Origin of the sequence: Mycolicibacterium hodleri, assembly GCF_025822245.1 — a bacterium.
Classification (GTDB): Bacteria; Actinomycetota; Actinomycetes; order Mycobacteriales; family Mycobacteriaceae; genus Mycobacterium; species Mycobacterium hodleri.
The window spans coordinates 1-54,527 of the sequence record NZ_JACKTL010000019.1; the positions used below are offsets into that span (position 1 = coordinate 1).

At 67.7% G+C, this 54,527-nt stretch carries 62 protein-coding genes and 1 pseudogene (1 of these 63 running past the window's edge); 38 read left to right on the forward strand and 25 right to left on the reverse strand.

Annotation, left to right across the window (positions count from 1 at the left end; translation table 11 throughout):
• Positions 1-502, forward strand: a 502-nt coding sequence (locus H7J06_RS05465) for an Rv1157c family protein (protein ID WP_443678417.1), incomplete at its 5' end; no start/stop codon positions are given.
• Positions 503-575: 73 nt separating this feature from the next.
• Here H7J06_RS05465 and H7J06_RS05470 read toward each other — a convergent pair.
• Both H7J06_RS05470 and H7J06_RS05475 read right to left on the reverse strand, forming a co-directional pair.
• Positions 576-725 (reverse strand): DUF1059 domain-containing protein, encoded by a 150-nt coding sequence (locus H7J06_RS05470; RefSeq protein ID WP_079922554.1) that lies wholly within the window; start codon positions 723-725, stop codon positions 576-578.
• 4 nt (positions 726-729) lie between these two features.
• The gene (locus tag H7J06_RS05475) at positions 730-1,398 is read right to left on the reverse strand and encodes an HhH-GPD-type base excision DNA repair protein (protein WP_264037632.1); all 669 of its coding nucleotides are present in this window, start codon (positions 1,396-1,398) and stop codon (positions 730-732) included.
• Positions 1,399-1,457: 59 nt separating this feature from the next.
• Between H7J06_RS05475 and H7J06_RS05480 the strand changes: the two genes are divergently transcribed.
• The 6 genes from H7J06_RS05480 to H7J06_RS05500 all read left to right on the forward strand — a co-directional run bounded on the left by H7J06_RS05480 (position 1,458) and on the right by H7J06_RS05500 (position 5,567).
• Complete coding sequence (locus tag H7J06_RS05480) at positions 1,458-1,703, forward strand: hypothetical protein (protein WP_264037634.1); 246 nt, start codon at positions 1,458-1,460, stop codon at positions 1,701-1,703.
• Positions 1,704-2,712: 1,009 nt separating this feature from the next.
• Positions 2,713-2,946: a hypothetical protein gene (locus H7J06_RS05485; RefSeq protein WP_264037635.1), complete on the forward strand. Its 234-nt coding sequence runs from the start codon at positions 2,713-2,715 to the stop codon at positions 2,944-2,946.
• Positions 2,946-3,716, forward strand: coding sequence for a MarR family transcriptional regulator (locus H7J06_RS32585; RefSeq protein ID WP_372515243.1), 771 nt, complete (start codon positions 2,946-2,948; stop codon positions 3,714-3,716). The genes H7J06_RS05485 and H7J06_RS32585 overlap by 1 nt, the downstream gene beginning before the upstream one ends.
• Before the next feature lie 108 nt (positions 3,717-3,824).
• Entirely contained in the window at positions 3,825-4,004 is a 180-nt protein-coding gene (locus tag H7J06_RS05490) for a hypothetical protein (protein ID WP_264037636.1), read from the forward strand.
• 377 nt (positions 4,005-4,381) lie between these two features.
• On the forward strand, positions 4,382-4,624 hold the full coding sequence (locus tag H7J06_RS05495; protein WP_264037637.1) for a hypothetical protein: 243 nt from the start codon (positions 4,382-4,384) through the stop codon (positions 4,622-4,624).
• A 121-nt stretch (positions 4,625-4,745) separates the two neighbouring features.
• A complete protein-coding gene (locus H7J06_RS05500) occupies positions 4,746-5,567 on the forward strand; it encodes a phage major capsid protein (RefSeq protein WP_264037638.1) in 822 nt (273 codons plus the stop codon).
• A 120-nt stretch (positions 5,568-5,687) separates the two neighbouring features.
• Here H7J06_RS05500 and H7J06_RS05505 read toward each other — a convergent pair whose 3' ends face one another.
• Positions 5,688-6,446 (reverse strand): SPW repeat domain-containing protein, encoded by a 759-nt coding sequence (locus H7J06_RS05505; protein WP_264037639.1) that lies wholly within the window; start codon positions 6,444-6,446, stop codon positions 5,688-5,690.
• 91 nt (positions 6,447-6,537) lie between these two features.
• Between H7J06_RS05505 and H7J06_RS05510 the strand changes: the two genes are divergently transcribed.
• Entirely contained in the window at positions 6,538-7,224 is a 687-nt protein-coding gene (locus H7J06_RS05510; protein WP_264037641.1) for a trimeric intracellular cation channel family protein, read from the forward strand.
• 1 nt (position 7,225) lies between these two features.
• Here H7J06_RS05510 and H7J06_RS05515 read toward each other — a convergent pair whose 3' ends face one another.
• Positions 7,226-8,491 (reverse strand): M20 family metallopeptidase, encoded by a 1,266-nt coding sequence (locus H7J06_RS05515; protein WP_264037642.1) that lies wholly within the window; start codon positions 8,489-8,491, stop codon positions 7,226-7,228.
• Between the two features lie 250 nt (positions 8,492-8,741).
• On the opposite strand from H7J06_RS05515, the gene H7J06_RS05520 reads away from it, so the two are divergent.
• The 3 genes from H7J06_RS05520 (at position 8,742) to H7J06_RS05530 (ending at position 9,890) form a co-directional block, all read left to right on the forward strand.
• On the forward strand, positions 8,742-9,029 hold the full coding sequence (locus H7J06_RS05520) for a hypothetical protein (protein ID WP_264037643.1): 288 nt from the start codon (positions 8,742-8,744) through the stop codon (positions 9,027-9,029).
• 154 nt (positions 9,030-9,183) lie between these two features.
• Positions 9,184-9,558: a Gp19/Gp15/Gp42 family protein gene (locus tag H7J06_RS05525; protein ID WP_264037644.1), complete on the forward strand. Its 375-nt coding sequence runs from the start codon at positions 9,184-9,186 to the stop codon at positions 9,556-9,558.
• Positions 9,555-9,890 (forward strand): phage head completion protein, encoded by a 336-nt coding sequence (locus H7J06_RS05530; RefSeq protein WP_264037645.1) that lies wholly within the window; start codon positions 9,555-9,557, stop codon positions 9,888-9,890. Before H7J06_RS05525 ends, H7J06_RS05530 begins: the two co-directional genes overlap by 4 nt.
• A gap of 6 nt (positions 9,891-9,896) precedes the next feature.
• Here the strand turns inward: H7J06_RS05530 and H7J06_RS05535 are convergent, their stop codons facing one another.
• The 3 genes and pseudogenes from H7J06_RS05535 to H7J06_RS32590 all read right to left on the reverse strand — a co-directional run.
• Positions 9,897-10,379 (reverse strand): toll/interleukin-1 receptor domain-containing protein, encoded by a 483-nt coding sequence (locus H7J06_RS05535; protein WP_264037646.1) that lies wholly within the window; start codon positions 10,377-10,379, stop codon positions 9,897-9,899.
• A 348-nt stretch (positions 10,380-10,727) separates the two neighbouring features.
• Positions 10,728-12,278, reverse strand: coding sequence for a recombinase family protein (locus tag H7J06_RS05540; RefSeq protein ID WP_264037647.1), 1,551 nt, complete (start codon positions 12,276-12,278; stop codon positions 10,728-10,730).
• A gap of 17 nt (positions 12,279-12,295) precedes the next feature.
• Positions 12,296-12,394: pseudogene (locus H7J06_RS32590) on the reverse strand (HhH-GPD-type base excision DNA repair protein); the annotation flags it as partial.
• A gap of 56 nt (positions 12,395-12,450) precedes the next feature.
• On the opposite strand from H7J06_RS32590, the gene H7J06_RS05550 reads away from it, so the two are divergent.
• The 7 genes from H7J06_RS05550 to H7J06_RS05580 all read left to right on the forward strand — a co-directional run bounded on the left by H7J06_RS05550 (position 12,451) and on the right by H7J06_RS05580 (position 19,931).
• The gene (locus H7J06_RS05550) at positions 12,451-13,650 is read left to right on the forward strand and encodes a sensor histidine kinase (protein WP_264037649.1); all 1,200 of its coding nucleotides are present in this window, start codon (positions 12,451-12,453) and stop codon (positions 13,648-13,650) included.
• Positions 13,647-14,453: a LytR/AlgR family response regulator transcription factor gene (locus H7J06_RS05555; protein ID WP_264037650.1), complete on the forward strand. Its 807-nt coding sequence runs from the start codon at positions 13,647-13,649 to the stop codon at positions 14,451-14,453. The genes H7J06_RS05550 and H7J06_RS05555 overlap by 4 nt, the downstream gene beginning before the upstream one ends.
• Complete coding sequence (locus H7J06_RS05560; protein ID WP_264037651.1) at positions 14,446-14,817, forward strand: hypothetical protein; 372 nt, start codon at positions 14,446-14,448, stop codon at positions 14,815-14,817. The genes H7J06_RS05555 and H7J06_RS05560 overlap by 8 nt, the downstream gene beginning before the upstream one ends.
• Positions 14,814-16,550, forward strand: coding sequence for a sodium/solute symporter (locus H7J06_RS05565; protein ID WP_264037652.1), 1,737 nt, complete (start codon positions 14,814-14,816; stop codon positions 16,548-16,550). Before H7J06_RS05560 ends, H7J06_RS05565 begins: the two co-directional genes overlap by 4 nt.
• Positions 16,551-16,695: 145 nt before the next feature.
• A complete protein-coding gene (locus H7J06_RS05570; protein ID WP_264037653.1) occupies positions 16,696-17,037 on the forward strand; it encodes a DUF485 domain-containing protein in 342 nt (113 codons plus the stop codon).
• Positions 17,034-18,662, forward strand: coding sequence for a monocarboxylic acid transporter (locus H7J06_RS05575; protein WP_264037655.1), 1,629 nt, complete (start codon positions 17,034-17,036; stop codon positions 18,660-18,662). Before H7J06_RS05570 ends, H7J06_RS05575 begins: the two co-directional genes overlap by 4 nt.
• A 69-nt stretch (positions 18,663-18,731) precedes the next feature.
• The gene (locus H7J06_RS05580) at positions 18,732-19,931 is read left to right on the forward strand and encodes an MFS transporter (protein WP_264037656.1); all 1,200 of its coding nucleotides are present in this window, start codon (positions 18,732-18,734) and stop codon (positions 19,929-19,931) included.
• A gap of 10 nt (positions 19,932-19,941) precedes the next feature.
• On the opposite strand, the gene H7J06_RS05585 is transcribed toward H7J06_RS05580, so the two are convergent.
• Entirely contained in the window at positions 19,942-20,715 is a 774-nt protein-coding gene (locus H7J06_RS05585) for an IclR family transcriptional regulator (protein WP_264037657.1), read from the reverse strand.
• A 143-nt stretch (positions 20,716-20,858) separates the two neighbouring features.
• Here H7J06_RS05585 and H7J06_RS05590 point away from each other — a divergent pair, with 143 nt between their 5' ends.
• The 9 genes from H7J06_RS05590 (at position 20,859) to H7J06_RS05630 (ending at position 31,332) form a co-directional block, all read left to right on the forward strand.
• On the forward strand, positions 20,859-21,821 hold the full coding sequence (locus H7J06_RS05590) for a hypothetical protein (protein WP_264037658.1): 963 nt from the start codon (positions 20,859-20,861) through the stop codon (positions 21,819-21,821).
• A 28-nt stretch (positions 21,822-21,849) separates the two neighbouring features.
• Positions 21,850-22,791, forward strand: coding sequence for an acetaldehyde dehydrogenase (acetylating) (locus H7J06_RS05595; protein ID WP_264037659.1), 942 nt, complete (start codon positions 21,850-21,852; stop codon positions 22,789-22,791).
• The gene (gene dmpG / locus H7J06_RS05600; protein WP_264037660.1) at positions 22,788-23,792 is read left to right on the forward strand and encodes a 4-hydroxy-2-oxovalerate aldolase; all 1,005 of its coding nucleotides are present in this window, start codon (positions 22,788-22,790) and stop codon (positions 23,790-23,792) included. The genes H7J06_RS05595 and dmpG overlap by 4 nt, the downstream gene beginning before the upstream one ends.
• A gap of 66 nt (positions 23,793-23,858) precedes the next feature.
• Entirely contained in the window at positions 23,859-25,409 is a 1,551-nt protein-coding gene (locus tag H7J06_RS05605; protein WP_264037667.1) for an APC family permease, read from the forward strand.
• 96 nt (positions 25,410-25,505) lie between these two features.
• The gene (locus tag H7J06_RS05610) at positions 25,506-26,084 is read left to right on the forward strand and encodes a TetR/AcrR family transcriptional regulator (protein ID WP_264037668.1); all 579 of its coding nucleotides are present in this window, start codon (positions 25,506-25,508) and stop codon (positions 26,082-26,084) included.
• Between the two features lie 2 nt (positions 26,085-26,086).
• Positions 26,087-27,523 (forward strand): aminobutyraldehyde dehydrogenase, encoded by a 1,437-nt coding sequence (locus H7J06_RS05615; protein WP_264037669.1) that lies wholly within the window; start codon positions 26,087-26,089, stop codon positions 27,521-27,523.
• Entirely contained in the window at positions 27,523-27,849 is a 327-nt protein-coding gene (locus H7J06_RS05620; protein WP_264037670.1) for a RedY/HapK family protein, read from the forward strand. The genes H7J06_RS05615 and H7J06_RS05620 overlap by 1 nt, the downstream gene beginning before the upstream one ends.
• 1 nt (position 27,850) lies before the next feature.
• Positions 27,851-29,578, forward strand: coding sequence for a phytoene desaturase family protein (locus tag H7J06_RS05625; protein ID WP_264037671.1), 1,728 nt, complete (start codon positions 27,851-27,853; stop codon positions 29,576-29,578).
• A gap of 2 nt (positions 29,579-29,580) precedes the next feature.
• A complete protein-coding gene (locus H7J06_RS05630; RefSeq protein WP_264037672.1) occupies positions 29,581-31,332 on the forward strand; it encodes a dihydroxy-acid dehydratase in 1,752 nt (583 codons plus the stop codon).
• A gap of 7 nt (positions 31,333-31,339) precedes the next feature.
• Here H7J06_RS05630 and H7J06_RS05635 read toward each other — a convergent pair whose 3' ends face one another.
• Positions 31,340-31,510, reverse strand: coding sequence for a DUF5302 domain-containing protein (locus H7J06_RS05635; protein WP_264037674.1), 171 nt, complete (start codon positions 31,508-31,510; stop codon positions 31,340-31,342).
• A 19-nt stretch (positions 31,511-31,529) separates the two neighbouring features.
• Complete coding sequence (locus H7J06_RS05640) at positions 31,530-31,976, reverse strand: PPOX class F420-dependent oxidoreductase (RefSeq protein WP_264037675.1); 447 nt, start codon at positions 31,974-31,976, stop codon at positions 31,530-31,532.
• 107 nt (positions 31,977-32,083) lie between these two features.
• Here H7J06_RS05640 and H7J06_RS05645 point away from each other — a divergent pair, with 107 nt between their 5' ends.
• Positions 32,084-32,608 carry a DUF1697 domain-containing protein gene (locus tag H7J06_RS05645; protein ID WP_264037676.1) on the forward strand — a complete coding sequence of 175 codons (525 nt, stop codon included), beginning with the start codon at positions 32,084-32,086 and terminating at the stop codon, positions 32,606-32,608.
• A complete protein-coding gene (locus H7J06_RS05650) occupies positions 32,605-33,426 on the forward strand; it encodes a class I SAM-dependent methyltransferase (protein WP_264037677.1) in 822 nt (273 codons plus the stop codon). Before H7J06_RS05645 ends, H7J06_RS05650 begins: the two co-directional genes overlap by 4 nt.
• On the opposite strand, the gene H7J06_RS05655 is transcribed toward H7J06_RS05650, so the two are convergent.
• Positions 33,423-33,788 carry an Rv1152 family transcriptional regulator gene (locus tag H7J06_RS05655; RefSeq protein WP_264037678.1) on the reverse strand — a complete coding sequence of 122 codons (366 nt, stop codon included), beginning with the start codon at positions 33,786-33,788 and terminating at the stop codon, positions 33,423-33,425. The genes H7J06_RS05650 and H7J06_RS05655 overlap by 4 nt on opposite strands.
• Positions 33,789-33,824: 36 nt before the next feature.
• Between H7J06_RS05655 and H7J06_RS05660 the strand changes: the two genes are divergently transcribed.
• Entirely contained in the window at positions 33,825-34,538 is a 714-nt protein-coding gene (locus tag H7J06_RS05660; protein ID WP_264037679.1) for an NAD-dependent deacylase, read from the forward strand.
• Here the strand turns inward: H7J06_RS05660 and H7J06_RS05665 are convergent.
• The gene (locus tag H7J06_RS05665) at positions 34,535-34,825 is read right to left on the reverse strand and encodes a hypothetical protein (protein WP_264037681.1); all 291 of its coding nucleotides are present in this window, start codon (positions 34,823-34,825) and stop codon (positions 34,535-34,537) included. The genes H7J06_RS05660 and H7J06_RS05665 overlap by 4 nt on opposite strands.
• Before the next feature lie 340 nt (positions 34,826-35,165).
• On the opposite strand from H7J06_RS05665, the gene H7J06_RS05670 reads away from it, so the two are divergent.
• Positions 35,166-35,603, forward strand: coding sequence for a hypothetical protein (locus tag H7J06_RS05670; RefSeq protein WP_264037682.1), 438 nt, complete (start codon positions 35,166-35,168; stop codon positions 35,601-35,603).
• A gap of 6 nt (positions 35,604-35,609) precedes the next feature.
• Here the strand turns inward: H7J06_RS05670 and H7J06_RS05675 are convergent, their stop codons facing one another.
• The 3 genes from H7J06_RS05675 to H7J06_RS05685 are packed head-to-tail and all read right to left on the reverse strand — an operon-like array spanning position 35,610 to position 39,245.
• Entirely contained in the window at positions 35,610-36,245 is a 636-nt protein-coding gene (locus H7J06_RS05675) for a class I SAM-dependent methyltransferase (RefSeq protein ID WP_264037683.1), read from the reverse strand.
• Entirely contained in the window at positions 36,245-36,919 is a 675-nt protein-coding gene (locus H7J06_RS05680; RefSeq protein WP_264037684.1) for a TetR/AcrR family transcriptional regulator, read from the reverse strand. Before H7J06_RS05680 ends, H7J06_RS05675 begins: the two co-directional genes overlap by 1 nt.
• Position 36,920: 1 nt before the next feature.
• Positions 36,921-39,245 (reverse strand): MMPL family transporter, encoded by a 2,325-nt coding sequence (locus H7J06_RS05685; RefSeq protein WP_264037685.1) that lies wholly within the window; start codon positions 39,243-39,245, stop codon positions 36,921-36,923.
• Between the two features lie 124 nt (positions 39,246-39,369).
• Between H7J06_RS05685 and H7J06_RS05690 the strand changes: the two genes are divergently transcribed.
• From H7J06_RS05690 to H7J06_RS05700, 3 genes are all read left to right on the forward strand, one after another.
• Positions 39,370-39,915 (forward strand): DoxX family protein, encoded by a 546-nt coding sequence (locus H7J06_RS05690; protein WP_264037686.1) that lies wholly within the window; start codon positions 39,370-39,372, stop codon positions 39,913-39,915.
• Between the two features lie 84 nt (positions 39,916-39,999).
• On the forward strand, positions 40,000-40,122 hold the full coding sequence (locus H7J06_RS05695; protein WP_142271112.1) for a hypothetical protein: 123 nt from the start codon (positions 40,000-40,002) through the stop codon (positions 40,120-40,122).
• Between the two features lie 231 nt (positions 40,123-40,353).
• Positions 40,354-40,476 (forward strand): hypothetical protein, encoded by a 123-nt coding sequence (locus H7J06_RS05700; RefSeq protein ID WP_264037853.1) that lies wholly within the window; start codon positions 40,354-40,356, stop codon positions 40,474-40,476.
• A gap of 70 nt (positions 40,477-40,546) precedes the next feature.
• Here the strand turns inward: H7J06_RS05700 and H7J06_RS05705 are convergent, their stop codons facing one another.
• From H7J06_RS05705 to H7J06_RS05715, 3 genes are read right to left on the reverse strand one after another with little or no spacing between them, the layout of a single operon-like run.
• Positions 40,547-41,542 (reverse strand): NAD(P)H-dependent flavin oxidoreductase, encoded by a 996-nt coding sequence (locus H7J06_RS05705; protein ID WP_264037687.1) that lies wholly within the window; start codon positions 41,540-41,542, stop codon positions 40,547-40,549.
• Between the two features lie 4 nt (positions 41,543-41,546).
• Positions 41,547-42,299 carry a 3-hydroxyacyl-CoA dehydrogenase gene (locus tag H7J06_RS05710; RefSeq protein WP_264037688.1) on the reverse strand — a complete coding sequence of 251 codons (753 nt, stop codon included), beginning with the start codon at positions 42,297-42,299 and terminating at the stop codon, positions 41,547-41,549.
• A 43-nt stretch (positions 42,300-42,342) separates the two neighbouring features.
• Positions 42,343-43,434 carry a CaiB/BaiF CoA transferase family protein gene (locus H7J06_RS05715; RefSeq protein WP_264037690.1) on the reverse strand — a complete coding sequence of 364 codons (1,092 nt, stop codon included), beginning with the start codon at positions 43,432-43,434 and terminating at the stop codon, positions 42,343-42,345.
• 105 nt (positions 43,435-43,539) lie between these two features.
• Between H7J06_RS05715 and H7J06_RS05720 the strand changes: the two genes are divergently transcribed.
• Together H7J06_RS05720 and tet(V) are read left to right on the forward strand one after the other, a co-directional pair.
• Positions 43,540-44,346: an enoyl-CoA hydratase gene (locus tag H7J06_RS05720; protein ID WP_264037691.1), complete on the forward strand. Its 807-nt coding sequence runs from the start codon at positions 43,540-43,542 to the stop codon at positions 44,344-44,346.
• Positions 44,347-44,538: 192 nt separating this feature from the next.
• Complete coding sequence (gene tet(V), locus H7J06_RS05725; RefSeq protein WP_264037692.1) at positions 44,539-45,816, forward strand: tetracycline efflux MFS transporter Tet(V); 1,278 nt, start codon at positions 44,539-44,541, stop codon at positions 45,814-45,816.
• On the opposite strand, the gene H7J06_RS05730 is transcribed toward tet(V), so the two are convergent.
• Genes H7J06_RS05730 through H7J06_RS05745 form a run of 4 tightly spaced genes read right to left on the reverse strand, consistent with a single transcriptional unit; the run spans position 45,817 to position 49,187 of the window.
• A complete protein-coding gene (locus H7J06_RS05730; RefSeq protein ID WP_372515246.1) occupies positions 45,817-46,512 on the reverse strand; it encodes a CPBP family intramembrane glutamic endopeptidase in 696 nt (231 codons plus the stop codon).
• Complete coding sequence (locus H7J06_RS05735) at positions 46,512-47,657, reverse strand: NAD(P)H-binding protein (RefSeq protein ID WP_264037695.1); 1,146 nt, start codon at positions 47,655-47,657, stop codon at positions 46,512-46,514. Before H7J06_RS05735 ends, H7J06_RS05730 begins: the two co-directional genes overlap by 1 nt.
• A 24-nt stretch (positions 47,658-47,681) precedes the next feature.
• A complete protein-coding gene (locus tag H7J06_RS05740) occupies positions 47,682-48,206 on the reverse strand; it encodes a gamma carbonic anhydrase family protein (RefSeq protein WP_264037697.1) in 525 nt (174 codons plus the stop codon).
• Between the two features lie 24 nt (positions 48,207-48,230).
• Positions 48,231-49,187 carry a GlxA family transcriptional regulator gene (locus tag H7J06_RS05745; protein ID WP_264037698.1) on the reverse strand — a complete coding sequence of 319 codons (957 nt, stop codon included), beginning with the start codon at positions 49,185-49,187 and terminating at the stop codon, positions 48,231-48,233.
• A 78-nt stretch (positions 49,188-49,265) separates the two neighbouring features.
• Here H7J06_RS05745 and H7J06_RS05750 point away from each other — a divergent pair, with 78 nt between their 5' ends.
• Positions 49,266-50,576 carry an MFS transporter gene (locus tag H7J06_RS05750; protein ID WP_372515247.1) on the forward strand — a complete coding sequence of 437 codons (1,311 nt, stop codon included), beginning with the start codon at positions 49,266-49,268 and terminating at the stop codon, positions 50,574-50,576.
• Positions 50,577-50,658: 82 nt separating this feature from the next.
• The gene (locus tag H7J06_RS05755; RefSeq protein WP_264037700.1) at positions 50,659-51,396 is read left to right on the forward strand and encodes a fasciclin domain-containing protein; all 738 of its coding nucleotides are present in this window, start codon (positions 50,659-50,661) and stop codon (positions 51,394-51,396) included.
• Positions 51,397-51,454: 58 nt separating this feature from the next.
• On the opposite strand, the gene H7J06_RS05760 is transcribed toward H7J06_RS05755, so the two are convergent.
• The 3 genes in view from H7J06_RS05760 to H7J06_RS05770 are tightly spaced (at most 10 nt apart) and all read right to left on the reverse strand, a layout consistent with a single transcriptional unit that may run on beyond the window.
• Entirely contained in the window at positions 51,455-52,597 is a 1,143-nt protein-coding gene (locus H7J06_RS05760; protein WP_264037701.1) for an acyl-CoA dehydrogenase family protein, read from the reverse strand.
• A 10-nt stretch (positions 52,598-52,607) separates the two neighbouring features.
• On the reverse strand, positions 52,608-53,414 hold the full coding sequence (locus H7J06_RS05765; RefSeq protein WP_264037702.1) for a crotonase/enoyl-CoA hydratase family protein: 807 nt from the start codon (positions 53,412-53,414) through the stop codon (positions 52,608-52,610).
• Positions 53,411-54,527 carry the 3' portion of a thiolase family protein gene (locus tag H7J06_RS05770; protein WP_264037704.1) on the reverse strand. The gene runs 29 nt beyond the window's last position, so the window shows 1,117 of its 1,146 coding nt (coding positions 30-1,146); the start codon falls outside the window, past its right edge; the stop codon is at positions 53,411-53,413. The genes H7J06_RS05765 and H7J06_RS05770 overlap by 4 nt, the downstream gene beginning before the upstream one ends.

Sequence of the window (54,527 nt, forward strand, 5' to 3'; positions counted from 1 at the left end):
GGCGCCGGCCCCGGACGCCGCGCCCGCCGCAGCCACCGTCCCCGGCCCGGACGGCGCACGCGCGCCGGCGCCCGCGCCCAACTTCGGACCGGACGCACCCACGACGCAGGACTTCATGTATCCGTCGATCGGCAACGGGTGCGCGTCAGACGGTGGAAACGTACTGGCGGCGGCGATCTCGGTCGCGGGCCCGGCCTCGATCCCCAAGCCGGGACCCGTCGCCGGCCAGACGGCCTACGTGTTCACCGCGATGGGCACACCCGGTCCGGCCGCCGTTCAGAAGCTCCCGCTGAACGTCACGTGGGTCAACCTGACCACCGGCAAGTCGGGTACCACCACGCTGAAGCCGCAGGCCGACATCAACCCGGCGGGGCCGACCACGTTGACCGCGATCGCCGACACCGGGTCGGGCAGCATCATGTCGACCATCTTCGGTCAGGTCACCACCACCGAGAAGCAGTGCCAGTTCATGCCGACGATCGGGTCGACCGTCGTCCCCTGACCCCTCCGCGAAACAGCACTGGCTGTCGTCGAGCCTCGGCATCGACGACAGCCAGTGCTGTTTCGGTGGCCGGTCAGTAGGCCATGAAGAGGATCATCTCGCGGTCGTACTCCCGGCCCGGGTGCGCTTCGGAGAGATGCGACTGAGCCTTCTCGACGAGGTCGTCCTCGTCGGTGCCGACAATGGCCTCGCCGCAGGGACAGCTCAAGTGTGTTTTCGCCATGCCATCACGATCCCACAGCCCCGGCCTTCGCCGCCGCCTTGGCGGCCTTCTTGTACGAGCGCACCTTCTCCAGCGAGCCCTGGTCCACCACGTCGGCCACCGACATGTGCGTGCCGGCCTTGCCGTAGTCGCCGGCCGCCGCGCGCCAGCCCTCGGGGGTGACGCCGTACTGCTTGCCCAGCAGCGCGAGGAAGATCTTGGCCTTCTGCTCCCCGAAGCCGGGCAGTGCCTTCAGCCGGCGCAACACCTCGGCGCCGTCGGGGTCGCCGGCGGTCCAGAGCGCCACGACGTCGCCGTCGTACTCGTCGACGACGGTCTGCGCCAGCGTCTGCAGTCGCTTGGCCATCGAGCCCGGGAACCGGTGCACCGCAGGCTTTTCGGAGAACAACGCGACGAAGGCGTCCGGGTCGTAGTCGGCAATCGCGCGGGCGTCCACGCCGCCCATCCGCTCGGCCAGCTTCTGCGGGCCGGCGAATGCGACCTCCATCGGAATCTGCTGAGAGGTGACAACACGATTGCGAACCAGGCGATCGGCGATCTTCTTCGGCCCCCTGAAGGCGACTTCGAGGGGGATCTGTTGGTCGAGAGCCATTCCGACCATCAGCGCGAAGGGGCTTTCCGACAGGAGTTCGTCGGCCTCTTGCTCTTGGGCGAGCCAGAGATTATTCGCCATACGGGCTGCCCTAACCTTTCAACAACAGGAGACAACAGAAGATGACAAACAATGTATCGGTGAGCAGGACTGGATGGCTGATCGCCGACGGTGACAACCGGCGGCTGGAGGTATTGGAGTCGCCTCTTGTGAAGAGCACCAAGCCGATCTATCAGCCTGTGCGCCAGTTCATCGCAGACCACGGTCTCGTCTTGGCCACGCAGCAGACGTTCCAGGACATCGATTGGATGCTTGGAGAGGTCGAGATGTCGGTCTACGTTCCCCTTGCGTCGCGGAACGCCAGCTACTCAGCAGTGTCTGCGTGAACATGGTTTACCCGAGAATCTCTGACGCCGACCGCGCCGAGGTTCAAGCCCGCGCTGAGGTAGGAGCACCTCCAAAAACCAAGCTGGAGCGTTACCGAGAGGAGCACCCAGGTGAGTTCGCCGGGTGGTACGTCCCGAAAACGGGCGGGTACGTCGTCGCGATCGACAACCTAAAGGTCTATCGAGGCCCGTGCAAGCACTGCGAGACCGGAGTGGTTACAACCGTTCGCAAGCTTTCGATCAGGCAGCAAGCCGGGTACGCGAGTGCATTGGGCGGGGGTCGGTGGCCCGAGACCTGCTCGGATTGCCAGGTTCGCAAAGCCGAAAAGCACGCCGATGACGCCAGACGTCGGATGCGGCGAGCAAGGACGGGATCACCCCCAGACCGTCGGAGGCGGGAGAATAAAGAGCTCCCTCCGCACCTCTGACCAGCAACCTCGTTCCAAACTTATACCCTTATCTCGTTCCAAACTTATACCCTTATAGTGAGGGACAAAGCGGTCCCGACCGCAAAAACTTCCGCTGTGTTTCCTGCGAAGTCCGCAGCGGTGAGTGGGAGTCGGTGAATCGGCTCCGTTCCCTTGGGTGGGAATCGAGAGGCCCTCGGTTGAGTCCATGAGGCCGACCGGGGGTCTCTCCGCTTTTTGACCTAAATCAGTCCGATCGGACACAGAAACCGCCTGTCTGTGGCAGGCGTCCCACCGATGGCTCGTCAGAGGCGAGCCTGGAAGCGAAGCACACGATGCACGGCAACGCCTGCACCAAACACCCCCGCGACGAATCGCGGTCCCGCTGCATGCACTGCAAGCGCGCTGGCGACCGCCGCTACACGCAAGCCTGCCGAGACGCCCGCCGCAAGCTGATCGCCATCGAGGCCGCTCTAGCCGTCTAACGGCCCCTGATTTGCCGTCCCAGAACAACGGAGACGGACGAACGCAGCCACCTGAAGTGGTTGTGCCCCAATGAATGCCGAGCCCAGGTGGCAGGCATACCCTCCGAGGAGAAACGAATGTACGACGAAGAGTTCGATCCTGCCCGCGCAGAGCGGCTGATTGTCAGCCTCCGGATCGAGAACCGTCAGTTGAAGGCTCGGATACGAGCCGCGGATCGGCTGTCGGCGCTGGAACTGCCCGCGAAGTGGCAGAAGAAGTTCGCCGAGATCCGACGGCAGAACGCCAAGTACCGGACTGAACGCAACGAGGCACGCGCCGACCTGGCCGCACTGCGCGCCGAGCGTGTCTGATGACGTTCTCCAAACTCACCTGGCACAAGCGGACTCACGGCCATGAGTTCACCGGGGCTGAGTTCCGCGTGCTGATGTCAATCTTCGATCACTCTGACGAGCGTGGCCGGAAGTCACACCCCGGCCTGAAGCTGCTGATGACCGAGACCGGTTACGGCAAGACTGCCGTCTCCGAGGCGCTGACGGTGCTGCAGGAGCGCGGATGGATCACCCAGACCCGCAAGGGCTCGGGCACTTCGGGAAAAACCTCGGTCTACGAGCTGGTCCCAGAAGCGCCGAGTAGTACCGCTGGAACGGTATTACCTCGAGAGGGAAGTAGTACCGCTGGAGCGGAGCAACCCAGCGAGGTTGGTCCGGTGGAGCGAACCAGTTGGTCCGCTGGAGCGGACTCAGTAGGACCGCTGGAGCGAACACCTACAGATCCTGGATCAGATCCTGGATCAGATCCAGGATCAGATCCCTTTAGATCAGATCAGAGAGAGGTTCGGTATTCACCGAACCATCGAGAGGATCCTTTCGAGACCGCTCCCTACGGGCGGTCTCTAGCGGTTGAGGGAAGAAATGAGGCACCGAACAACGGTGCCGATAGTCGGGGCCGAGAAGGCCGCTCCCGTGAGGCCGCCTCATCGTCGGGAGCCGAACATCCTTTCGGCCCGGCTGAACCTGCAACCGCAAGCTTCGACTGGTCGCAGTACGAATCAGGAGATGACCGAGACATGAGCGAGAAGGCCCAACGCATTCGAGCACGCAGACCGTTCTGGTCCAACTGACTCAACCGCAGCACCTACCCGGAGCCCTGGCCTGACAGCCGGGGCTCTCGTCATTTCAGGCTCGGCAACCGCCGAGCTTGACACCCACCCAAGAGGAGCGAGCACCACATGGAAGACCCAATCGCAGAGGCATCCATCGAGGCTGCCGAGCACGGAGCCCCACCGAAGGTGTGGCACGCCGGCCCGGAGGCCGTGATCCAGTTGGCCGACGGCAATGGCCATCTGCTGACAGGCGCAACCGTCACAGCGTGGGAACTGCCTGACGTGATGACCGGACGCAGCGAGTGACCCTTTACTTGGCTTGGGTCGGCTGCAGTTACGTACTAGGGGCCTCGATGCTGTTGACCGACTGGCTCAGCGAGCGGAGGTCGTCCCGGACCCGCCGCCGAGATCCCCGAAACCCCGGGAACTACACCATCACTGAGGAGCTTTCCGTATGACCGAGACACCCGCCCAGAAACCCTTCCCGAGCTCTGAGAGCCACGCTGACGGACTTTCCACCACACCTCTGGGGGACGGGACCGGAGAGCCGCAGAAGGGCAACCGCGAAGCGCGATACCGCACCGAGCGGAATGCAGCCCGGGAGGAGCTTGCAGCCGCGAATGCTCGCCTAGAACGGATGCAACGATCCGAGGTCGAACGGCTGGCGAGCGAGCATCTGTTCGATGGCGAACGATCTGTTCAGCCTGAGCGGCAATGAGGTGGCCGACTACCTGACCGACTCAGGAGAGGTGGACACCGAGAAGGTGGCCGCTGACGTCGCCGCCGTCCTGGCCGAGCGGCCCGGTCTGCGGAGGTTCACTCCCGGATACGACCCGAGCCAAGGCACCGGGGGCCGAGTGCCACTGCAGCGTGAACCGACGCTGGCCGATCTTCTCAAACAGGCTGGCACGTACCAGCCCTACTGATCTTTGAGCGCACAGCCGTCTGTGGCGGCTCCGCTCGCAACAAGCCTCTGTGAGGCATCCGAGGACCGATCCGAGATCGGTCCTTTTCCATTGCTACACGACACTCTCAGGGAGAAATCAAATGACCATGCTCCACTCCAATACCGCTGACGCGTTCACTCCCGAGGACTACGGCAAGGCCGTGGATCTCGCAGTCAAGGCCAACTCGGTCGCGGCCCGTTCCGCGACGGTCGTCGGCACTGACAAGGTCAAGATCAACTTTCCGATTTGGACCGCCGACCCGGCTGTCGGTTGGTACAACGAGAACGACACCATCGCCGAGACCGACGGTGCGACCGACGAGGTCGAGGTCACCCCGACCAAGACCGCTGGCCTAACCCCGATCTCCAACGAGCTGGCCGACGACTCGACTCCCGAAGCCCTGGACCTGATCGCGGCCGGTCTGTCGAACCAGATCACCCGCGCCATCGACGGCGCATACCTGGCCAACACAACCGCCAAGGGACCGAACGGATTGCTCAGCATCGCCTACACGGGCGTGGAGACCGGTACGAGCCTGGCGAACCTGGACCCGTTCGTCGCGGCGCGCTTCGCGGCCAAGACCCACGGCTCGGATCTAACTTCGTGGATCGTCTCCCCGGCTCAGGCCGAGGCCCTGAGCAAGCTCAAGGTGGCCAGCGGCTCGAATCAGTCGTTGATCCAGTTCGTCGAGGACGGCATCACGGTTGCCGGTCTGCCGGTCCTGGTCTCCGATCAGGTCGACGCCAACACCAAGTTCTGGGGCATCCCCTCGTCGCATGTCGTCCTAGTCATCCGCAAGGGCACCCGCGTGGAGCGGTTCCCGAACGTCCAGAAGGACGGTCAGTGGGTCCGCGCCGTCTCACGTCTCGGCATCGGGTTTCTGAACCCGGCGGGCGTGGTCCGCGGGTACAAGATCACGTGACCGGGATACTGGGCTAAAGGACCAGGGGAGGTCCCAGCCTCTTTTGAGGCTGGGGCCTTCTAGCCTCTCAGGCGCACGACCCAAAGGGCGACGCCTTGTGACACTTTCCAGAGCGCACGGTCAGCGGAATCGCTTGCGGTATCGCGCCGCCGAATCGTCCCGGACGACGGTTGCGAAGTCCAGGCGCTCTCCGCGCAGGTAGCCAGCCACTCCGAGGGCCGTAGTCAGGGCACCAGACACCCAGGCTGTCCAGGCAGACCCGCTGTCGGCGAACCCGCCGACCCACGGGGACAGAAACAAGGCTAATCCGACGACCGCCAATGTCAGGAAGTCGTGGGTGGGGTCCACGGCCAGCAGCGACCAAACGGCGATCACCGCCATCATCGCCCCGAAGCCGACGGTGACCGCTGTCCCGGCTGCCGTCGAGTGCAAGGCAACGCCCATGAGGACGGTCACGAGGCCGACGAACAGCGCCGTCCGGCCGATCCAGAAGCTCCACGCGCTTCGCAGCCCCTGATTGTCGCCGATCTCATTGATGCGGTCCCCCGTGTGCGCCTTCTCCTGCGTCCAGCCGACGCCGCCGAGGATCATGGCCAATGCCCCGGCGACCCAGCACGTCCAGGAAGCGCCGAGATCGTAGGCGTAGCCGTTCCCGAGGAACGGAACGATGAACATCGCTAGTCCGACGACGACCAAACCCCAGTAATCTGGGGCACGGGTGTGGGCGAAGACACTCAGCACCCCGAAGAAGACTATGAACGCGCCGAAGCCGAAGGCGAATCCCTCACCTACCCGCGTCGAGCTGGCCGCGAACGCCGCCACGACGGCGCAGACCCCGACTGCGGCTGCCGCCCAACAAATCCATGTTCCGCGTGACATCACAGAAACCTCCTGACACCCATCGCAATACTGGCACGGCCTCTAGTGGTATGTCTGCTGCCAATTGCCGGAACCGTGATAGGGACGGTGTATGCACGCCGAGCCGACACTGTTGCTTGCGCTGGACCTGACCGGCACCTTCGTTTTCGGACTCAACGGGGCGTTGACGGCTGTGCGGGCTGCACGACTCGATGTGGTAGGCGTAGTGACCCTTGGCATGATGACGGCGTTGGGCGGTGGGGTCATCCGCGATGTTCTCATCGGCTCAATACCGCCTGCCACCTTTCTTGATTGGCGTTACTTCGCCCTCGCGGCTGCTGGCGGACTGATTGCGTTCGCGCTTAGCAAGCGGCTCAGTCGGCTTGAAACCCCTATCACGGTGCTCGACGCGATCGGGTTGAGTGTCTTCGCGGTCATTGGCGCAAGTAAAGCGATGAATGTTGGTCTCGGAATCGCGCCCTCTGTCCTGCTTGGTGTTGTTACCGCAGTGGGTGGAGGCACGATACGGGACACTCTGGTACGTCAAATCCCGACGGTGCTGCGGAGCGAGCTATACGCGATCCCCGCGCTGGTAGCCGCCGCGATCACCGTTGCCACAATGCGGATGGGTCTCTATGGGCTACCAGCGGCGTTGGGAGCTGCGGCGGTCTGCTTCGTCATCCGAATGATCGGCGTCCGGTTTGGTCTCAACGCCCCAAGCCCACCGGGCACCGTGGAGGATTCCGGTGATCCCGAATCGGACCCTCCCCCCGCCTCGGGGCCTGCAGATCGGCAGTGAGTCAGGTTGCGAGCCACGCCAGCGCAGCGACGACGAGTGCTTGGGTGCCAGTGTCCAGAGTGGGCTGAATGACCGGGGCGAAGGTCGGCGAATGGTTGACCGGGATGTCCTGTGCGACCCGTCCAGCATCTGCGGCCTTGCGGTATTGCTGCTCGTCGATTCCACCGATACCCCAATACGTGTACGGGACGCCGAGGGCATTGGGAATGTCGCTGAAGTCCTCACTCGCTGACTGCGCCGCCATTGGCTTGAACCGCTCGCCGAAGTATCTGCCGAACGCGCCGCTCACCCTGTCTGTGATGTCGTCATCGTTTACGGTGAGCGGGAAGCGGTCGTAAAGCTCAAAATCGGGTCCCTTGGGCGAGTTTGACGCCTGACACTCTGCGATGACGATGCGCCGGATCGCATCAAGTACGGCAGTGCGTACGGCTTCGTCATAGGTACGCAGGTTCACCTCCAGCACAGCGTGATCACCAATCACATTGCTCTTGCTGCCCGATTGGATACTTCCGACGGTAAGGACGACGGTTTCGGTGGGCGCGACCTCTCGCGAGACGATCGTTTGCAGCCGGACCACGATCATCGCCGCAAGCACCACCGGATCTACGGCGGCTTGCGGCATCGAACCGTGGGCACCGCGACCGTAGACCGTGATCCGCATGCTGTCGGCGGCCGAAAGCACAGAGCCGCGATGAGTGCCGACGAGGCCAGCCGGCGCCGGAAGCACATGCTGGGCGAGAGCAACGTCCACCGGCGGAATCACGTCGGCGAGGCCGTCATCGACCATGCCCCGCGCACCGTCACCGACTTCCTCAGCCGGTTGAAACAACGCTATTACGGTTCCATTCCAACTTTGGGTTCCTTCGGAGAGCAGTGCAGCAGCGCCGAGCAGGCATGTGACGTGCACGTCGTGGCCGCAGGCGTGCATGACGGGTACTGCGTTACCTGCGGCGTCGTTGGTGTGCACGGTACTGGCGTACGGAAGGCCGGTCGCCTCCTCGACGGGGAGCGCGTCCATGTCAGCGCGAAGCAGCACCGTGGGACCGCTACCGTTCCGAAGGACGCCGATGACGCCGCTGCCTCCAATTCTGTCTTGCACTGCGTAGCCTGACGCGCGCAGTCTGTTGACGATCAAATCTGCAGTGCGATGTTCCTGGTGGGAGAGTTCGGGGTGCTGGTGGATGTCTCGGTAGAGATCCTCCTGCCACGATCGGACCTCGGATAGGCCGCGGAGCACCTCGGCAATTGGGTTTGACGGACTGTTCATGTTCCTCCGATCAGTGATGACCGGTGAGCGTCCACGCCCGGCTCGCCCGGTCGAGGCTGAGTTAGTAGCTAGTTTGGCAGCAGGATCTTGACTCGCAAAGACCTTGTCTTTTCAGTCGGGCGAATACAGGTCCTCCTACCCCAGGGGGTATCCCCTCCCGCCCCCCTTCAGGACCGGTCTGTTATGCGGGTGCCGAATCATGCGAGACATAAACCCCTATTTTTCGAGAGTCAGTTAGTTGAGGAGAAACATGCGTACACCTGCGGGTTTGAGCACGCAGGGCAAAGCCCTTTGGAAGAAAATCACAGGTGAGTTCGCCCTGGAAAACGAGCCAGACAGGCTCGAACTGCTATTTCAGGCGTGCAAGACCGCCGATCAGATCGCAGAACTGGACGAGGCAGCCGCGGAGGCCCCGCTGACCGTCAAGGGCAGCATGGGGCAGCCGGTCATCTCCCCGTTCATCGCAGAGGCCCGCGTCCAGCGTGCCCTGCTCGCCACGCTCTTAGGTCGGATGAACTTCGCGGAGACCGATGAGTAGGGCCGGTCGTAAGACCAAGCGCCGCAGGGGCGCGTCGCCCATCGAGGCCAGGAACACGATCGAACTATTCCGAGAGCTATACCTGGCCCGTCTGAAGGAATCAGCCGCCGCATGGCGCGAGCGGATCTAAAACTCAAGGAGGAGAACAGAACTGATGGCTTACGCAACCGCCGCTGATGTTCAGACCGTCTCCGGTCGGGTATTGACGACCGAGGAGACGGCGCTAGTCGAGCGCAGGCTCGCTCAGGTGGAGCGGATGCTCATCCGCAGAATCCCAGACCTGGACGCGAAGATCGCAGCCGAGGAGATCGACGCGGCTGACGTGATCGACACCGAAGCCGAGGCCGTGCTGAGACTCGTCCGCAACCCCGAGGGATACGCCTCGGAGTCAGACGGGCAGTACTCGTATCGGTTCAACCGCGAGGCGGCCAGCGGGACGCTGGAGATCCTGGCGGCGGAGTGGGAACGCCTCGGCATCAAGCCGAGTCGGATGTTCTCCATCGCCCCGAACCTCGGGGGTGGCCGGTGAGTCTCCTCAACCGCGGGACCGAGACCGTCAAGGTCTTCCAGGAGGTCCAGACTCCGGACACCGACTCAGACGGCAACACGTACACCCGAGCGGCCAAGGTCGGTACCCTGGTCCGTGCCGTGGTCCAGCCGATCAGTTCGACCGAGAACACTGACGGAGGTTTCAACACCGAGAGCCGCTACCGGCTCCGGTTGATCAACTACCCGAACATCCTTGGCGCACAGAGCCAGATCGAATGGAACGGCAAGCGGTACAGCATTTTCGGTGACGCGATGATCTACAACGGCAGCCGCCGAACGGCTCACGTCGAGTACGTCATGGTCCGGAGTTGATCGGCCCTACGCGTCGACCGTCCTCGTCACGTTGACCAACTCGGCGATCTCGATCGCGATGTCCTCCATCGAATCGTCGGCAGTGTCGAGCCCGTTCCGCGATGCCAACAGGGGGCTCTCCTCTCGGAGAGCCATGTACGTCGTCTCATGCACAATAGGGATGAGCAGGTCGCGAGCCAGCAGCTCCGAGAGTTCCTTGTCGGCAACTCCGCCTGTCGGGAGACGCTTCAGAAGTGCGGGAGTCACTAGCACGATTCCGGCGCGTGACTTCGCCAAGCCCTTGTCGATGGCACGCATGAAGGGCACGCCGAGGCCGATGTTCTCCTCGCTGAACCACACTGTCACACCCTTGGCCTTCAGCAGGTCGCAGAGTTGCTTGGCCGTACCACGCCGGTCATCCCAGGCATGGCAGAGAAACACGTCGAAGAACTCAGGGTGAGCCTGCGCTCGCAACTCAACCTGGGCGCGGACCTTGTCCAGATCCCTCACTTGGGCAGGCGTGTAGTTGACCGAAGAGCTACCCGACGACCACCTCGGCCGCACACTGCCGCCGGGGGAACCGCCGGAGGACACACTCGGTCGCGACTGGTGGGCAGGTACGGAGTTGGAGTAACTCGGCGCGGAGTAGGACGAACGACCGTAGCCGTAGGAACGGCGCCCACGGCAAGCCGGACAATTGGCGGCGGCCGATGAAGACCGATGGCCCTCGACGGGTGCTGTGCATCTGCTCATGTTCATCTCCTAGAGGGGAGTGCCACGGTGACGAGGATCATCCGAGGCGTTGCTCGCATACTACACCTGGTGTCCGACACCACTAGGAACTACTACATGTAGTAGTTACATTCTTGTATTTCCAGACCGGTCGAACCAATCGCGTTCGCCCTTGCGGGTCAGCACGTAGCGCATACCGGCATCCAGGTAGAGCTGGCGCCGACCGGCCTCGTCGGCTGCCCGCCACGCTTCGGCCTTCGTCTGGTCGGTCTCCGCGGTCACCCACCCGGCTGCACGGCTCGGCATAGCCGCAAGCTGATCTCGCTTGGCTACCTGAGCCTTCATCCGGTCCAACCAACGGCTCTCGTCCTCGGGCGTGGTCAACAGACCGGCGTCGGACTCCAACCGCAGGCGATCGATGGTCGAGTTGACCTGGTCCAGTTCGGCGCTGTGGTCCTCTCCTGGCACGAACACCCTCCGCGTAGCCGACTCAGCGCCGCGATGGTAGGTGAACTCATGCGCTATTTGAAAGTCCACGTCCTCCCCGCGTGCGGACACGCCGTTGCAATTCAACGGAGTTCGTCCGCAGCGGTAGGAGCGCCACTCCTTCATCTCGCCTGTCGTCTTGAGCTTCTTTCGGGTGATCTGCTGAGCCAACGAGGATCCACAAACCCCCTCGGTCACCCCACAGGCTGGGCAGCCCGTGCAACCGCAGACCGCTACGCCGAGAACGGGATTAGCTGTCTTGCTCGGCGTCCGCTGGCCGATCTTGCGCTGTTGTGCTGCCTCCTGCAGCTTCTTCCATGTGTCGGCGTCAAACGTAGGCTCTGCGAGCCTGATCGGCTCCCCCTCGGCGTCGAGCACGGTCATCGTGTGCTTGCCTCTGCCGGTCATCTTGAGGCCCTGAGTCCTCGGAGAGGTCAACGCGTCGATTACGGAGTTGACCGACCACGGTCGAGCCTTCGGGGCCTTGCCGCTCGCCACCCGAGCCCGGTCCATGTTCGTCAGCGCACCGGACTCGTTGAGCCACGCCGCTATACGGATGAACGACCAACCACCGAGGAGCTTCTCTGCCATGCCGTGCAGCAGCCCGTAGCCCTCCGTGTCGCGTTCTAGACCCTTGCCCTTGCCCGAAGGGTGGTCAACGACTTTGAACCCCAGAGGGGGGACTCCAGAGGCCCACCGATCCAGTCCGCGGAGCACTCTGTGCGAGTCGGCTGCACGAGACTTGAACCGGTTGAGTTCCAACTGAGCGAAGAACGAACCGAGATAGACGAATAACTCAGCCATCATCGCGTCGATGCCCTTGACGGCTCCGGGCCGATAGTCGAGCTTCAGGCTGTCCTCTGCGAACACCACAACCTTGCAGTGGGCCTCGGCCCACTGTGCGAAGTCAACACAGTGACGCGTGGAGCGGAAGGCTCGATCCATCTTCGACCAGACGATTGCATCCCACTGTGAGGCACCCTCCCCGGTCAGCCACTTGCCGAGATCTGGCCGGTCCTCTGGCCGCTTCTCAGCGGACACGCCGAGATCTTCGAACTGTCCAATAACGTTGTAGCCGTTCGCTTTTGCCCAATTGATGGTTGTCTCTAGCTGCGCCAGGTGCGAGACCTTCTCGGGGCCCTGGACGACGGACACGCGAGCCCCTACGAGGGCTCTCGGCTTCTTGGTCATAGTCGCAATGGTACTGTCACCTGCTGATCCAGCATCATGCCGACCAGCAGCGCAAAGGGATTGGACTCCAGCAGATCGTCGGCGACGGGATCTTGCACTAGCTGCAGTTTCGCCATGGCGTCAGTCTAAGGTGACGTTCACTTCCGCAGACCCTCCGACCGGGCGAGGTGCCATGCCTGCCGAGATCGCACTCGCCTTGGCGGCAGCGTTGCTCCTGGCCGTCGCCGCCGCCGTCGTCGCGGTCCGCACCCGCCGCGTCGTGGCCACCCCCACCGAGCGTGCCGTGCACGCCGCGCTGCACACCGCCTCGCTGGCGGCCCATGCGTTGCGGCACGGGCTCGACGCAGACTCCGCGCACCGGGCGGCGCCGTTCCTGCGCCAGCTCACCGGCGCCGACGCGGTCGTCGTCTACGACGCGGCCGGCGAGCACCTGGCCCACGATCCGTCCGACGCGGCCGACGCACTCGACGCCGCCGGGACCGTCGCCGCCGACGCCCTCACCGGCCGGCGCCGCGTGATGTCCGGGCACCGCGCGGGCGCGATGGTCGCGCAACCCCTGCTGACCGGTGACGGCGACGCGCTCGGCGTGCTGGTCGCGGTCACGTCGCGCCAGCCGGGCCCCGGCATGGTCGGCGCCATCGGCGAGGTGGCGGGCTACGCCGCCAGCCAACTGGAACTCGCCGACCTGGACGCCTCGCGCGCCCGCCTCGACCGCGCCGAGGTGTTGGCGCTGCGCGCGCAGATCAGCCCGCACTTCATCTACAACGCCCTCAACACGATCGCGTCGTTCGTCCGCACCGATCCCGGCCGCGCCCGGGAGTTGATCCTGGAGTTCGCCGACTTCACCCGCTACTCGTTCCGCGCGGCGGGCCAGTTCACCACGCTGGCCGACGAGCTGCGCAACATCGACCGCTACCTGACCTTGGAGCGAGCCCGCTTCGGCGAGGCGCTCACCGTCAGGCTGCAGGTGGCTCCCGAGATGCTCGCGGTGGTGGTCCCGTTCCTGGCGCTGCAACCGTTGGTGGAGAACGCCGTCCGGCACGGGCTGGCCGACCGCGGCGGCGGCACCGTCGAGATCGTCGCGCGCGACGAGGGGACCGACTGCGTCGTCACCGTCGAGGACGACGGCGTCGGGATGGACCCCGACGTACTGCGGGCCGGCTCTGCCGACGCGCTGGCCGACGGGGCCCCGGACGTGAGCGGTCATTCCGCGCACGTGGGGCTGACCAATGTCGACCATCGCCTGCGCGCGGCGTTCGGAAACGACTACGGTCTGGTGGTCGAGACGGCCGTTGGCGCGGGCACCAAGGTCCTGATGCGGGTCCCGAAGTTCAGATCGGGCGTGCGGGCTGGCGGAGGTGCGTTCAGGTGAGGTCGCTGGTAGTGCTCGCGGTCGACGACGAGGCACCCGCTCTCGACGAGCTGGTGTACCTGCTGGACCAGCATCCCGACATCGGCCAGGTGCTGCGGGCCGGTGACGCCACCGCGGCGCTGCGGGAACTGAACCGCCACCCGATCGACGCGGTGTTCCTCGACGTCAACATGCCCGGCCTCAGCGGGCTCGAACTCGCTGGAGTTCTGGCCCACTACTCCTACCGTCCCGCGGTGGTATTCGTGACGGCGCACGACGACAAGGCCGTCGAGGCGTTCGACGTCGGTGCGACGGACTACCTGCTCAAACCCATCCGGCAGAGCCGGCTCGACGAGGCCGTCCGCCGAGTGCTCGCCGCACCGGTCGAACAGAGCCGCGACGACGACCCCGCCGACGACGACGTCATCCCCGCCGAGCTGGGTGGGATCACCCATCTGGTGCCGCGCGACACCATCGGCTGGGTGGAGGCCGAGGGCGACTACGCCCGGCTGCACTCCGAGTCGGGTGCGCATCTGGTGCGGATACCGTTGAGCGCCCTCGAATCCCGTTGGCGGGAAAGGGGATTCCAGCGAATTCACCGCTCCTATCTGGTGGCGCTTCGGATGGTCGTCGGACTGCGGACGACCGACGGCGCGGTACTGGTCCGGCTGCGCGCCAACGGTGCGTCGCCCGCGATCGAGCTGCCGGTGAGTCGCAGGCAGGCCCGCGAGCTGCGCGACCGGGTGATCCGGGAACCGATGCGAAACCTGAGGCCCGTCGGGGGGCAGGAGCGCGGCGACGCGGGAATGGACCTCGATGACTAGCGGACGCCCACAGCGCGAACGGGTGATCCTGGCCCACCGCCGCGGTGCCAGGGTCATCCGCACGCGGGTGGAGGTGCAAGAACAGACCGGGGTCGGCGACGCATTGGTCCGCGGTCTGGTGCGGGCCCAGCTCGGGCTGGCCCTGCGCCTCGGGGCCGTCGCCGTCTGCGCGGTCGCGCTGATCCCCGTGCTGCTAGGACTCCTTCCGCAGATCGACCACGTTCAGCTCGCAGGCATCCGGCTGAACTGGCTCGTCCTCGCCGTCCTGGTCTACCCGGTGCTGTACGGCGTGGGTCGGCTCTACGTCCGGCTGGCCGAGCAGGGTGAGCGGGACTTCGTCCGCGTGGTCGACGGCGACCGATGACGGGCGCACCGCTCACCGCGGCGGCTCTGCTCGCCGCGGCCCTGGCCACCGTCGGCATCGGCTTCTACGGGATTCGGTTGTCCCGTACGACGTCGGACTTCCTGGTGGCGTCCCGCAGCATCGGCCCGCAGTGGAATGCCGCCGCCATCTCCGGTGAATACCTCTCGGCGGCGTCGTTTCTCGGCGTCGCCGGCCTGATTGCGAAGTACGGCGCCGACGCCCTGTGGTATCCGGTCGGCTTCACCGCCGGCTACCTCGGCTTGTTGCTGTTCGTCGCCGCACCGCTGCGCCGCTCCGGGGCGTACACCGTGCCCGACTTCGCCGAGTTCCGGCTGGGTTCGGCGTGGCTTCGCAAGGTGGCGATGCTGGTGGTCGTCGTCGTGTGCACCTTCTACCTCGTCCCGCAGTACCAGGGCGCGGGGCTGGCGCTCAAAACCCTTCTGGGCCTACCGGTGTGGGTGGGACCGGTGGCGGTGGGCACCATCGTGATCGTCAACGTCGTCGGCGGCGGCATGCGGTCCATCACGTTCGTGCAGGCCTTCCAGTACTGGTTGAAGCTCACGGCGATCGCCGTACCCGCGCTGGCGCTGCTGGTCCTGTTCCTCGGCGACGCCACGACGTTGGCCGGGCCGTTGCCGCCGGTCGTCCAGCAGCAGACCACGGTCACCGTCGAAACCGACGTCGTCGTCCAGGTCGCCGAACCCGCCGGCATCACGGTCACCGGCGACGTCGACGGCGTGCGCATGGACGACGCCGCGTTCGGCGCCCCCGGCCGGTACGCGCTGGCCCACGGAACCACGCTGACCCTGGCCGCGGGTTCGGCGACCCCGGTGGTCGCGGGCGCCCCCAGCTCGGGCGACGACTGGCTTGCCTCCGGCCACGGGCTGGGCGGCAGTCATCCGCTCTACCAGGTGATCTCGATCATCATCGCCACCTTCCTCGGTACCATGGGACTGCCCCACGTGCTGGTGCGCTTCTACACCAACCCCGACGGCACGGCGGCCAGGCGAACCGCCCTGGCGGTGATCGCCCTGCTGTCGCTGTTCTATCTGTTCCCCACGCTGCTGGGCGTGTTCGCCAGGCAGTTCGTGCCGCAGCTGCTGATCACCGGCACCGCGGACGCGGCCGTGCTGCTGCTTCCCAGCGCCGCGATCGGCGGCGGTGCGGGTGCGGTCTTGGCTGCCCTCGTCGCCGCCGGTGCCATCGCCGCCTTCCTCGCCACCTCGTCCGGCCTGCTCGTCAGCATCGCGGGCGCGCTGTCGACCGACGTGCTGCGCGGGCGCGTGCGCGACTTCCGCGTCGCGGCGGTCGTCGGCGGCATGGTGCCCATTCCGCTGGCCCTGCTGGCGTCGTCGCTGGAACTGTCTCGCAGCGTCGGCCTCGTCTTCGCGGTGGCCGCGTCCACGCTGTGTCCGCTACTGGTGCTTGGCATTTGGTGGCGCGGACTGACCAGCGTGGGCGCCGCGTGCGGGCTCGTCGTCGGCGGACTCGCCTCGGGCGCGGCGACGACGCTGGCCGTCGTCGGCGGTCTCGACGACCGCCTGCTCGGCGGCTGGCCCGCGGTCGTCGTGGGATACCCCGCCGCGGTGACCGTTCCCCTGGCGTTCCTGACGATGGTGGTGGTCAGCCTGCTGACCGCGGGGTCGCGACCGCCTGAGGTGGCCAGGATCTTCGCCCGCATGCACGTTCCGGAACGCCTCGGCATGGGGGTGGAGCGGCTACCCCGAGAATGAGGCGGACCGTTCGTCGCCACGGGCCGACCGTTCACCGCAGGTGGTCCCGGCTTCGGCGTCCGATCCTGCGAATCTGCTGAGTGTGTGACGTGAGTCTCACTAGCCTCAAGGCTGCGATCTCACTTCCAGCGTCAGGAGCACCGCGGTGGCGACCACCGATAGTCCGACGGCCAACACGGCCCAGCAATTCGTCGACATGCAGGCCAGCCCCGAGTTTCAGGAGTTGCGAACACGTCTGCGCCGCTTCGTCTTTCCGATGACGGCGTTCTTCCTCATCTGGTACGCCACCTACGTTCTCCTCGGGGCGTTCGCCCACGACTTCATGGCTACTCCGGTATTCGGCAACGTCAACGTCGGGCTGCTCATCGGCCTCGGACAATTCCTCACCACGTTCCTCATCACCGGCATCTACGTGCGGTTCGCCAACCGCGAGCTCGATCCCAGGGCAGCGGCTATCCGCGCCGAGATGGCGGGTACCGAGCGATGACACTCCTGGCAGCCACCGAGACCGTCGGCAACCCGGCGGCCAACATCGGCATCTTCGCGCTGTTCGTCGTCATCACGATGGTCGTGGTGATCCGGGCCAGCAAGAAGAACGCGACGGCCGAAGAGTTCTTCACTGGCGGCCGGGCGTTCTCCGGCCCCCAGAACGGCATCGCCATCGCCGGCGACTACCTGTCCGCGGCCAGCTTCCTCGGCATCGCAGGCGCCATCGCCGTCTACGGTTACGACGGCTTCCTGTATTCGATCGGATTCCTCGTCGCATGGCTGGTCGCCCTGCTGCTGGTGGCCGAATTGATGCGCAACACAGGACGATTCACGATGGCCGACGTGCTGAGCTTCCGGCTCAAGCAGCGTCCGGTGCGGATGGCAGCGGCCACGTCGACCCTGACGGTGTCGCTGTTCTACCTGCTCGCGCAGATGGCCGGGGCCGGTGGCCTGGTGGCACTGCTGCTCGACGTGCAAAGCAGGAGCGGCCAGTCCGTGGTCATCGCCGTCGTCGGCCTGCTGATGATCGTCTACGTTCTGGTCGGCGGCATGAAGGGCACCACCTGGGTGCAGATCATCAAGGCGGTGCTGCTGATCACCGGGGCCGGCGCGATGACGGTCATCGTGTTGGTCAAGTTCGGGCTCGACTTCTCGGAGATCCTCGGCTCGGCGCAGCAGGCGATCTCGGGCGCCACCACCGCCGGCGTGGCCAACCGCGACGTCTTGGCGCCCGGCGCCCAGTACGGCGGCTCGTTCACCTCGCAGATCAACTTCATCTCACTGGCGATCGCCCTCGTGCTCGGCACGGCGGGTCTGCCGCACGTGCTGATGCGCTTCTACACCGTGCCCACGGCCAAGGAAGCCCGCCGGTCGGTGGTGTGGGCGATCGCGCTGATTGGTGCGTTCTACCTCTTCACCCTGGTGCTCGGCTACGGCGCCGCCGCACTGGTCGGGCCCGACCGCATCCTCGCCGCGGCGGGCGGGGTGAACTCCGCGGCACCGCTGCTGGCGTTCGAACTCGGCGGCGTGGTCCTGCTCGGCGTCATCTCCGCGGTCGCCTTCGCGACGATCCTCGCGGTCGTCGCCGGGCTCACCATCACCGCGTCGGCCTCGTTCGCCCACGACATCTACGCCAGCGTGCTGAAGAAGGGTCAGGTCAGCGAGAGCGAGCAGGTCCGGGTCTCCCGGATCACGGCGGTCGTGCTGGGTGTGCTGGCGATCGGGCTCGGCATCCTCGCCAACGGCCAGAACGTCGCCTTCCTGGTGGCACTGGCGTTCGCGATCGCCGCGGCGGCCAACCTGCCGACCATCGTCTACTCCCTGTACTGGAAGCGGTTCAACACCCGCGGTGCGCTGTGGAGCATGTACGGCGGACTGATCTCGACGCTGGTGCTGATCGTCTTCTCGCCGGCGGTGTCGGGTGCGAAGACGGCCATGATCCCGGGCGTCGACTTCGCCTGGTTCCCGCTGGCCAACCCCGGCATCGTGTCGATCCCGCTGGCCTTCCTGCTCGGCATCGTCGGCACCATGACCTCCAAGGTGCCCGGCGATCCCGTGCTCGACGCCGAGATGGAGGTCAGGTCGCTCACGGGCGTCGGCGCGGAGAAGGCGATCTCACACTGACCGCGGCGGGGCGCCGGGAAGCCCCGGCACCCCCGGCGCGTTGAGGGCAACGTGCCTACGATCAGCAAAGTGACCGAACAGCTGCCCACGCCCGTGCGCCAGCGGTTCGGGTTCGCCCTGCTGGCGTATGCATTTGCGGCGATCATGGTGGGCACCACCCTGCCGACGCCGATGTATGCGCTCTACTCGGACCGCATGCACTTCCAGGTGCTGACCACCACGGTGATCTTCGCCACCTACGCCGTCGGCGTGCTCGCCGCGCTGCTCCTGTTCGGCCGGTGGTCCGACGCGCTCGGAAGGCGGCCCGTGTTGCTGGCCGGCGCCGGTTTCGCCCTGGCCAGCGCCGTGGTGTTCCTGTTCGCCGACGACGTGCCGCTGCTGTTGGTGGGCCGGGTGCTCTCGGGCCTGTCCGCCGGCATCTTCACCGGAACCGCGACCGCCGCCATCGTCGAAACCTCGCCGTCGCATCAGCGCGACCGGGCGACGGCCGTCGCGACCGTCGCCAACATCGGCGGCCTCGGTGCAGGTCCGCTGCTCGCGGGCGTGCTGGTGCAGTACGCGCCCGGCCCGTTGCAGCTGTCGTTCGTCGTGCACATCGTGCTGGTGCTGCTGGCCGTCGGCGCGGTGTGGGCGGTCCCTGAGACGTCGTCGCGCACCGGAACACTTGGGCTGCAACGCCTCTCGGTGCCAGCGGAGATGCGCCCCGTCTTCCTGACCGCGGCGACCGCGGCGTTCGCCGGCTTCTCCGTCACGGGCCTGTTCATGGCGGTGGTACCGACGTTCGTCCGATCGGTCATCGGGATCGAGAACCACGCCGTCGCCGGTCTGGTGGCGAGCTCCATCTTCGTCGCCTCGGCGATCGTCCAGCTACCGGCTCGTCACATCCCACCGCGCCGGGCTGTCGCGATCGGCTGCGCGATCCTGGTCGTCGGCATGGTGATGCTGGCCGTCGCGCTGTACCTGGCGTCGCTGCCGCTGCTGGTCGTCGCTGGCGCGGTGGCCGGCATCGGGCAGGGCATCAGCTTCAGCCGCGGCCTGGCCGCCGTCGCCGAACTGGTACCGGCCGACCGCCGCGCGGAGGTCAGCTCGACGTACTTCGTCGTGGCCTACGTGGCCATCTCGCTGCCGGTGATCGCCGAGGGCTTCGCTTCTCAGCACCTGGGGTTGCGCACCGCCGGGGTCAGCTTCGCCGTCGCCACCGCGGTGCTCGCCGCCGTCTGTCTCGTCGGGGTCGTGCTGCAGGAACGTCGGGTAGCCGTCGCTACATGACGGCGGTCCGTCACGGCAGCTTGGCCGCGATCTCGCGCGCGCCCGCGACCACCTGGGTGCCCGCGTGCGCCAGGCTCTCGGCAGTCAGCCGGTGGGTCAGGAAGCTGATGCTCAGCGCGTAGCGCGACGGTGCCCCGTTCGCGGTGGGCACGGCGGCGGCCACGCAGGTGAGTTCCTCGGCGGCCTCTTCGCGGTCGACCGCGAAGCCCTGCTCGCGAATCTCCGTGATCTCCGCGGCCATGTTCTTCATCGAGGTGATCGTGTGTGCGGTCAACTCCGGGAGCCCGGCCGAGGCGACGACGTCGTGCCAGACGCTGTCGGGCATCGTCGCCAAGAGTGCCTTGCCCAACGCCGACGCGTGCCACGGGTCGGTCTGGCCCACGTCGCTGACCTTCTTCACCGCACGCCTGCCTTCGACGACTTCGAGGATGACGACGCTGCGGTCCTTGTGCACGGCGAAGTTCACGGTCTCGTTGAACTCGTTCACCAGCCGCTCCATGGTGGGGATCACCGCGTCGGAGGGAACCTGGTTGGAGAAGGCCCGCTGGCCGAGCCGGAAGATCTCCCAGCCCAGTCGGTACTGGTTGGCGTTGAAGCGTTCGACGTAACCGAGCGAGGACAGACTGTTGAGGTAACGCAGCACCGTCGCCTCGTTTAGCTCTGTGCGCCTTGCTATTTCGGTGAGATTTCCGACCTCGGAGTCCGCCACCGCGGTGAGAATCCTGGCCGTGCGTTCGACGCCGATCAGGCTGGTGGACTTCTCCGATGCCGCAGCTGTTTTCACTCAGTGAAGGTTACCAGTACCCAGTGAATCGCCCGTTCCGGTTGACAGCGTGACCCACGTCTCCTAGATTTCATTCAGCGCAGTTAGATATCACTCAGTGAAACTTCCGGATGATGCGCCATCCGGCCTTCGAAGGAGAAGCGATGCCCACCGCAGCCGACAGCCGTCGTTCCAAGGTCGACGGGGCCAGCATCCTGGCCGCACAAGACCTCTTGACGGCCGACGACTACGCCCTCACCCCGTCGACCAAGGCGTTCGACGACGGCGGCAAGTATCGCCTGGAAATCTCTGGGGTCGAACGACTTTCGACCATGGAGGCCATGCTCGACGAGGCCGACGAGCAGGGGGTGTTCATCCACCGTGCCATCGCCTTCGGCGGCGGTACCACGTTGCTCACCACGAGCGAGCTGGCCGACGTCGCCGCCCTGTCCGCGGAGCGCGGGATCGAACTGATCGCCGTTCCCGGGCCGCGCACCGGGTGGGACCTCGGCCGCCAGGCGCTGAGCACGGAGGGTCAGGCCGGCGGGCGACGCGTCCGCGGCCTGGACAACATCCGTTACCTGCTCGACGACTACCTCCGCATCTTCTCCACCGGCATCCGCGGCGTATTGGTCTGGGACGAAGGGGTTCTCGACATCCTGAACAAGGCGCGCGACGCCGGCCACATCCCGGCGGACGCCAAGTTCAAGATCTCGGTCTACGCCGGTCACGCCAACCCCGCCTCCATCCGGATCCTGCAGGATCTCGGCGCCGACAGCGTCAACCCCGTCGGCGACCTCTCGCGCCCGATGCTGGCTGCCATCCGCAACTCCGTCGACGTCCCGCTCGACGTCTGGGCCGAGACCTTCGAGTCCTTCGGCGGTATGAACCGGCTCTGGGAGGCCGGCGACATCGCGCGCGTCGCGGGACCGGTCTACTTCAAGATCGAGCCCGGCGAGTCGGAGGCGGTCATGTACAACGGCTGGGTTCGCCCCGAGTTCCACGCCGACCTGGTCCGCCACAAGGTCCGCCACGCCGCGATCCTCAACGAGCTGGTGCAGACCAGCGCTCCCGACGTCGCGGTCTCACCGAAGCCGCGGCCCGTGGCGCACGCGCACACCAACTGACACCGCGACGACGACGAACGGAGGAATGATGACTCGACGTCATCGGGCCGCCATCATCGGGTCGGGGAACATCGGCACCGACCTGTTGATGAAGCTGCGCCGCTCGAGCGTGCTCGACGTCGCGGCGATGGCCGGGATCGACTCGCACAGTGACGGTCTCGCGCGTGCCGCCGCGCTGGACGTGGCGGTCACCGCCGACGGCGTCGACGGTCTGCTGAGGCTCGACGCCTTCGACGACGTCGAGGTGGTGTTCGACGCGACCAGCGCCGGTGCCCATCACGTGAACGACGCGGCGCTGCTGGAGTCCGGCAGGCGAGTCGTCGACCTCACCCCCGCCGCCATCGGTCCGTTCGTCGTACCCGCGGTCAACATGGCGCGCCTCGCGGGTCAGCGGAACCTCAACATGGTGACGTGCGGCGGCCAGGCCACGATTCCGGTGGTCGCGGCGCTGGCCGGTGTGACCGACGTGCACTACGCGGAGATCGTCGCGTCCATCTCGTCACGGTCGGCGGGTCCCGGCACGCGGGCCAACATCGACGAGTTCACCGAGACGACGGCGCGCGCCATCGAGATCGTCGGCGGGGCCACCAGGGGCAAGGCGATCATCGTGCTCAACCCGGCCGAGCCGCCAATGCTGATGCGCGACACCGTCGCCGCGCTGGTGTCGACGGCGGACGAGGACGTGGTCGACTCCGCGGTCACGGCAATGGTCGCCGAGGTGGCGCGCTACGTGCCGGGTTACCGCCTGGCCCAACGCGTTCGCGTCGACCACGTCCCGACGGCGGACCCGCGTCGTCGCCTCGCCGGGGCCGCCGGCCACCTCGACCTGATGCAGGTGACGGTCTTCCTGGAGGTGGAGGGTGCCGCGGACTACCTTCCGGCCTACGCGGGCAACCTCGACATCATGACGGCCGCCGCCGTCCAGGTCGCCGAGCAGTTGGTCACCCTAACCCCCGAGGCGGTCCGATGACCACGGAGGTCTACGTCCAGGACGTGACGCTGCGCGACGGCATGCACGCCGTCGGGCACTCGCTGAGCCTCGACGACGTCAGACGTGTCGCGAGCGCCCTCGACGCCGCGGGCGTCGCCGCGATCGAAGTCGCCCACGGCGACGGATTGGCCGGCGGCAGCCTCACCTACGGGGCGGGCGCGCACGACGACGGCGCCTGGATCGCGGCCGCGGCCGAGGTGGTCCACACCGCCCGTCTGACAACGCTTCTCATCCCCGGCATCGGAACGCTCGACGACCTGCGCGCAGCCGTCGACCTCGGCGTCACCTCGGTGCGGGTCGCGACCCACTGCACCGAGGCCGACATCGCCCGCCAGCACATCGGCACCGCCCGGTCGCTCGGACTCGACGTCGCCGGCTTCCTCATGATGTCGCACCTCACCCCGCCGGACCGGCTGGCCGCCCAAGCCAAGGTGATGGAGGACGCCGGCGCCGAGTGCGTCTACGTGACCGACTCGGCCGGCCGGTTGACGATGACCGGCATCCGCGATCGGGTGCGCGCCTACCGCGAGGTCCTCGCACCGACGACCTCGATCGGGGTGCACGCACACCACAATTTGGCTCTGGGCGTTGCCAATTCGCTGGTGGCGGTCGAGGAGGGCGCGCACCGCGTGGACGCCTCGCTGACCGGTCTCGGTGCGGGCGCGGGCAATTGCCCGCTGGAGGCCTTCGTCGCCGTCGCCGAACTCCACGGATGGCAGCACGGGTGCGACCTGTACGCCCTGATGGACGCCGCCGACGACGTCGTCCGGCCGTTGCAGCAGCGGCCCGTCCGAGTCGACCGCGAAACGCTGACGCTGGGCTTCGCCGGCGTGTACTCCAGCTTTCTCCTGCACGCCGAGCGCATCGCCGCCGACGTCGGCGTCGACACCCGCGACCTGCTCGTCGAAGCCGGCCGCAGGTCGATGGTCGGCGGTCAGGAAGACCTTCTCCTCGACCTCGCACTCGGCACGAGGGGGTGACGGACCGCCGCGCCGCCCGGTCCCCTTGCCTCTTCACACGCCCAAAGACACGAAAGATGAACGACTATGGAGAACGTCACCGCCTCCCTACCCCCGCGCCGGCCCGTTTCGACGTCGCCGACCGGCACCCCGCCCGACACGTCGCCACCTGCCGGGCGGCGCAACCATGGCCTCAAGCAGAACAGCCTCGGCGTGCCGAGCATCTTCTTCTACATCATCGCCGCGGCGTCGCCGCTGACCGTCGTGGTCGCGCTGTTCCCCATCATCATCGGTTCGGGCAACGGCGTCGGGATGCCCGGTGCGTTCGTCATCGCCGCGGTGGTGCTGATGATCTTCGCCGTCGGATACGTGGCGATGAGCCGACACGTCACCAATGCGGGCGCGTTCTACGCCTACGTGACGTTGGGGCTAGGACGCATCCCCGGACTGGGGTCGGCGTTCCTCGCGATCTTCGCCTACAACGCGATCCAGGCCGGGCTGTACGGCGGTTTCGGCTACTACGCCGCCGAGCTGATCAATCCGCGACTGGGCGTCGACGTTCCCTGGTGGGCATACGCATTCGTCGGCCTGCTGTTGTGTCTGGGCCTCGGGGTGCAGGGCGTGCACTCCGGCGCGAAGGTCCTCGGGGTGTTCATGACGCTGGAGGTCACCATGATCACCATCCTCAGCGCGTTCAGCCTGTTCGGTGACGCGGTGCCCGTGTCGCAGTTCTCGTTCGAGCCGTTCGCGCCCAGCGTCGTGCTCGGTGGCGCACTGGGCGTCGCGTTGATGTTCGCGCACGCCTCGTTCATCGGCTTCGAGGGGTCGGCGATCTACGGCGAGGAAGCGCGGGATCCGGCGCGCACCATCCCGCGCGCCACGTATCTGTCGATCGCGTTCATGGGCGTCCTGTACGCGGTGTCGGGCTGGCTCGTCATCAACGCCCTCGGCGTCGACCGGGTCGTCGGGATCGCCACCGAGACGGGTGGCAACTTCATCTTCGTGGCCAGCGACACCATCATCGGCCACAACATCTCCCTGGTCTTTCAGATGCTGATCGTGACCGCGACGTTCGCGGCCATCGTCACCTTTCACAACAACGTCTCGCGCTACACGTTCTCCCTCGGCAGGCAGGGCCTCATCTGGCAGCCGCTCGGCTGGACGCTGCCGCGCCGCCAGACGCCGTGGGTCGCGTCGATCGTCCAGAGCGTGACCGTCGGCGTCGTGATCGCGCTGTTCGCCCTCTTCCGGCAGGATCCGTTCGCGACGCTGTTCACCTGGGCGACGGGCATCGGCACCGTCGGGGTGATCCTGTCGCAGCTGGTCGCGGGCATCGCAATCTTCGCGTTCTTCCGCAGGTCCGACGTCGACAAGCGGCCCTGGAACACCGTGATCGCACCGCTTCTCGCGATCGTGGGACTCGGCGGGTTCTTCGTCCTGACCCTCGACAGCCTCGACGTGCTGCTCGGCGTGCAGGGCACCATGGCGGCGATCATGCTCTCCCTGGTGTTCATCGCCTTCCTCGCGGGTGCGGCCTACGGCGCCTACCTCAAATTCGCGGCACCGTCTCGGTATGCACTGGTCGGGCAGGCGCTCAACGAGCGCGACGTGCCCGAGCCGGCGCCAGAAGCTCAGTAGTCCAACGTCTTTCACCGTTCGCCGCGCGCCGACGCCCGACGTTACGTACATTTGTCCGCAACGATGCGTACGAATGTTCTTAACGAGGGAGTGGGCATGGGATCCGCACCGCGGCGGGCACGTCGACACGACCCCGACAGAAAGGAGCGCATCGTGGCCTCGGCCCTGCAGGTACTCGCCCGCGACGGCGTCGCCGGCATCACCCACCGTGCCGTCGCCGCCGCCGCCGACGTGCCACTGGGCTCGGTCACCTACCACTTCGCGACGCTGGACGACCTCGTCCAGCGCGCATTCGAGGCCCACGTCGACGCGTTGGCCACGCGCTTCGAGGCCCGCCTCGCGGCGTGCGGCGACGGGGACGACATCGTCGAGTGCATCGCCTCGGCGATCACCGACGACCTCGCCAGCCAGCCCAACGAACTCGCCGTCACCTACGAGCTGTACGGCGGCGCCGTACGCAGGCCTGCGATCCGGCACCTGACCCAGCGCTGGATGGAGCGCGCCGAGGATGCCCTCGCGGAGCACTTCGACCGCACCACCGCGCGGCTCGTCGACGTCGTCGTCGAAGGCTTGATGGTGCACACGTCCATTGCGCAACAACCCATGTCGAAAGACGAAGTTCGCGCCCTGCTGGCCATGGCGGCCGGCGGCGCACCCACCACCACCGAGGAGTGAGCATGACCTTCCACACCAAGATGTTCGTCGACGGCACCTGGACCGAGGCGGCCGGCGGCGGCGTCGACCAGGTACTCGCCCCCACCACCGGTGAGGCCTTCGCCGAGATCGCCCGTGGCGGTGCGGCCGACGTCGACCGCGCGGTAGCGGCCGCCGAAGCCGCCTTCCCCGACTGGGCGAGAACACCGGTGGGCGAACGCGCCCGGGCGTTCCTCACCCTGGCCGACCGCGTCGAGGCCGACCAGCGCACGCTGGCCGAGATCGAGTCCCGCAACGTGGGCAAGCCCATCGGTCTCGCACTCGAGGAAATGGAGATGATCCCCGATCACCTCCGGTTCTTCGCGGGCGGCGCCCGCACCATGGAGGGCCGCGCCGCGGCCGAGTTCGTGCGGGGCAAGACGAGCATCATCCGGCGCGACCCCCTCGGTGTCGTCGGCTCGGTCGCACCGTGGAACTACCCCCTGCTGATGGCGATCTGGAAGATCTCCCCCGCCCTTCTCACCGGAAACACGTTGGTGCTCAAACCCTCCGAGCACACGCCCTACTCGGTGCTGCGGCTCGCCGAACTCGCCGAGGACCTCTTCCCGGCGGGTGTGTTCAACGTCGTGACCGGTGACGGCAAGGAGGTCGGCGCCCGGCTGGTCGCCCACCCCCGGGTGCGCATGTCCTCACTCACCGGGTCGGTCGCGACCGGCCGGGCGCTGATGCACGCCTCCGCCGATTCGAACCTCAAGCGGCTGCACCTCGAACTCGGCGGCAAGGCACCGGTGCTGGTGTACTCCGACGCCGACGTCGCGCAGGCCGTCGCCAAGATCACCGAGGGTGCGTTCTGCAACTCCGGACAGGACTGCATGGCTGCGTCCCGGCTCTACGTTCACGACTCCGTGCACGACGAGTTCGTCGCCGGTCTCGAAAAGGCGGTCAAGGAACTGAACTTGGGCGACACCGCCGACGAGAACACCTCGATGGGTCCGGTCATCACCGCAGCCCACCGCGACCGGGTGGAGGGCTTCGTCGAGCGCGCCAAGGCCACCGGGCACACCGAGCTGATCCAGGGCGACAATCCGGGCACCGGTTTCTACACCGCGCCCACCGTCGTCGTCGGCGCGCGTCAGGGCGACGAGATCGTCACCAACGAGGTGTTCGGCCCGGTCACGTCGGTGACGCGGTTCGGCGACGGCGACGACGTGATCGCTTGGGCCAACGACACCGAATACGGCCTTGCCGCATCGGTGTTCACCAACGACCTGTCCCGGGCGATGACCGCGTCCAGCGATCTGCAGTTCGGCACCGTCTGGATCAACGACCACCTGCCCGTCACCCCGGAGATGCCGCACGGTGGCTTCAAGCAATCCGGCAACGGCAAGGACATGTCGGTCTACGCCCTTGAGGAGTACACCGAGGTCAAGCACGTCATGATCAACCGCGAGATCGCCTGATGCCCGTCAGCGCGGTCAACACCTTTCGCCTGCGCCCCGGGGTCACCGCCGAGCAGTTCGAACGGTTCTCGGCCGAACTCGACCGGCCCACGTGCCTGGCGTTCGACGTGGTTTTCGGCTTCGAGGTGTACCTCGTCGACGGAGACGACGGCGAGGGCGCCGACGTCGTCGAGATCATGACCGTCTCGTCGTGGCCCGAATGGGAACGCGTCCGCGATTCCTCACCGCAACTGAAGCCGGTGGTCGAGAAGTTCGACGAACTGGTCCAACCCGGCAGCGTCGTCACGCTGCTGACCCGCAAATCACCGCTGCCGCAGGAGATCTGACATGACCGAACAACCGGAGTACGACGCCGTCATCATCGGTGCGGGCCACAACGGCCTCGTCACCGCCAACTACCTGGCCAAGGCTGGGCAGCGGGTGCTGGTCCTGGAGGCCCGGGACCTGGTCGGCGGGGCCTGCGTCACCGAGGAACTGATCCCCGGCAGCAAGTGGTCGTCGTGCGCGTTCATCGCGGGACTGCTGCGGCCCGAGATCATCGCCGACCTCGAGCTGGCCCGCTTCGGCCTGGACCTGTACCAGGGAGATGCGCTGTCCTTCAGTCTCTTCCGCGACGGCACCTCGTTCACGATGTGGAAGGAGACCGACCGCACGCTGCGCGAGCTGGAGAAGATCAACAAGGACGACGCCCAGGCCTTCCTCGACTTCGGGGTGCGGCTGCAGCGCTTCGCCAGTCTCGTCACCCCCTATCTGCTGTCGCCGCCACCGCAGCGCTCGGAGGTGTTCGCCGCGTTCGAGGCGGCCGGCGAGCAGACGCTGTTCGACGAGTTCACACTGCTGTCGGTCCGCGACCTGCTGGACCGGTACTTCGAAGACGAGCGGCTCAAGAGCATGCTGACGTTCTTCGGGATGGTGTCGATCTTCGGCGGACCCTCCACGCCCGGCACGGCGTACACCTACGGGCACCACTCCTGGGGCGAGTTCAACGGCAACTTCGGCCAATTCGGCCTGGCCCGCGGCGGCATGGGCGCCATCAGCGAGGCACTGGCCGCCGGTGCGCGTCACCACGGTGCGACGATCCGCACCTCGACGCCGGTCGAGAGGGTGATCGTCGAGCGCGGCACGGCCACTGGGGTGCGGCTGACCGACGGAACCGTGATCACCGCCGCCCGGGTGATCTCCAACGCCGACCCCAAGCGGTCGCTGCTCAAGCTCGTCGGACCGGGAGTGCTTCCGGCCAAGCTGGTCCGCGACGTCGAGAACATCGACACCCGCGGCTCGATGGCCAGGATCCACCTCCTGATCGACGAACTGCCGCAATACCTTCCGTTCCCCGACGCCACCGAGGGCCCGCAGCATCACGGACATCAGCTGCTCGGTCCCAGCCGGGAGGCGTTCGAGGAGGCCTACGAGGCGCAGCGGCGCGGGACCTTCCCGAGCACCTTCGTCATCGAGGCGGTCACGCAGTCGGTGACCGACGACTCGCTCGCCCCCGCCGGACTGCACACGATGACCCTGGGCATCCAGCAGCTGCCCTCGGAACTGACCGGGACCACGTGGGCGGCCGAGAAGGAGAAGTGGGCCGACCTCGTCCTCGAGGATCTGTTCACCTACGCGCCGAACCTTCGCGAGCACATCCTCGACCGCGTCGTCATCACCCCCGACGACCTGGACCACGAGTACCTGATCACCGACGGCAACATCTTCCACGGCAGCATGATGCTCGACCAGCTGTTCGGGGCGCGGCCGCTGCCCGAGCTGGCGAATTACCGGACGCCCGTTCGCAACTACTACCTCTGCGGGTCGGGTACCCACCCCGGCGGTGGCGTGATGGGAGCCAACGGCCACAACGCGGCACAGGTCGTCCTCGCGGACGCGTCGGGCACGGCCGCCCCGGTCCGCGCCGGCACCGGGGCCGGTGGCCGCAAGGCGCCGTGGCAGCAACGCGTCGTCGGCGGCCTGATGTCCACCAGGCCTGGACGCTGGGTGGGCTACCGGGCGGCGCGCCAACCCGCGCTGCGCAAGGTCACCGCGTACGCAGCCCGGGTCCGCTGACCGTGACGACGCCCGCAGGCGGGTTGCGCAGCGCCAAATGGTTCGCGGGCAAGGACGTGCCGGGGTTCGTGCACCGCTCGGCCATGCGGGCGTCGGGGTTCTCCCGGATGGCCTTCGAGGGCAGGCCGATCGTGGGCATCTGCAACTCGTGGTCCGAAGTCGTCAACTGCAACATGCACTTTCGCGGTCTGGCCGACTCGGTGCGGCGCGGGGTGCTTGCCGCGGGCGGCTTCCCGCTGGAGTTCCCCACCATGTCACTCGGCGAGCAGTTGATGAAGCCGACCACCATGCTGTTCCGCAACCTGATGGCGATGGACGTCGAGGAGTCAATCCGCGCGTACCCCTTCGACGCCGTGGTCCTGCTCGGCGGCTGCGACAAGACCGTGCCGGCACAGCTGATGGGGGCCGCCAGCGCCGACGTCCCCGCCATCGCGCTGACCGGCGGACCCGCCGCGCCCGCGGTGTTCCGGGGCAAGCAGCTCGGGGTGGGCACCGACCTGTGGGAGTACGTCGACGACGTGCGGGCCGGCCGGATGTCGATGGCCGAGTACGAACAACTGGAGGCCGCGGCGGGACCGTCGCGGGGGCACTGCCCGGAGATGGGCACCGCCTCCACGATGGCCACCCTCGTCGAGGGTCTCGGCATGACGCTGCCCGGCGCCGCGGCCATCCCCGCGATGGACTCCCGCCGGCTGCAGGTGGCCGAGGAGATCGGCGCGCGAGCGGTCGGGTTGGCCGTCGAACGGCTCCGGCCGTCGCAGGTCATGACGCAGGAGGCCTTCGACAACGCCATCACGCTGATGCTCGCCGTCGGCGGGTCGACCAACGCCATCGTGCACCTGCTGGCGATCGCCGGCCGGGTGGGAGTTCCGTTGTCGCTGGACCGGTTTCACGAACTCTCGGCGCGCACCCCGCTGGTGGTCAACGTGCGGCCGGCCGGTGAGCACCTCGTCGAGCAGGTCTTTAACGCCGGCGGAATACCGGCGGTGATGAAGTCGGTGGAGTCGCTGCTGCACACCGACGCCGTCACCGTGACGGGCAAGACCGTGGCCGACAACCTTCCCACCGCCGCGGCGACCGACACCTCGGTGATCGCACCGTTGGACGCGCCGTTCCAGCCGCCGGGCGGCCTCGCGGTGGTGCGGGGCAACCTCGCGCCCAACGGGGCAGTGATCAAGTGCAGCGCCGCCAGCCCCGAACTGCTGGTGCACCGGGGACCGGCCGTGGTCTTCGAGGACATGGCCGATCTGATGCGACGGTTCGACGATCCCGAGCTGGAGGTGACGCGCGACTCGGTGCTCATCCTGCGGTCGGCCGGGCCGCGCGGCGCACCGGGCATGCCGGAGTGGGGTCAGCTGCCCATCCCGAGCAAGCTGCTCACCGAGGGCGTCACCGACATGGTTCGCATCTCCGACGCCCGGATGAGCGGCACCGCCTACGGCACCTGCGTGCTGCACGTCAGCCCGGAGTCGGCGGTGGGCGGCCCCCTCGCCCTCGTTCGCGACGGCGACGTCGTCGCGCTCGACGCCCGCGCCGGGACGCTCGACATGCTGGTGTCCGACGACGAGTTGGCCGCGCGCCGAGCGGCCTGGACGCCCAGACCGTCACGTCACAACCGGGGGTACGCCTCGATGTACGTCGAGCGCGTGCTTCAGGCGGACCGGGGCTGCGACTTCGACTTCCTCGTCGGCCGATCGGAGCGTCCCGAGGACGAGCCGGAAGCGATCTTCGAGGGTTGGGTCGGCGGGTGGTGACCCGGGGCTAGCCGCTCTTGCGGCGGAACTCGCGGTGAGCCTCGGCGGGGCCGGTCGAGCGCGGGCCGTGCTTGCGTCCGCCGTCTTTGTGGTCGGACCCGCCGCCGGCGTTGGCCTTCTTGCGCTCGAGCGCCTCGCGGAACTTGCGCTTGTTCTCGTCTTCGGGTTGCTCGGCCATGCGTTGAGACTAGCGCGTGTCAGCGCATGCCAGGCGGCATGCCGTAGAGATGGTGGATCGGCATCGTCATCAAGACCCGTCGGTCGTCGACCATGGCCCGGCGGTAGTCGTCCCAGTCGGGGTGATCCTTGCCGGCGATGTTGCGGTACAACGCAATCAGGCCCTCGACGGTGTCGTCGTGCGGATTGCTCGCGGGCGGGGTCAGGATCGCGTCGCCCTCGGCGACCGCGTATGCCCAGCCGTCGTCGGAGCTGACGTGAATCGACGCCCGCGGGTCGCGGCGCAGGTTGCGGGTCTTGGCGCGCGGCTCCGTGATCGACACCGACATCGTCAGCTCCCGCGGGTCGAAGTGGTAGGACACGTTGGACAGCTGGGGCCTGCCGTCCCGTTTGACCGTCGCGAGAACGCCCAGCGAGTTGCCGCCGATCAAGGCCAGGAGCTTGTCGTCGAACACGTCGCGCGTCATGGTGGCCAGCGTACGACCGTGGCGCGGCGTGTGGTCGGATTCGGCCTCGCCGGCTCCTACCATGGAGCCATGAACACCGTTGCGGGAACCACGCTGCCGGAGTTCGGGTGACGCGCTACGTCGCCTTCCTCCGTGGCGTCAACGTCGGCGGAGTCAATCTCAAGATGGCCGAGGTCGCGCGGGCGCTGACCGACGCCGGCTTCACCGACGTCGAGACGATATTGGCCAGCGGAAACGTGCTGGTGACGAGCAAGGCCAAGGTCGACGCGGTGCGGACCACGGCCGAGACGGCGCTGCGCGACGCCTTCGGCTACGACGCCTGGGTGCTGGCGTACGACCGGGACGCGGTCGCCGACGTCTCGGCCCGGTTTCCCTTCGAGCGCGAGGTCGACGGCCACCACTCCTACGTCACCTTCGTCACCGACGCCGACGTACTCGACGAGCTCGCGGCGCTGGCCGCCGACGCGGGGCCGGACGAGCTGATCGAGCGCGGCGACGGCGTCGTGTACTGGCAGGTGCCCAAGAGCGGCACGCTGGACACCACCATCGGACGGACCATGGGCAAGAAGCGGTACAAGTCCTCGACCACCACCCGCAACCTACGAACCATCGAGAAGGTGCTCGCACGATGAAGGTGAACGTCGACCTGTCCGGAGTCTCCGAGACCGCACTGCTGACGTTGCAGGTTCGGGCGCACGAAGCCCGCCGGGCCGACGGCATCATCGACGATCCGATGGCGGTCCAGCTCGTCGACTCCATCGAGTTCGACTTCGCCAAGTTCGGCTATACCCGCCGCCAGGACATGGCGGTGCGGGCACTGGCCTTCGACGGCGCCACCCGCGACTACCTGCGCGAGCATCCCTCGGCGACGGTCGTGGCGCTCGCCGAGGGGCTGCAGACCAGCTTCTACCGGATCGACGCCGGCGACGTCGGCCACCAATTCCGTTGGCTGACGGTCGACTTCCCGCCGGTGACCCAGCTGCGCGAGAAGCTGCTGCCGACGTCGGACCGGGTGTCCGTCTGCGCCCAGTCGGCGCTGGACTACGGCTGGATGGACCGGGTCGAGCAGACCGACGGCGTGTTCATCACCGCCGAGGGCCTGTTGATGTACCTGCAGCCGACCGACGCCATGGGTCTGATCACCGAGTGTGCGCGGCGCTTTCCCGGCGGCCGGATGATGTTCGACCTGCCACCGTCGTGGTTCGCCGCACTGGCCCGCCGGGGCGGCCTGTGGACCTCCACCCGCTACCGGGTGCCGGCGATGCCCTTCGGCATGTCGCCGTCGGAGGCCGCCCGGCTCGTCGACGTCGTGCCGGGCGTCCGCGCGGTTCACGACGTGCCCTATCCCCGTGGGCGCGGTCGCGTGCTCAACGCGGTGCTGTCCGGGATGCAGCGCGTCCCGTTGCTCGACCCGGTCCGGCCGTCGCTGACCCTCCTCGAATTCGGCTAACCGAGCGCCGTTTCCACGTAGCGCAGCGCGTCGTCCTTGCAGATTCCGAGCGCCTTGGCCGCCGCGGCGAAGGTGTGCGCGGCGGTCGCCATCGCCGCATCCGCGGGATCGATTCGCGCCACGAACGTTCCGAATCTGCCGCGCGTCTCCAACAGACCCGCCGCCTCAAGCTCCCGGTACGCACGCGCCACCGTGTTCACCGCCATGTTCAGCTGGTGCGCCAGCTCACGGACGGTCGGCAGCCTCGTGCCGGGCGGCAGCCTGCCGTCCCGCACGCCCGCGATGATCTGCGTGCGCAGCTGGTCGAACAGCGGCCTGGCCCCGTCCGGGTCGACCCGGACCCACTCCCCCAAATCCCCCACGTGCCCAGTATCACAAAAAGCGGCTACTTTGGTGGCGTGCGAGTGACGGTGCTCAGCGGAGCGGGGATGTCCGCGGAGAGCGGCGTTCCGACGTTTCGCGACGTCGAGACGGGTCTGTGGGCCAAGGTCGACCCCTACGAAATCTCCAGTTCCGACGGCTGGCGTCGTCATCCGGAGAAGGTCTGGGCGTGGTACCTGTGGCGCCACTACATGATGAAGGCGGTCGGGCCGAACGACGGCCATCGCGCGGTGGCGGCCTGGCAGGACGGCGCCGAGGTGCAGGTGGTCACCCAGAACGTCGACGATCTGCACGAGCGGGCCGGCAGTGGCCGGGTGTACCACGTGCACGGCAGCCTCTTCAGCTTCCGCTGCGACCGTTGCGAGGCGCCATACGGGGGTCCGCTGCCCGCGATGCCGGCTCCGGTGGAGACCGTCGCACCGCCCAGGTGTGGTTGCGGCGGCATGATCCGGCCCGACGTGGTCTGGTTCGGCGAGCCCCTACCGTCCGACGAGTGGGATCGTTCGGTGGAGGCGGTCACCCGCGCGGACGTGGCGATCGTGGTCGGCACGTCGGCGATCGTCTACCCGGCGGCGGCCCTGCCCGAACTGGCGCTCGCCGAGGGCATCCCCGTCGTGGAGGTCAACCCCGAGGAGACTCCGTTGTCGGATCGGGTCACCATCTCACTGCGGGAGACGTCGGCGTCGGCGTTGCCGGGGCTGCTTCAGCGGTTGCCCGCCCTCCTCGGCTAGGGGCACTGCCCGTTGTTCACGCATCCGGGCGCGGCGGTCGCCTTGTACGTGGGCGCGGCCATCGGGGTCGCCAGCGTCGTGGGCGCAATCTCGTTGGTGGTCTCGGGGGCTTGGACGACCGTCGCCGGGAGCTTCATCGCCGACGCCGTCGGCTGGACGTAGCTGGTGTCGGTAGGCGAGTCACCGGAACCCCCGGCGACGACGTCGGGCGAGGCGCCCGGGCCCATGATGGACACGACGGCGCCGGCGACGACGAGAGAGCCGCAGGCGATTGTCGCGGCAGCCAATTTAATACGTTCGACGGTCATTTCTCCTCCAACGATTCAGTGGCCCACAGTCGGCGAATGCGACCGGCCATAGAAGAAGTCAACCGCGACGAGCGGCCCGCGTCTAGTACTTCCAAAGCTATCCGAAGCGCACTGTCAGGAGTTGAACATATTGGGCAGCAACGCAATTCGCACTTTGCCCGGCGTCACGAATCCCGCACGCCCGGGGCCGGCAGCACAGCCGACATTTGGATTCAACGCCGCTGGCGAACGCAGTATTCCCGCACGCACCGTCTTTCGCCGTTGTCCTGCGAACGGTCGACGTTTGGCACAGAATTCTGGCCACTGCAATGGAGGAATCATGACCGTAGTCCGTGGATTGACGGCAACCCTGATCGCCGCCGGGGTATCGGTGGGGTTGGCGGGCCCGGCCTGGGCCGACGACTTCAGCGGCAGGTACACGTTGGACCTGATCGGCGCCGGAGCTCACACGTCCTGGACGGTCCGTTCCACCTGTCCCCCGTCGCGCCAGTGCGTCGCGCACATCACCAGTTCCAGCGGATGGAGCGGCGACGCGCAGCTGGCAGGCGGGCGATGGACGATGACGGTCGACAGGCCGGACGGCCACAGCTGCCCCGACGGCACCCGCGGCGCGGAGTTGCAGACGTGGTCATGGGACGCGATCAGCCTCAGGGGTCAGGTAAGTGGCGTCTCGGCCGAATCCGCGACCTGTCCGGTGGGTCCCGCCAACGACTTCACCCTGAGCAAGACGGTCCCGGGCGCCGTCAGACCCGTCTAGCCGTCGCTACGCGGGTCGCACGGCCCGGCCGATCGCGGTCTCCGACACCGGCACCGGCACCCATGCCGGCATCACCCACTCGTGGCGGCCCTCGCGCACCTCGAACCCGGCGCCCACGATCGACCGTTCGGTGTCGCGGTGGGTGTGGCAGTTGCCCAGCAGGCGTGGCCAGATGGTCGCGTCGGCCAGCTTTTGCAGCGGCGCCCGCGCCCCGCCGCTGGCGACGTGCTCGAGGTACCGAAGCTCGCCGCCGGGCCGCAGCATCGAAAACAGTTGGCGCAGAACGCCGTCGGGGTCCTCGACCGAGCACAGCACCAGCGAGCAGACGACGGCGTCGAAGGGCTCGTCGGTCTGAAAGTCCTCGACGGTGTCGGTGGTGACGGTCACCGGTACCGTCGCCGACGCCGCGGCCCGCGTGGCGATGGCCGCGAGCCGCCGCTCCGGTTCGACGGCGACCACCTCGGTGACCGTGGCCGGGTACAGCTCGAAGTTGGTGCCGGTACCGGCCCCCACCTCGAGCACGCGTCCCGTCAGTCCGGCCAAATTCTCGCGACGCAGCCGCCGGACCGTCTCCGGCTCGCGGCTGGTCATGTTCGACCACAGCCGCGCGAAGAACGGGTTGTCCACCACGTCGGCAGCCATCAGTTCACCAGCCCCTTGATCTTGCCGACCGCCTCCATCGGCGGCACGTCCAGTCCCAGCATTCCCGTCACGATGTGCCCGCAGCACGCGGATCGCATCACCCGGTCGGCGAACGCCTCGACGTCGCCGAAGGGCAGATAGGGTCGCGAAATGGCAAGGGCGGCAACGCCGTGCGCCACCGTCCACAGTTCCAATGCGGCCATGGTGGCATCGCCCGCCGGGTAGACGGCCTCGTCCATCAGCGACTCCACCGACGCCCGCATGTGCACGAACGCCGAGCTGTTGAGGGTGACGTCGACGTCGCTGCCGGGCCTGCCCTCGCCCATCGTGGCGATGCGGTACAGCTCGGGGTTCGCCATGGCGAAGCGGATGTACGCCAACCCCTGCGCCCGCAACCGGTCGATCGTCGACGGCTGGTCCAGCGCCACCTGCTGCATCACCTGGTCCAGCGCCTCGAAGTACCTGGCGCACACCGCGTCCAGGAGGGCGTCCTTGTCGGCGAAGTGCAGATAGATCGACGGCGGCGTGACGCCTACGCGATGCGCCACCGAGCGGATCGACACCGCCTTGGCGTGCCCCGTCTCCATCAGCAGATCGGTGGTGGCGTCGAGGATCTCCTCGCGGAGGTGATCCCCGGAACCTCTGGCGGCCCGGCGACGCTTGAGCGGCGTCACGTCAGCGACCGTCTGCCGAGGCGACCATGCCGCGGTCTGACGTCGGCCGAATCTCGTGGTCGGGCCCCAAACCGGCCTCGCTGATGCCGATCCGCTGGTGCAGCCAGACCAGCGGCCGTGGCGCCCACCAGTTCCAGCCACCCATCACGTGCATGAACGCGGGCACCAGCACCATCCGGACGAGCGTGGCGTCGACCAGCACCGCCAATGTCAGGCCGACGCCGAACATCCGCATGAACGACACCTCGGCGGCGATCAGCGCGGCGAACGATATCGACATCACCAGGGCGGCGGCGGTGATCACGCGCCCGGTGCGGGCCAGACCCAGGGCGACGGCCTCGTCGTTGTCGGCACGCGCCGCGTGGATGGCCCGCAGACCCGACGGCGTCGCATCCCCGTTCGCCCTCAGCCCCAGCCAGTACTCCCGGATGCGGGCGACCAGGAAGACCTCGTAGTCCATCGACAACCCGAAGGCGATGCAGAACAGGAGCACCGGCATGTTGGCGACGAGCGTTCCGGTCGGCGTGGTGCCCAGCGCGTTCAGATGGCCGTCCTGGAAGATCCACACCAGCGCGCCAAAGGCGGCGGTCAACGAAAGGATGTTCAGCAGAACGGCTTTCAGCGGCAGGGTGACGCTGCCGGTGAGCAGGAACAGCAGACCGAACGTGATGACGGCGATGAGCCCGAGCACCCACGGCAACCGGGTGGTGATCGCCTGCACGCTGTCGCGGTTGATCTGCGCGACGCCGCCCAGCTGGACGTCGCGGCCGCCCGGTCCGGCGACGCCGTGCAGCGCGTCGAGCTGCGCCTCGGAGGCGTCGGAGAACAGCGACGCCGTGCTGCCGACGCTGAGGAACGCGCTGCCGTCGGCCAACCCGGTGGCGGCCGACGGTGGGCCTACTCTGGCGCCGCCGACGAACGTCCCCGTCGGCGCGGAGACCGAGGCCACGTCGGGCACCTTGGACAGGTCGGCGGCGTACGTCCCGAGCGCATCTGGTGCGAGTCCGTCGACGTCGGGGACGACGACGGTCACCGTGGTCGACGAGTCGTCGGCGAAGTCGTCACGAAGCTGGTCGCCCACCTGGTGCGCGGACGCCGACGTGGGCAACACCCGGTCGTCGGGGAATCCCCACCGCACGCTGAGGAACGGGGCTCCGAGCGCGAGCAACAGCACCACCACGGTCAGTCCGACGGGGATCGCGTGGCGCATGACCGCCTTGGTGGAGCGGTACCAGAAGATCTGCTCGACGGGTTTGGCCGTGGGCTCGTCCCTGCGCAACAACCGTCGCAACGGTCGACGGACGTCGAGGCCGTCGAGCCGGTCGCCGAGCAGCCAGATCGCGGCGGGCGTGACGACGACCGCCGCGGCGGCGGCGAACGCCACCGTGGCGACGCCCGCGTAGGCGAAGGACTTCAGGAAGTACATGGGGAACATCAGCATCGCGGCCATCGACAGCGCGACCGTGGTGGCGGAGAACAGCACCGTCCGGCCGGCGGTCGACATCGTGCGGATCAGGGCCTGGTCGCGGGGGACGCCGTCGGCGAGCTCGTCGCGGTAGCGGCTAAGGATCAGCAGCGTGTAGTCGATGGCCAAGGCCAGCCCGAGTGCGGTCGAGAGGTTGAGGGCGAAGATCGACACGTCGGTGCCGAGCGTGATGAGCCGCAGCACCGACATCGACCCCACGATCGCCAGGCCGCCGACGAGCATCGGCAACGCGGCGGCCACCAGCCCCCCGAACACCCACACCAGCACCAGGAAGCTCAGCGGGATGGCGATCGACTCCATCAGCAGCAGGTCGCGTTCGGTCTGCGCGGTGATCTGGGCGTTCACCATGGCGAGGCCGCCGGAGCGAACGGTGACGCCGTCACGGTCCTGCGTGACGGCGTCGGACAGTTCCTTGGCGTACTTCTGGGCGTCGTTCTCGCCGCCGGTGATGCCGGCGACGACGAGGCCGGAGGTGCCGTCCCTGCTGGTGAGTGCCGCCGCGGCGGCCGGGGGGACGGTCCACGCCGAGGTGACGTCGGCGACGTGCGGAGACTGCTTCAGCCGGGTGACGACGTCGTCGGCGACCTTGGTCGCGGTGGGGCTTCTGATGCCGTCCGGCGCCGTCACGGTGACCAGCATCTGCATGTCACCCTGCCCGAACTTGTCGGTGAGCAGCCGGCCGGCCAGAGACGATTCCGCGTTCGGGTCTTGGAAGCCGCCCGCCGAGAGGCTCTTGGCCACCGGGATGCCGAAGATCGCGGCGGCGACCATGACCAGCGCGGCGACGGCCAGGATGCGGCGTGGTGCGGCGATCGCCGAGCGTGCGATGCGGTGCAGCACACGGTCCCCTTCCTGTAGTACCGGCGGTAACTTATCAGCGTTAACTTGAATTGGTCAACGCCTCTCCCCTCAATGGCACGACGGCGGGGGACGGATCGTTCAACGCACCCCTAGGGTGGTCGCCATGGCGACGACCGGCGTGCTCACACGGCGAACCAGGAACGCCACGTCACTGCACGACGTCGGGGTCCTGATCCTGCGGATCGGGGTGGCCGGCACCGCGCTGCAGGCCGGCATCCTCAAGGCGGTCGACTTCACCTCCACCGCGCAGTTCATGGCGAACGGTGGCTGGCGGTCGCCCACATTCGCCGCCTACCTGGTGACGGCCACCGAGATCGCCGGCGGCGCCGCACTGCTGCTGGGTTTGCTGACTCCGTTGGCCGCGTGCGGCATCCTCGCGGCGATGATCGACGCCTGGGCGGTCACCGTGTCCGGCGCCGCCGTGTGGTCGGATCCCTTCAACGTGCCGTTCCTCGTGGCGTTTGCCGGAGCGGCCTTGCTCTTCGTCGGGGCCGGCGGCCATTCCGTGGACGCCCGCGTGTTCGCGCGACCGAGCTGGCCGGGGACCGTGACGATCCCGTTGTTCCTGGTCGCAGTGGCCGCGGCGGTCGCCACCTGGGTGCTGCTGAACGGCGTCAACCCGCTGCACCTGAGCGCCCCGGGGGCCTAGAACCCTACTTCGAGGTAAGAATTGCCAGGGTTTTCCGAATCGTGACTCAAAGAACTCTTAATGGTGATGGTTACTGTCCAGTACATGTGGATCGACGACACCAGCGCAGATGTCATCAAGGTTGACTTCGAGGCCTTCTACCACGGGGACTTCCTCGTCGAGGGTGACTGCTCCGAGCAGTTCCCCGACCTCGCCCAAGCCGTCTAATCGGTCGCGGGTTCACCCGCAACCAACGCGAGCCGACCGGTCGCACCCTCGGGTGCACACGGGATCCGTCCTGCCCACGCGGTAGGCGAAGCCGCCGACGTATCCGTCGGCGGCTTCTTGCGTTCTCGGCCGGGTGGCACAGGGGACGAACCTACTTCCCGGTAACAATTGCCACCATTTTCAGAATCCAGGCTCAGAGTTCTCTCAATGCCTGAGGTTACTGTTCAGTACATGTGGATCGACGAGAGCAATGCCAACGTCATCAAGGTTGATTTCGAGGCCCTCTACCACGGGGACTTCCTCGTCGAGGGAGACACTGCCGAGCAGTTTCCGGACCTCGCCGAAGCCGTCTGAGACGGCGCCTGCCAGACCGATACACGAAGAGCCGCCGACCATGGGTCGGCGGCTCTCGTGCGTCTAGGGGTCAAGCGGTAGCCGCAACGGGGGTGGCCACCATGCCGCCCAGCCGTGCGGTGATGACGTCCTCCGCCTCCCGCACGATGCGGGAGATCAGCTCGTCGCACGTCGGGATGTCGTTGATCAGGCCCATCACGGTGCCCACCGTCCAGATGCCGGCGTCCAGATCGCCGTCGTCGAACACCTTGCGCCCGCGAACCCCGGCCACCAGATCCTTGACGTCCTCGAACTGACCGCCGCCCTTGAGAATCTCCACCACTTCGCGCGACACCACGTTGCTCGCGACACGGGCGGTGTTGTGCAGGGTGCGGAAGATCAACTCGGTGCCACGCTCGTCGCCGGCGACGATGGCGTCCTTGACGTTCTGGTGGATGCACGATTCGACGGTGCACATGAACCGCGTGCCCATGTTGACCCCGTCGGCCCCCAGCGCCAGCGCCGCGACCAGTCCACGGGCGTCGCCGAAGCCGCCGGAGGCGATCATCGGAATCTCGATCTGCGCGGCAGCCGCCGGGATGAGCACCAGCCCGGGGACGTCGTCCTCGCCCGGATGGCCGGCGCACTCGAAGCCGTCGATGCTGATGCCGTCGACGCCCAGCCCCTGAGCCTTCACCGCGTGCCGCACCGAGGTGCACTTGTGCAGCACCTTGATGCCGTGGTCGTGGAACATCGGCAGGTGTGGGGCCGGGTTGGAGCCCGCGGTCTCGACGATCTTGACGCCCTCGTCGACGATCACCTGCCGGTACTCGTCATACGGCGGAGGGTTGATCGACGGCAGGATCGTCAGGTTCACCCCGAACGGCTTGTCGGTCAGCTCACGGGTCTTGGCGATCTCGCGCGCCAGGTCCGCGGGGGTGGGCTGCGTCAGCGCGGTGATGAAGCCAAGTCCGCCCGCATTGGCCACGGCCGCAACGAGTTCGGCGCGGCCGACCCACTGCATGCCGCCCTGGGCGATCGGATGCTCTACACCGAAGACCTCGGTGAACTTCGTCGTGATGCTCATGGCTCTACCGGGGAGCCATCCGGATCGCGCCGTCCAGGCGGATCACCTCGCCGTTGAGCATCGGGTTCTCCACGATGTGCTGCGCGAGCGCGCCGTACTCGTCCGGATCGCCGAGGCGGGCGGGATGGGGCACCTGCGCACCGAGCGAGCGCTGCGCCTCCTCGGGCAGCGAGCCCAGCAGAGGGGTCTTGAACAGGCCCGGCGCGATGGTGCACACGCGGATCAATTCGCGGGACAGGTCTCGGGCGATCGGCAGGGTCATGCCGACCACTCCGCCCTTGGACGCCGAGTACGCCGCCTGGCCGATCTGGCCGTCGAAGGCCGCCACCGACGCGGTGTTGACGATGACGCCGCGCTCCTCACCCACGGGTTCGGTCTTGGCGATCCGCTCGGCGGCCAACCGGATCACGTTGAAGGTGCCGATCAGGTTGACCTCGACGACCTTGCGGAACCCGTCGAGCGGGAACGGGCCGTTCTTGCTCACCGTCTTGACCGCGTTGCCGATGCCGGCGCAGTTGACGTTGATGCGCAGCGGCCCCATCGACTCGGCGACGTCGAGAGCCTTGGCGACGGCGTCCTCGTCGGTGACGTTGGCGGTGACGAACTTGGCGCGCTCACCGAGCTCGGCGACCACCTCCTCGCCCTTCAGATCGATGACCACGACACTGCCGCCGGCGTCCAGCAGTCGCTTGACAGTCGCCAGGCCCAGGCCCGACGCACCTCCCGTGACGACCGCTACCGAGTCCTTGATCTGCACTGATCGGTTCCCTTCGTTAATTCAACCCACTGGTTGGTTGGGACTATACCCAATCCCGCAGAACGGCCTCGGTGTCCGCACCCTTCTCGCCGGGCGGCGTCGGGGTCGGGGGCACGCTGCGCGAGAAGCGGGGAGCGGGAGCGGGCTCCAGGTTGGCGCCGTCACGGAAGAAGGTGCCGCGTTCGGTGATGTGCGGTTCGCTCTCCACCTCGCCGAAGCTCAGGACGGGGGTGACGCAGGCGTCGGTGCCGTTGAACACCGCGGCCCAGTGGTCCCGATCGTGCTCGCGGAACGCCGCGGCGAACGTCGCCCGCAGTTCCTCCGCGCGCGCCGCGTCGTGCTGGCCGGGCAGGTCCGCCCCGTCCAGCCCGAGCCCGGAGAGCAGCTGCGCGTAGAACTGCGGCTCGATCGCCCCGACGGCGACGTACTTGCCGTCGGCGGTTTCGTAGGTGTCGTAGAACGGCGCACCCGTGTCGAGCATGTTGACACCGCGCTCGTCGCTCCACATGCCGCCGGCGCGGAAGCTCCACATCATCTGAGACAGCACGCTGGAGCCGTCGACCATGGCGGCGTCGACGACCTGGCCCTTGCCGGAGGTCTGTCGCTCCCACAGCGCGGAGAGGATGCCGACGATCAGGAACATCGACCCGCCGCCGAAGTCCCCGGCGAGGTTCAGCGGCGGCACGGGTCGCTCGCCCTTGCGGCCGATCGCGTGCAGGACGCCGTTGAGCGAGATGTAGTTGATGTCGTGGCCGGCCTGCTGCGCGCGCGGCCCGGTCTGACCCCACCCCGTCATGCGGCCGTAGATCAGTCGCTCGTTGACCGCGGCGCAGTCCTCCGGCCCCAGGCCGAGGCGTTCGGTCACCCCGGGGCGGTAACCCTCGATGAGCACGTCGGCCTTGGCGATCAGCCGCAACACCAGTTCGCGACCCTCGTCGCTCTTCAGGTCTGCCGCGACCGAACGCCGGTTGCGCAGCATCGAATCACGGCCGCCGACGGGCACGCCGCCACCCTTGCCCGGCCGCTCGACGCGCACCACGTCGGCACCGAGGTCGCCGAGGATCATCGCGGCGTGCGGCCCCGGGCCGATCCCGGCGAGCTCGACGACCCGCAATCCGTGCAGTGGTCCAGTCATCGTTGACACCCTCCAGCAGTTCGACCCAGTTGACCGCGACATAGCTTACTTGTATAACCAAGTCGACCGATCGCGGGCCTCGCGCTCGCTCAACCAGAGGCGGGCATGACCAATACCGAGACCTACACCGGCATCGACGATCTCACCGTGACGCTGCACGACGGGGTTCTCGTGGTGACGCTGAACCGGCCCGACAGCCTCAACTCGCTGACGGCCGCCATGCTCGAGACCATCGCCGACACGATGGAGCGCGCGGCCACCGATCCCGCCGTGCGCGTCGTGCGCCTCGGCGGCGCGGGACGCGGCTTCAGCTCCGGCGCCGGCATCGGCCCCGACGACGCCGCGCCCGATTCCGACGATCCGTTCGGCGACACGTTGTCGGCGGCCAACCGCGCCGTCCGCTCCATCGTCGCGCTACCCAAGCCGGTGGTGTCGGTCGTGCAGGGCCCGACCGCCGGGGTCGGGGTGTCGCTGGCGGTCGCCGCCGACGTGGTCTTGGCCTCGGAGAAGGCGTACTTCCTGTTGGCGTTCACCAAGATTGGGCTCATGCCCGACGGAGGCGCCTCGGCGTTGGTGGCGGCCTCCATCGGCCGGGCCCGGGCGATGCGGATGGCGCTGCTGGCCGAGCGCCTCTCCGCCGCCGACGCGTTCGCCGCGGGACTGGTCAGCTCGGTGCACGCGGCCGACGACCTCGAGGCCGAGGCGAACGCGGTGATCGAGACGCTGAAGTCCGGGCCCGCGGTGGCTCTGCGCAAGACCAAGGCCGCCGTCAACGCCGCCACGTTGACCGAGCTCGAGGGCGCGCTCGCGCGCGAGACCGAGGGGCAATTGGCCCTGCTGTCGTCCCACGACTTCCGTGAGGGCACCACGGCGTTTCAGCAGCGGCGGCCGGCGACCTTCACCGACGACTGACGGGCGCCGCCCTGGGCACGGACCCGGTCTCGAAGTCTCCATCACCGGCGCTATCACTGCGCGGGTGATATCGCCGGTGATAACGGATTCCAGATCGGGTGGGTCCTCGCTCCTGGGGATGAGCCGTCGACGACCCCGTGATTCGCCGAAAATCGTTCGACTCGGCGGGGGGCGATCAGCCACCATCACCGAGTGAGTACGCATGTCGAACTAGAACCGCCGGTCACCGGCGGCTGGCGCGTGCTCGCACCATTCCGGTTCCGCGAATACCGCTTGCTGATCGGCGCACTGTCCATCTCGATCTTCGCCGAGGGCATGTGGGCCGTGGTGATGGCGATGCAGGTGATCGCCCTCGACGACGATCCCGCGTCGCTGTCCCTGGTGGCCACCTGCCTGGGCACCGGCCTAGTCGCGTTCGTCCTGATCGGCGGGATCGCGGCCGACCGGATCAACCAGCGCACCATCATCATCGCCGTCGAGACGGTCAACGTCGCCGTCGTCCTGACGGTCGCGACGTTGAGTTCTCTTGGCGTGCTTCGCATCTGGCACCTCGCCGTCGGGGCCGGCACACTGGGTGTCGCCGCGGCGTTCTTCTTTCCCGCCTACAGCGCCATGCTTCCGCGGATCCTGCCCGCCGACCAGCTGCTGGCCGCCAACGGCGTCGAGGGCGTCGTACGCCCGGTGTTCCAGCGAGCCGTCGGACCCGCGGTCGCCGGCGTCCTGGTCGGCATGACGTTCCCCGCCCTCGGTGCGTTCACCGTGGCCGCCCTGTTCGCGATCGGCCTGGTGCTGCTCGTCGCCACCCGGCCGGCGAAAACCGTTGCGCCGCAGCATGAACAGGCACAAACCCATGTGCTGCGCGACATGCGCGACGGAGTTCGCTTCATGGTGCACACCCCCTGGTTGCTGTGGACGCTGCTGTTCGCGTGCGTATTCGTGCTGGTGGTCCTCGGCCCGATCGAGGTGCTGCTGCCCTTCATCGCACAGCGCCGGTTCGACGACGGCGCACGGATGTACGGCTTCATCCTGGCGGCCTTCGGGATCGGCAGCGCGATAGGTGCGCTAACCGTGTCGTCGGGTCGGCTGCCGCGCCGCTACCTGACGGTGATGATGGTGATGTGGGGCGCGGGTTCGCTGCCGCTGGTGATCGTCGGCGCAACGTCGTCGTTTCCGTTGATGGCCGCGGCGACGTTCGTCGTCGGCGTCACCGACGGTGCGGGCAGCGTGATCTGGGGAACGCTGCTTCAGCGCCGGGTGCCGAGGGAGATGCTGGGCCGCGTGTCGAGTCTGGACTTCTTCGTCTCGCTGGCGTTCATGCCGCTGTCGTTCGCGATCGCGGGTCCGCTGTCGAAGGTCGTGCCGATGGAGACGATCTTCGTCGCAGCCGGCGTCGTACCGGTCGTCCTCGCGGCCATCGCGATGGTGGCGGCGCGGATGCCCCGTGACGAGATCGCGAACCCGCTGCGGTAGCTAGACGCCGAACATCGGCGGCAGTGCGAGCACCATGACCAGACCCCAGAAGAAGTGGGTCAGCATGGGCGCGAGCACGCCGCCGGTGATTCGGCGTTCGTAGGCGCACACCGCGCCGAGGATGATGCCGGCGAAGCCCAGCATGGGGTTGCCCGCCGCGGACACGGCCAGGGCGTAGACGATCGTGGAGACGATCTCGGGATGGAACCGGCCGAGCGAGCTGAACAACGCGCCACGGAAGAACATTTCCTCGGCGACCCCGTTGATCACGGTGATCAACACGACCAGCCACAGCGAGCCGTAGTTGGCGTACTCCAGGACCGCGACGATGTATTCGCGCACCGGGGCGATCTCGCGGCACACCAACCCACCGACGATGAACACCAGGCCGAGCGCCACGCCGACGCCCGCACCCGTGAAGATCGGCCGCCGCAGCTTGCCGCGGAACGTCACGGCGCCGAGGTGCAGCGGCCCGGAGAGTCGGGCCCCTATCGCCCACACCGCGGCCAGTGCCAGCGTCAGCACGTAGAACGCGGTCTCACCCGGCGTGGTGCGCAGCGACGTCCCCAGCAGGGACGCTCCGATCACCAACACCACGGCCACGACGACGCGGCGCCGCCGGACCAGGATCGGCGGCTCGTCGTGCGGTGCGGCCGGCGTCGCCGCGATCGCACCGATGTCGGAGAAGAATCCGATCACGACAATCCCTTCGGGGCGAGTCCAATCACGGTGTCCAAGCCGGTCCGCACCCAGCCGGCGACGGGTCCGGGGACGGCGCAAAGCAGGCCGAGCGCGGGGTGCGCGACCGACGGGGTGACCGCCGACGCGAGAGTACGAATCCGAGTGACGTCGCCGCCGGCCCACGCGGGATCGGTGTCGGCGAGGTGGTGCGGATCGGCCAGCTGGTCGACCGGCAGCCGGTGGTGTCCGGACAGCGACAACTTGATCGCGTCCTCTGTGCTCACCGGACCACCCGGCGGCTCGGGCACCAAACCCTTGAGCCCGTCGTTGGACGCGATCATCGGATAGTCAAGGGACTGAACGAGATCCGCGGCGAGCGCGCGCGGTACCGGCACGAAGAGGGCGGCCACCTGCGACACCAGTTCCATGTTGACGTCCGGCACGGGCACCCCGCTGCGCCACAACCCCGACACCCGCGCATAGGTCAGCAGCAGGTCACCGTAGGTCGTCGTCTCGGGTCCGCGAATGTCGTAGGAGCCGGGGGGCACCCGGTCGGAGTCGGCCGCCGCGATCAGGTAGTAGAGGACGTCGCTGATCGAGATGGGGTCCAGCGGGTTGTTCGCCCACGGCGGCATGGGGATCAGGAGGAACCGGTCGCCCACGGCGCGCAGCATCTCGAACGACGTCGAACCGGCGCCGATGATGATCGCGGCACCCAGCCACACGACCTCCGGTCCCTCGTCGAGGGTGAGCGCCTCGGCGACCTCCGCACGGCCGGCAAGGTGTTCGGAGAGCTCGTCACCCTCGGGCACGAAGCCGCCGAGGTAGACGATGCGCCGGACGCCCGCGTCCTTCGCGGCCCGGGCCACGTTGGCGGCCGCGGCGTTGTCGGCCTCGCGATAGCCGGGTTGCCCGATGCCGTGCACCAGGTAGTAGACGACGTCGACCGGTCCGCAGACCCCAAAGGCGCTGCTCGCCGATTCCGGATCGGCGGCGTCGAGCATCACCGGCGTCACGTCGTCGATCCACCCGAAGTCACCGAGTCGCTCGGGATTGCGGCTGGCCACGACCACCTCGTGCCCCTCGCCGAGCAGAGCGGCGACGAGCCGGGAGCCGATGTAGCCGGTCGCTCCGGTGACGAGTGTGCGCATGGGTTTCACCGTAGGTAGGTACCCGCGCGAAAGCTATTCCACCGCAGTGCGGTGGACGTCACTCAAATGCTCGTAGACCTGCGCGTTGAGGCGATTGTGGCCGATCTCGTCGGCGCTGAGTTCGCGCTTGACCTTGCCCGGCACGCCCGCGACCAGAGAGCCCGGGGGGATGACGGCGCCCTGGCCGACCACCGCGCCGGCGGCCACCAGCGAACCGGCGCCGACGCGGGCTCCGTTGAGCACGACCGCGCCCATCCCGATCAGGCAACCGTCCTCGATAGTGCAACCGTGCAGTACGGCGTTGTGGCCGACGCTGACGCCGGCCCCGATGCTGGCCGGAAAACCGGGGTCGACGTGGACCGTCACGTTGTCCTGCAGGTTGGCGCCGTCGCCGATCTCGATGGGTTCGAACTCCGCACGCAGGACGGCGCCGTACCAGACACTTGCCTTCGCCCCGACCGTCACCCGACCGATGACGGTGGCGTTGGGCGCGACCCACGACTCCGGGTGCAGCTGCGGCCCGTGGCCGTCGACGGACAGGATCAGCGGCTCTGGCATGGCCGAAATCCTAGCCGTGGCGGTTCAGGCGCCCTGAAAGACCTTGCGGTAGCTCGACGGGGACATCCCCAGCCCGCGTCGCAGCTGGTGACGCAGATTGCCGCCGGTGCCCAGGCCCGCGAGGCGTGCCACCTCGTCGATCGCGAGGTCGCCGGACTCGAGGAGTTCGCGGGCGTGGTCGACCCGCCGGCTGCGGATCCACGCGCCGGGCGCCTGCCCGGTCTCGTCGCGGAAGCGGCGGTTGAAGGTGCGCACGCTCATGTGGGCATGCCGGGCCAGGCGTTCGACCGTCAGATCCTCGTGGAGGTGCGCCGACGCCCACGCCCGGGTGGCCGCGGTGGACGCGTCGTCCTGCACGGGGAGGTGCCGGTCGACGAACTGCGCCTGGCCACCTTCGCGCCACGGCGGCACGACGCAATGCCGGGCGACCGCGTTGGCGACCTGGACGCCGTGGTCGGAGCGGATGACGTGCAGGCACAGGTCGATGCCGGCCGCCAGACCGGCGGAGGTCAGCACGTCGCCGTCGTCGACGAACAGCACGTTCTCGTCGACGTCGATGCTGGGAAACATGCCGCGCAGCTCGGGCGCGAACTTCCAGTGCGTCGTGGCGCGGCGACCGTCGAGCAGGCCCGCCGCCGCCAGCACGAAGGCGCCGGTGCAGATGGACAGCATGCGGGTCCCCGGTCGAATCGAGTCGAACGCCGCCCGCGCGGCAGGGGTCAGCACACCGTGGTCGCGCGCCGACGGAAACCGCGTGCCGGGGACGACGACGGTGTCGGCGGTCGCCAGCGCCTCGGGACCGGCGGCGGGCACCATGCCGAACCCACTGGTCGTGGGCACCGGATCGGTGTCGAGGCCGCACACCACGACGTCGTAGAGCGGTTGGTCGTCCTCGCCGGCGGCCTCACCGAACAGCAGCGGGGCAATCGCTGCGTCGAACCCCACGACGGGCGGGAGCAGGAGGACGGCGACGCGGTGCATGCGTCCAGTTTGGCACGTTCTTGACGGGTCGTGTCATTCATGCCACTGGCGGACCGGCTCCCAAGACGACATCGTGTGCTGGTGACAATCGCCAAACCAGACGTCGAGCGTCGTCCCCGCCTGCACAGGGCCTGGGTGATCGCCGCGGTCAGCTTCGTCGCGATCCTGGGCGCAGCCGGCTTCCGTTCGGTGCCCGGCGTCATGATGAACCCGCTGCACCACGAGTTCGGCTGGTCGCACGGCACGGTCGGGTTGGCGATGTCGGTCAACATGACGTTGTTCGGGCTCACCGCACCGTTCGCCGCTGCTCTGATGGACCGCTTCGGGGTGCGCCCGGTTCTGACGGTGGCCCTGCTGCTGGTCTCCGCGGGGTCGGCGTTGTCGGTGACGATGACGACCAGTTGGCAGCTGGTGCTGCTGTGGGGCGTGCTGGTCGGCGTCGGGACCGGGTCGATCTCGATGGGCTTCGTGGCCACCATCGCGACGCGCTGGTTCGAACACCGGCGCGGGCTGGTCACCGGCGTCCTGACCGCGGCGAGTGCCACGGGCCAGCTGATCTTCCTGCCGGTGGTCGCCGAGGTCACCACCCGGCACGGGTGGCGGTGGGCGTCGCTCATCGTGGCGGCGGCGGCGCTCAGCGTCGTACCGCTGGTGCTGGTGTTCATGCGGAATTACCCGAGGGACGTCGGGCTGACCGCATACGGGGCAACGGAGGAAGTGCCCGCCGTGGTGCCGGCCGGCAGCTTCCGAGCGGCCTTCGACGGCCTCCGGATCGGCGTCCGCGTACCGGCGTTCTGGCTGCTCGCCGGCAGCTTCGCCATCTGCGGCATGACCACCAACGGGCTCATCGGCACGCACTTCATCCCCGCCGCCAACGACCACGGCATGCCGAGCACCGTCGCGGCCGGCCTGCTCGCGACGATCGGCGTCCTCGACGTGGTGGGCACGATCTTCTCGGGCTGGCTGACCGATCGCGTGGACCCGCGGCTGCTGCTCGTCGTCTACTACCTGGGCCGGGGCGTCTCGCTGCTGCTCCTGCCGTCGCTGCTCTCGCCCCACGCCGAGCCGAGCACCTGGGTGTTCGTCATCTTCTACGGCCTCGACTGGGTGGCGACGGTGCCACCGACCATCGTGCTGTGCCGCCGCTACTTCGGCGGGCGCACGCCGGTGGTGTTCGGTTGGGTGTTCGCCTCCCACCAGCTGGGGGCTGCGGTCGCCGCCGCCGGCGCGGGGTGGCTGCGTGACCTCGAAGGCGACTACGACCTCGCGTTCTACCTCGCATCCGGGCTGTGTGCCGTGGCCGCGCTACTTTGTCTGAGCATACGGAAACCGCAGGTCAGCGCCGCTCCGGAGCAGGTCGCGCACGGATCCGACTTTGCCGATTCGTGATCTGAGCCCTTACGCTTCCACTGGCGTCGTCACGAGAGTCGGGCTCTAGGCGACGCGATCAACCACGTTGAGGAGCCGAAAAGTGAAGACTCGCACCAGTCGAGCCATTGGAATGTCCGCCGCGGTCGCCGCGATCGCCGTGTCGCTGCCGTTGGCGATCACCGCGCAGGCAGATCCCCCGCCGACCACGGCGGCCGACGTCAAGCCGCTGCCGGACTGGCAGGGCAACTGCGATCCGGTACGCACCGAGCTGGCGCCGAGCGGTGTCACCAAGGAGAGCCTGGCCACGCTGCCCCTCGGGCAGGTGCTGGCCAAGATCCCGTCGCTGAGCACGTTCACCTCGGCGGTCAACGGTGGGCTCAACCCCGCCGTCAACGTCCTGCCCGTGCTCGAGAACGGCCCGTACGTGGTCTTCGCGCCGAACAACGACGCGTTCGCCAAGCTCGATCCCGCCGCCCTCGAGGCCATCAAGGCCGACCCCACCGCGCTCAGCAAGCTCGACTACTACCACGTGTTCCTCGGCCTTCTGGGCCCCGGCGACGTGGCCGGTCAGCGACCGACTCAAGAGGGCGCCGAGGTCAAGGTCACCGGCAAGGACGGCGACATCAAGGTCAACGACACCGCCAAGGTGATCTGCGGTGGCATCCAGGCCGCCAACGCCCGGATCTACATCCTCGACACCGTGCTGGATCCGAATTCTCCGCCGGAGCCGATCACGCCGAAGACGTCGTTCGACGGCACGGGCAAGCCGCTCACGCCGACCAGCACCACGACGTCGGCCCAGCCCGCCGAACCGGCCCCCGCGCCGGCCGCCGGCTGACCCCACCCGTACGCGGTTTCGGCGCGTCACCCCGCGGGGTGACGCGCCGAAGTCGTCTCTACAGGCCTAGATCCTTGCCGATGATCTCCTTCATGATCTCCGTGGTGCCGCCGTAGATGGTCTGGATGCGCACGTCGACGTAGTCGCGGGCCACCTTGTACTCGTTCATGTAGCCGTAGCCCCCGTGCAGTTGCACGCAGTGGTCGACGACGCGCTTGGCCAGCTCGGTGCACCACCACTTGGCCTTGGACGCCTCGACCGCCGTCAGCTCGCCGTCGACGACGGCCTGCAGGCACCGGTCGACGTACGACTCGGCGATCTCCAGTTCGGTGTCCATCTCGGCCATGACGAACTTGTTGTGCTGGAAGCTGCCGATCGGCTGACCAAAGGCCTTGCGGTCCTTGACGTATGCCAGCGTGTCGGTGAACGTCGCGCGGGCACCGGCCACCGCGGCGATCGCGATCGACAGTCGCTCCGAGGGCAGGTTGGTCATCAGGTGATAGAAGCCGCGACCCTCCTTGCCCAGCAGGTTGGCATTCGGGACGCGGACGTTCTCGAAGTTCAGCTCCGCGGTGTCGGCGAAGTGCTGGCCCATCTTGTCGAGTTTGCGCCCACGGGTGAAGCCCTCCATGCCGCGTTCGACGACCAGCAGCGAGAAGCCCTTGTGACCGGCCTCGGGATCGGTGCGCGCCACCACGACGACGAGGTCGGAGTTGATGCCCGCGGAGATGAACGTCTTGGAACCGTTGAGGATCCAGTCGTCCCCGTCGCGGACCGCCGTGGTCTTGATGCCCGCCAGGTCGCTGCCCGCGCCCGGCTCGGTCATGGCAACCGCACCGATGAGCTCACCGGTGACGTACCCCGGCAGCCACCGCTCCTGCTGCTCCTCGGTGGCGAGGTTGGCGAAGTACGGGCCGACGATGTCGTTCTGCAGACTCAGGCCGGGTGACGGCAGACCGTAGCGGGTGAACTCCTCGACGACGACCGCGTTGAACCGGAAGTCGTCGACGCCGCCACCACCGAACTTCTCGGGCATGTTGAACCCGATCAGCCCGTACTTGCCCGCGGCGACGTAGGCCTCCCGGTCGACGATGCGTTCGCTGTCCCACTTCTCGGCATACGGCGCGCATTCCTTCTCCAGGAATTGGCGCGCGGTCGCCCGCAACTGCTCGTGCTCTTCTTCGAAGATCAATCGCTTCATCGTCGTTCTCCTACTTGGCTTGCCATACGGGCTGTCTCTTCTCGGCGAAGGCCAGTGGCCCCTCCCTGGCGTCCTGAGAACGCAGTACCGTGCCCATTTCGCGCATGGTCCTGGTCCACCCGGCCTCCTCGGCGGTGATCACGCCGTCGTCGATGCCGGCGGCCACCCGCTTGCTCGCCCACACCGCGAGCGGTGCGTTGACCGTGATGCGCTCGGCCAGGGCCAGGGCGGCGTCGACGACGGTGCCGTCGGGCACGACCTGGTTGACCAGTCCCCACTTCAGCGCGTCGGCCGACGACATCGGCTCGCCGGTGAACAGCAACTCCATCGCGATCTTGCGCGGCAGGTGTTCGACGATGCGGAACACCCCGCCCGCCGCCGCGATCAGGCCGCGCTTGACCTCGGGCAGACCGAACATTGTGCGTTCCTCGGCGACGACGAGGTCGCTCGCCAGCGCCAGTTCGGTGCCGCCACCCAGCGCCGTGCCGTTGACCGCGGCGATGGTCGGCTTGTCGATCACGTGTTGCACGTAACCGGCGAACCCCCACTCCCCATGGTCGGGGTGATACAGGTTCTCCCGCCGCGAGATGGCCTTGAGATCGGCTCCGGCACAGAACGATTGACCGGCACCGGTGATCACGACGGCACGGATCTCGGGATCGTGCTGAGCGTCGTGCAGGGCGTCGCCCACCCCGATGCTGACGGCGGCGTTGACGGCGTTGCGCGCCTGCGGCCGGTTCAGCGTGATGAGCAGGACGTTGCCGCGCCGCTCGGTGAGGACGGCACTCTCGTCGGCGGCCCGTGGGTCCGCCGTCACAGCAGTTCGAGGATCGTGGCGTTGGCCTGGCCGCCGCCTTCACACATGGTCTGCAGGCCGTACTGAATTCCCTTGTCCCGCATGTGATACAGCATCGTGGTCATGATCCGTGCGCCCGAACCACCCAGTGGGTGACCCAGCGCGATGGCTCCGCCGTTGGGGTTGAGGTTCTTCTCGTCGGCGCCGATGTCCTTGAGCCAGGCCAGCGGAACCGGGGCGAAGGCCTCGTTGACCTCGAACACGCCGATCTGGTCGACCGTCAGGCCCGAACGCTTGAGCGCCTTCTGCGTGGCCGGAATCGGTGCGGTGAGCATGATGACCGGGTCGGCGCCCGCCAGCACGGCGGTGTGCACCTTGGCCAGCGGCTTGAGGCCGAGTTCCTTGGCCTTCTCGGCCGACATGAACAGCAGCGCGGCCGAGCCGTCGGAGATTTGGGAGGCGTTGCCCGCGTGGATGACTCCGTCTTCCTTGAACGCCGGCTTGATGGCGGCCATCTTCTCGATCGTGCCGCCGCGGCGAATGCCCTCGTCCTTCAGTACGGCATTGCCGTCCTGGTCCTTGATGGCGACGATCTGATCGTCGAAGGCCCCGGCATCCTGTGCGGCGGCGGCCTTTTCGTGCGATCCGAGGGAGTACTGGTCGAGCGCGGTGCGGTCGAAGCCCCACTGCTCGGCGATCATCTCGGCGCCGACGCCCTGGTTCGGGGTCTGGGTGTAGCGGGCGCGGAACGCTTCGGGGTACGGGTGGCCGCCGTTGGCCAGCGAGGCACCCATGGGCGTGCGCGACATCGACTCCACGCCACCGGCGACGACGATGTCGTAGTGCCCCGCCACGACGCCCGCGGCGGCGAAGTGCACCGACTGTTGGCTGGAGCCGCACTGCCGGTCCACGGTCACGCCGGGAACGCTCTCGGGCCAGCCGGCCGTCAGCACCGCGGTGCGGGCGATGTCGAGCGCCTGCTCGCCGGCCTGCATGACGCAGCCCCAGATGACGTCGTCGACGAGCGCCGGGTCCACCCCGGCGCGCTCGACGAGTCCGTTGAGCACCTGTGCCGACAGCTCGCCGGGGTGCACGCCGGACAACCCGCCGTTGCGCTTTCCGACGGGCGAGCGG

What these genes read in the sequence shown, in the direction of transcription:
- H7J06_RS05625 (WP_264037671.1), top strand. Translation starts at nt 27,851, where the DNA reads ATGACCGAACAACCGGAGTACGACGCCGTCATCATCGGTGCGGGCCAC.
- H7J06_RS05705 (WP_264037687.1), bottom strand. Translation starts at nt 41,542, where the DNA reads ATGAGCATCACGACGAAGTTCACCGAGGTCTTCGGTGTAGAGCATCCG.
- H7J06_RS05495 (WP_264037637.1), top strand. Translation starts at nt 4,382, where the DNA reads ATGGCGAACGATCTGTTCAGCCTGAGCGGCAATGAGGTGGCCGACTAC.
- H7J06_RS05490 (WP_264037636.1), top strand. Translation starts at nt 3,825, where the DNA reads ATGGAAGACCCAATCGCAGAGGCATCCATCGAGGCTGCCGAGCACGGA.
- H7J06_RS05515 (WP_264037642.1), bottom strand. Translation starts at nt 8,491, where the DNA reads ATGAACAGTCCGTCAAACCCAATTGCCGAGGTGCTCCGCGGCCTATCC.
- H7J06_RS05605 (WP_264037667.1), top strand. Translation starts at nt 23,859, where the DNA reads ATGGAGAACGTCACCGCCTCCCTACCCCCGCGCCGGCCCGTTTCGACG.
- H7J06_RS05560 (WP_264037651.1), top strand. Translation starts at nt 14,446, where the DNA reads ATGACTAGCGGACGCCCACAGCGCGAACGGGTGATCCTGGCCCACCGC.
- H7J06_RS05615 (WP_264037669.1), top strand. Translation starts at nt 26,087, where the DNA reads ATGACCTTCCACACCAAGATGTTCGTCGACGGCACCTGGACCGAGGCG.
- H7J06_RS05700 (WP_264037853.1), top strand. Translation starts at nt 40,354, where the DNA reads ATGTGGATCGACGAGAGCAATGCCAACGTCATCAAGGTTGATTTCGAG.
- H7J06_RS05640 (WP_264037675.1), bottom strand. Translation starts at nt 31,976, where the DNA reads ATGACGCGCGACGTGTTCGACGACAAGCTCCTGGCCTTGATCGGCGGC.
- dmpG (WP_264037660.1), top strand. Translation starts at nt 22,788, where the DNA reads ATGACCACGGAGGTCTACGTCCAGGACGTGACGCTGCGCGACGGCATG.
- H7J06_RS05575 (WP_264037655.1), top strand. Translation starts at nt 17,034, where the DNA reads ATGACACTCCTGGCAGCCACCGAGACCGTCGGCAACCCGGCGGCCAAC.
- H7J06_RS05500 (WP_264037638.1), top strand. Translation starts at nt 4,746, where the DNA reads ATGACCATGCTCCACTCCAATACCGCTGACGCGTTCACTCCCGAGGAC.
- H7J06_RS05695 (WP_142271112.1), top strand. Translation starts at nt 40,000, where the DNA reads ATGTGGATCGACGACACCAGCGCAGATGTCATCAAGGTTGACTTCGAG.
- H7J06_RS05475 (WP_264037632.1), bottom strand. Translation starts at nt 1,398, where the DNA reads ATGGCGAATAATCTCTGGCTCGCCCAAGAGCAAGAGGCCGACGAACTC.
- H7J06_RS05565 (WP_264037652.1), top strand. Translation starts at nt 14,814, where the DNA reads ATGACGGGCGCACCGCTCACCGCGGCGGCTCTGCTCGCCGCGGCCCTG.
- H7J06_RS05635 (WP_264037674.1), bottom strand. Translation starts at nt 31,510, where the DNA reads ATGGCCGAGCAACCCGAAGACGAGAACAAGCGCAAGTTCCGCGAGGCG.
- H7J06_RS05670 (WP_264037682.1), top strand. Translation starts at nt 35,166, where the DNA reads ATGACCGTAGTCCGTGGATTGACGGCAACCCTGATCGCCGCCGGGGTA.
- H7J06_RS05610 (WP_264037668.1), top strand. Translation starts at nt 25,506, where the DNA reads ATGGGATCCGCACCGCGGCGGGCACGTCGACACGACCCCGACAGAAAG.
- H7J06_RS05740 (WP_264037697.1), bottom strand. Translation starts at nt 48,206, where the DNA reads ATGCCAGAGCCGCTGATCCTGTCCGTCGACGGCCACGGGCCGCAGCTG.
- H7J06_RS05485 (WP_264037635.1), top strand. Translation starts at nt 2,713, where the DNA reads ATGTACGACGAAGAGTTCGATCCTGCCCGCGCAGAGCGGCTGATTGTC.
- H7J06_RS32585 (WP_372515243.1), top strand. Translation starts at nt 2,946, where the DNA reads ATGACGTTCTCCAAACTCACCTGGCACAAGCGGACTCACGGCCATGAG.
- H7J06_RS05525 (WP_264037644.1), top strand. Translation starts at nt 9,184, where the DNA reads ATGGCTTACGCAACCGCCGCTGATGTTCAGACCGTCTCCGGTCGGGTA.
- H7J06_RS05715 (WP_264037690.1), bottom strand. Translation starts at nt 43,434, where the DNA reads ATGACTGGACCACTGCACGGATTGCGGGTCGTCGAGCTCGCCGGGATC.
- H7J06_RS05675 (WP_264037683.1), bottom strand. Translation starts at nt 36,245, where the DNA reads ATGGCTGCCGACGTGGTGGACAACCCGTTCTTCGCGCGGCTGTGGTCG.
- H7J06_RS05620 (WP_264037670.1), top strand. Translation starts at nt 27,523, where the DNA reads ATGCCCGTCAGCGCGGTCAACACCTTTCGCCTGCGCCCCGGGGTCACC.
- H7J06_RS05540 (WP_264037647.1), bottom strand. Translation starts at nt 12,278, where the DNA reads ATGACCAAGAAGCCGAGAGCCCTCGTAGGGGCTCGCGTGTCCGTCGTC.
- H7J06_RS05745 (WP_264037698.1), bottom strand. Translation starts at nt 49,187, where the DNA reads ATGCACCGCGTCGCCGTCCTCCTGCTCCCGCCCGTCGTGGGGTTCGAC.
- H7J06_RS05520 (WP_264037643.1), top strand. Translation starts at nt 8,742, where the DNA reads ATGCGTACACCTGCGGGTTTGAGCACGCAGGGCAAAGCCCTTTGGAAG.
- H7J06_RS05720 (WP_264037691.1), top strand. Translation starts at nt 43,540, where the DNA reads ATGACCAATACCGAGACCTACACCGGCATCGACGATCTCACCGTGACG.
- H7J06_RS05760 (WP_264037701.1), bottom strand. Translation starts at nt 52,597, where the DNA reads ATGAAGCGATTGATCTTCGAAGAAGAGCACGAGCAGTTGCGGGCGACC.
- H7J06_RS05650 (WP_264037677.1), top strand. Translation starts at nt 32,605, where the DNA reads ATGAAGGTGAACGTCGACCTGTCCGGAGTCTCCGAGACCGCACTGCTG.
- H7J06_RS05510 (WP_264037641.1), top strand. Translation starts at nt 6,538, where the DNA reads ATGCACGCCGAGCCGACACTGTTGCTTGCGCTGGACCTGACCGGCACC.
- H7J06_RS05550 (WP_264037649.1), top strand. Translation starts at nt 12,451, where the DNA reads ATGCCTGCCGAGATCGCACTCGCCTTGGCGGCAGCGTTGCTCCTGGCC.
- H7J06_RS05690 (WP_264037686.1), top strand. Translation starts at nt 39,370, where the DNA reads ATGGCGACGACCGGCGTGCTCACACGGCGAACCAGGAACGCCACGTCA.
- H7J06_RS05590 (WP_264037658.1), top strand. Translation starts at nt 20,859, where the DNA reads ATGCCCACCGCAGCCGACAGCCGTCGTTCCAAGGTCGACGGGGCCAGC.
- H7J06_RS05505 (WP_264037639.1), bottom strand. Translation starts at nt 6,446, where the DNA reads ATGTCACGCGGAACATGGATTTGTTGGGCGGCAGCCGCAGTCGGGGTC.
- H7J06_RS05470 (WP_079922554.1), bottom strand. Translation starts at nt 725, where the DNA reads ATGGCGAAAACACACTTGAGCTGTCCCTGCGGCGAGGCCATTGTCGGC.
- H7J06_RS05595 (WP_264037659.1), top strand. Translation starts at nt 21,850, where the DNA reads ATGACTCGACGTCATCGGGCCGCCATCATCGGGTCGGGGAACATCGGC.